The organism is Vibrio chagasii, from assembly GCF_002954585.1.
Lineage (GTDB): Bacteria > Pseudomonadota > Gammaproteobacteria > Enterobacterales > Vibrionaceae > Vibrio > Vibrio chagasii_A.
This window is the reverse complement of the sequence record NZ_MSCI01000004.1, coordinates 170,413-227,599: the sequence shown is the minus strand read 5'-3', so window position 1 is coordinate 227,599 and position 57,187 is coordinate 170,413. Positions and strand designations below refer to the sequence as shown.

Here is a 57,187-nt window from a genome sequence, read left to right as displayed (position 1 = left end):
GAGACTCAATTAAAAGTTGAAGCAATCAAGAACGGTACCGTTATCGACCATATCCCAGCAAACATCGGGATCAAGGTGCTAAAACTGTTTGATATGCACAACTCTCATCAGCGTGTCACTATTGGTTTAAATCTGCCTTCTTCAGCACTTGGTGGCAAAGACTTACTAAAAATTGAGAATGTGTTTATTACCGAAGAGCAAGCAAACAAGTTAGCACTTTACGCACCTCATGCGACGGTAAACCAAATTGAAGATTACGAAGTGGTTAAGAAGCTAGCGCTTGAACTGCCTGAGCAAATCAACGATGTGTTTGAGTGTCCAAACACCAACTGTATCACTCACAACGAGCCAGTTGAGAGCAGCTTTAAGATCTTTGAAAAGAATGAAGACATTCGCCTGAAATGTAAGTACTGCGAAAAAGTCTTCTCTCGCGAGATCGTGACCGAAAGATAAGCTTTCGCGTAGCACGCAATAAATGTAAAAACTATGAAATACCTCGCCTGTGCGGGGTATTTTGCGCTTTACCTAGCTGCGGTTTGTAGGCACACTGAAAAACGATTTTTATCTAATAACTGATGGAATAAACCAATGACAAAAGTACTTCACACAGAATCTGCTCCAGCTGCAATCGGCCCATACGTACAAGGCGTTGACCTTGGCAACATGGTACTGACTTCTGGTCAAATCCCAGTAAACCCAGCAACTGGTGAAGTATCTGCTGATATCGCAGAGCAAGCACGCCAATCTCTAGACAACGTTAAAGCGGTTGTAGAAGCTTCTGGCCTGACTGTAAAAGACATCGTTAAGCTAACTGTATTCGTTAAAGACCTAAACGACTTCGGCACAGTAAACGAAGTTTACGGTAAATTCTTTGATGAGCACGGCGTTGCAAACTACCCTGCACGTTCATGTGTTGAAGTAGCTCGTCTACCAAAAGATGTTGGTATCGAGATCGAAGCTATTGCAGTTCGCAAATAGGCTTCACTCTATTTAGTCAGTGGCTTAGTGCTGAAGTAAGCACTGATGAGATACAAAAAAGGTTGCCAACTGGGCAACCTTTTTTATTATTCGTTTTCTGCGTTTAAGCTACTTCTTATTAAGCTCAATCACTTCTTTGTCTAGCTCTTCCAACTTAGCCGCCATCTGTCCACGAGTTAGGTTTGCTAGTTCACGAACGTTCGACTTGTCGTAGCCTTCAGTATTAATTGGGTCTAGCATTTCCACAATCACGTGGCCATTATTCCAACGGTTTAGCTTAACGCCACCTGTAGAACTACATACGATAGGGATAATTGGTAAGCCAGCACCAATAGCAGCATGGAAAGCACCGGTTTTAAATGGCAACAGGCCACGGCCACGTGAACGTGTTCCTTCAGGGAACATCCATACCGAAACATCACTGTCTTTCAGGTTATCGACTACTTGATCGATCGTACCAACCGCTTTACTGCGATTTGCACGGTCAATTAGGATATTACCCGTCAACCAGTAAAGCTGACCAAACAGAGGCATCCACGCTAGGCTTTTCTTACCAACCGTTACCACTTTAGGTGTCACAGCCGATGATACCGTGAACAGGTCCCAGTTATTCTGATGGTTCGCAACATAAACATGTTGGCCACGAGAGTAAGCATCTTCAGGGATACGTAGCTCTAGCTTGATACCAAACACTTTCGACATACGACCGAAGTAACGACCAAAGGTAAATACGTGCTTCGGGTTACGTGGGCTAAGTAGACAGTAGCCACAGCCGAATACAAACATAAGAATCGCAAATATTGCCAATGCGAAAATACGTAATATTGCTATCATTTTGTTCCTCACAACCGCAAAGCTCACCCACCTATTTACTTTATAATAAGCAAGAAGATGCATTTGCGGTAAATTCAAATATAAAAAAGCCGAAACCAAGGTTCCGACTTTTGTGTTTTCATGCTACTGATTCATGAATTTACTAACCTAAGTTAGTTTGAGTCACGAAATCGGGTAATGTTTGCGCCTAGCGCTGAAAGCTTATCTTCAATCTTATCGTAGCCACGATCGATGTGATAGATACGATCAACGATGGTTTCGCCTTGTGCGATACAACCAGCAATAACAAGGCTCGCAGATGCACGAAGATCCGTTGCCATTACTTGAGCACCGCTCAACTGTTCGGTTTCACCACAGATAGCTGTATTACCTTCAATCTCCGCTTTTGCACCCATTCGCTGAAGTTCAGGAATATGCATGAAACGGTTTTCGAAGATAGTTTCAGTGATCACACCACTGCCCTTCGCCATCATGTTAAGCAGAGTAAACTGAGCTTGCATGTCGGTTGGGAAGCCAGGGTGAGGTGCCGTTACGATTTTCACCGCTTTAAGCTCACGACCTGTCATATCAAGGCTGATCCAGTCTTCGCCCGTTTCAACCTTCGCACCCGCTTCTTCAAGCTTCGCTAGGGCAGCTTCAAGAAGATGAGCGTTAGTGTTACGACAAACGACTTTACCGCCTGAAACCGCTGCTGCAACAAGGAAAGTACCCGTTTCAATGCGGTCTGCAACCACAGAGTGTTGACCACCACCCAGACGCTCAACGCCTTCGATAGTAATTGTGTCTGTACCTGCGCCAGAAATCTTCGCACCCAGTTTGTTAAGGAAATCAGCCGTATCAACAATTTCAGGCTCACGCGCTGAGTTATCTAATACGGTTTTACCTTCTGCGAGTGTTGCTGCACACATGATAGTGATCGTAGCGCCTACGCTTACTTTATCCATCACGATGTGCGCGCCTTTCAGACGGCCATCAACACTTGCTTTCACATAACCATCTTCCAATGTAATAGTTGCACCTAGTTGCTCTAGGCCATGGATATGCAGATCAACAGGGCGAGCACCAATTGCACAACCGCCAGGAAGTGACACTTGGCCTTCACCAAAACGAGCAACTAGAGGACCCAAAGCCCAGATAGAAGCACGCATTGTTTTTACTAAATCGTAAGGCGCACAAAATTCATTAATTTCGCTGCCATCAACGTGAACGCTACCATTACGTGATACTTTCGCACCTAAACGCTTTAGCAGTTCCATCGTAGTATCGATGTCACGTAGGTGAGGAACGTTACTTACTTCTACTGGCTCTTCAGCAAGAATTGAAGCAAATAGGATTGGTAGCGCTGCGTTTTTTGCGCCAGAGATCGTCACTTCACCGCTTAGCGGCTTGTCTGATCCAATAACTCGAAACTTTTCCATCATAAACCTTAAAGTGACATCAGTTTCTTATCACGTTCCCACTCTTCCGGCGTAAATGCCTTGATAGAAAGAGCATGGATGTCATTGCGTTGAATGTATTCCATTAGTGGGCCGTAGATGAGTTGCTGCTTCTTAACTCGATTCATGCCGTCAAAACATGGATCTACCGCAACAACTTCGTAATGACTGCCTTCACCTTTCACGATAATCTCTTGAAGGTTCAGTGCCTCTGCTAATAATTCTTGTACTTTTGTGCTGTCCACAAATAGCTCCTGCCTAATTTTTTATGTGTTCTGCCATCATTGGCTGGATATTGCTCAATTGGAACAACGTTCGTAATTGTTCTGGCACGAAACTGAGCATTATATGACAGTTTTGATTTTTTGCATGCTCTAATAAGTGAATTAGCATAACCATTCCTGCTGAATCGACTCGATCTATATGGCTAAGGTCAATTTCAACGATCGATTCCGTTGTTTGCCACTTTTCCAATATACACCAGATTGCAGGAACGCTGTCTCGGTCGATATCTCCGAGAAGCTGATACTCTTTAGAGCTTAGCGCTTGCCATTGAGATTGGCTCATTATTTATTACTCTCAAAGCGAATAGGCTGTGCAGCCAGTTTCTCTAGCTCGCCCGCAACCGCTAAGATACCGTCTTGACGAATCTTAGTATTCCACTCTGATTGCTTGCTCGACAGTAAGCTAATCCCTTCCGCAACCATATCAAATGCTTTCCACTCGCCAGACTTTTTGTCTTTACGGAGTTTGAATTCAATTTTGATGTTAGGTCTTGGCGTATCAATGATATCAACCTTGATACTGGTGATACGGCTGTCGGCTTTGATTTTTGGTTCCGGGCCAAATTCGATGGTTTGGTCCGTGTATTGAGTTAACACTTGTGCGTATGAAGAGACTAGGTATTTACGAAATGCATCGATAAATACACGCACATCTTTTCTATCCGCGCCTTTCAAGTTTGGCCCCAGCAACTTAAGTGCTGCATATTGAGCATTCACATAAGGCATCAACTCTTCTTCCACGATCACCTTGAGTAATTCTGGATCTTTGTGGATATTGTCTTGCTCGCTCTTCAAACGCTCAAATGCTATCTCACTAACTTGTGTCATCATTTGGTAAGGCTGCGTTTTATCAATAGTCGCATCAGCAAAAGCTTGAGTAGAAATCAACAAAGCCATTACAGCGACAAACCCTATTTTCAAGTGACTCATCATTTTTAACATCGTCTTATTCCTCGGCTTTATTGTCATCAGATCCACCAACGCTATACAGCACTTGGCCAATCAAGTCTTCGAGTACCAATGCAGATTTAGTGTCTTCAATCGAATCACCATCAACCAACATCTCTTCATCGTCAAAAATGAAGCCGGGAACTAAACTGATGTACTGCTCACCGATTAAGCCTGACGTTAAGATTTTAGCACTAGAGGTATCAGGAAAATGTGAGTACTTTGCATCAATAGATATTTCAACCACAGGCAGGTAGCTCTCGGTATCAAGTTCAATGCTTTTAACACGACCAACAACCACGCCACCAACCTTCACTGGAGAACGAACTTTTAGGCTACCAATGTTGTCAAAAGTCGCTTTTAGATTGTAAGTATGGTTTGAACCCAGCCCTTTTACGTCAGCGACTTGAAAGATCATGATTAAGATTGCGCAAATTCCGGCTATAACAAATGTGCCGACCCATAATTCTAACTTTCGAGTTTGTTGCATGATTAATTCCCAAACATCAATGCGGTAAGAACAAAATCTAGCCCTAATACCGCTAGAGAAGAGTGTACTACTGTACGTGTGGTTGCTTGACTAATACCTTCTGAGGTCGGTACCGCATCATAACCATTGAAAAGAGCAATCCAAGTTACGGTGATAGCAAAGACCATGCATTTGATCATGCTGTTACCAATATCTCGACCTAGCTCAACAGAAGACTGCATCGCAGACCAAAAGCTGCCGTGATCAATGCCTTTCCAATCAACACCGACTAACTGGCCGCCCCAAATTCCGACAGCCATAAAGATCATCGCCAGTAGAGGCATAGAGATAAGTCCAGCCCACAAGCGTGGTGCGATAATGCGCTTTAGAGGGTCTACCGCCATCATTTCTAAACTGGATATCTGCTCCGTTGCTTTCATCAAACCGATTTCTGCCGTCAGCGCTGAACCAGCGCGACCTGCAAACAGCAATGCGGTGACCACAGGGCCAAGTTCACGTAACAATGAAAGCGCGACCATTTGGCCAAGGTTGCCCTCAGCGCCATAATCAATTAGCACAACATAACCTTGTAGGCTCAACACCATGCCAATGAATAAGCCCGAAACTAAAATAATAGCCAATGACTGAACGCCGACGCTATAAAGTTGTTTTACCAATAAAGGGAAGTTTTTTAGTCGCGGGATGCCAAACAAAGCCCCGAATAACATCAAGCTTGCTCGACCAAATGACTCACAGATCGCAAGTGTTCGCTTACCGACACCTGCAATAGTTTTAGCAATCATATTAAAACAAATCCTTTTCAAGACTTTGCGCTGGGAACCTAAATGGCACAGGGCCATCCGCCTCACCTTGCAAAAATTGCTGCACTCTCGGATCGTCATTGTTGTACAACTTTTCCGGTGACCCTGCCGCAATGATTTTGCCATCTGCGAGTAAGTAAACCCAATCAGCGATACTCATCACCTCAGGAACATCGTGAGAAACGACGATAGACGTCAAGCCCAACGCTTGATTGAGGTTACGAATAAGCTCTACCAATACACCCATTGTAATAGGGTCTTGCCCCACAAAGGGTTCATCGTACATGATCAGTTCGGGATCGAGTGCAATAGCACGTGCCAATGCGGCACGCCTTGCCATTCCGCCAGACAACTCACTTGGCATTAGCTGAGCAGCTCCACGTAACCCTACCGCCTCAAGCTTAAGTAACACGATAGTACGAATGAATTTTTCGTTAAGTTCAGTGTGCTCACGTAGTGGAAACGCCACATTATCAAACACATTTAGATCCGTAAAAAGTGCACCCGATTGGAAAAGCATGCTCATTTTTTTACGTGCTTGATAAAGCTTTCGACGAGATAAGGTCGGAATGTTGTCGCCATCAAACCAAACTTCACCACTATCAGGGGGCAACTGCCCACCAATCAAACGCAGTAAAGTTGTTTTACCGATCCCCGATGGCCCCATGATTGCGGTTATTTTGCCTTGAGGCACCTCTAAACTGATGTCGTCAAAAATAACGCGATCACCGCGTGAGAAGCTAAGGTTCTTAACTTTTACAAGTTCAGTATTCGACATACTCTTGTAGTTTCCTTGCTTTAAAAAACGCCAATTAAGGCTGCAATAATAATGAGTCTACTTTAGAATTAAAAGCACTGTTCAATTAATTTATATTAAACAGGAATGTATGCAGGGATCTGAAAGCATTAGAAAATTATCCATTCAGCTCTCTTTCTTGGTGACTAACTGGTAATTAATTTGCCGAGTGACTTCCCTTTTACCTACCAACAGGTCAAAATTAGCGGTTAATTCTCCGTTTTTTATTAACTTTTTAGGAATCATCATGCTTGAAGCGATTGCGTTTCTTATTATCGGTCTGGTTTTTTTGGTGTGGAGTGCAGATAAACTGGTTTACGGCGCCGCAGCTCTTGCTCGCAACTTCGGTATCTCACCATTAGTTATCGGTATGACGATTCTTGCAATGGGCTCTTCAGCTCCTGAAATGATGGTTTCTGCAACGGCTGCACTTGATGGCAAAACAGATACCGCAGTCGGTAATGTTCTAGGCTCAAACATCGCCAACATCGCGCTAATTTTAGGTATCACTGCGCTAATCAAGCCGCTATCAATCAGCTCAGCTGTGATTCGTCGTGAACTACCACTCATGATTGGTGTCACTTTACTAGCTGGCGCACTGCTTTGGGATAACCACTTAGGTTTCTACGAAGGCGTATTGTTATTTGTTCTGTTCGGTGCGTTTTTGTTTGCCATGCTGCAAATCAGCCGTAGTGAGAAAAAGAACGGCGATGCGTTTCTTGATGAACAAGAATCAGAGATTCCTGAGGGTGTTAGTAACCCGAAAGCTGCAATGTGGGTTGTAATTGGTCTAATCATTCTTCCTTTAGCTGCTGATATGCTGGTTGATAATGCCGTTATCATCGCTAAGTTCTTCGGTATGAGCGACCTTGTTATTGGTTTAACCATTATTGCCGTTGGTACCAGCCTACCTGAACTTGCTGCATCACTTGCTGGTGTAATGAAAGGCGAAGACGATATGGCGGTGGGTAACATCATTGGCTCAAACGTATTCAATATTCTGGCTGTTATGGGTATTCCTGGCATCCTTAACCCTTCTATCTTGAGCGAATTTGCGATGGGTCGTGACTTCTGGGTCATGCTAGGTGTATCTCTGCTGCTTGTTGTGATGGCGCTAGGTAAATCGCGTAGTGTGAATCGTATTGAAGGTGGCGTGTTAATCGTGACGTTCGTGGCTTACCAAAGCTACCTGCTAATGAACATGTCGGCTTAATTGTTGACTTAACTTTCCGTACTTGGAGTATTTGATGTCTCAGCCATTTGATTATCGCAGTGTTGCCAAACAAGTTTTGGAAACTGAAGTTGCAGGTCTCACTCAATTGGACCAATATTTTAATGATGATTTTTGCAAAGCTTGCGACCTAATCCTAAACAACAAGGGTAAAGTGGTTGTGATGGGCATGGGTAAATCCGGCCATATCGGCAATAAAATCGCAGCAACGCTAGCAAGTACTGGTACATCAGCTTTCTTTGTACACCCGGGTGAAGCAGCACATGGCGACTTAGGCATGATCGAACCGGGCGATATTGTGATTGCAATATCGAACTCAGGTGAGTCAGGTGAGATTCTGAGTCTGTTCCCTGTATTGAAGCGTTTGAACATCAAGATCATCAGCATGACAGGCAAGCCTGCATCAAATATGGCGACCTTGTCTGATATCCATTTACAGATTTCTGTGCCGGAAGAAGCGTGCCCACTAGGTTTAGCACCAACAACCAGCACCACAGCTACCTTAGTGATGGGTGATGCATTAGCCGTCGCACTTTTACAAGCTCGAGGCTTCACAGCTCAAGACTTTGCCCTATCTCACCCAGGTGGCGCTTTAGGTCGTCAACTACTATTGAAACTAGACGACATCATGCACACTGGCGATACACTCCCTGTTGTCGCTCCGGATGCATTAGTAAGAGACGCTTTACTAGAGATATCTCAGAAAGGCTTGGGTATGACAGCCATCATTGATCAAGATGGTCAAATGGCCGGTATTTTTACCGATGGTGATTTACGCCGTATCTTGGATAAGCGCGTTGATATTCATAGCACTCAAATTGGCGATGTGATGACGCTAAACCCTACCGTTGCCGATCCGAACATGCTTGCGGTAGAGGGTTTAAACTTAATGCAAGCTAAAAGCATCAATGGCTTGATGCTATGCCAAGATGGCAAACTAGTTGGTGCTCTAAACATGCATGATTTATTGAAAGCTGGAGTAATGTAATGACACAGACAGTCGAAACTCTATACGGCACTGTTGACTCAGATGTTTTTGCAATAGCAAAAGGCATCAAACTCCTAATTTGCGATGTAGATGGCGTGTTCTCCGATGGCCGCATCTACATGGGCAACAATGGTGAAGAGCTGAAAACCTTTCACACTCGTGACGGTTACGGCATCAAATCACTGATGAACGCGGGCATTGAAATCGCCATCATCACAGGTCGCAAGTCTCAGATTGTTGAGAATCGAATGACGGCTCTCGGTATCAAACTTATTTATCAAGGCCAAGACGATAAAGTTAAGGCTTACCAGGATATTTGCGATAAGCTTTCAGTTAACCCTGAAAACACAGGTTATATCGGCGACGATCTTATCGACTGGCCGGTAATGGAAAAAGTTGGCTTAAAGGTTTGTGTGGCAGATGGTCACCCGCTACTCGCACAGCGAGCAAACTACGTGACAACCATCAACGGTGGTCATGGTGCAGTTCGTGAAGTCTGCGACCTGATTTTACAAGCAAGAAATGAACTCGACGTGCACAAAGGTTTAAGCATATGAGTTTTACTCGTATTATCTATTTAATACTAATATTTATTGCCTCTTGGTCGACCTACTACTTGTTCGACAAAGAGCAAACATCGACGATACAAGTGGCTCCAAATTTGGAGCTACCTGCTTTTAGCGGCAACAGCCTAAACAACATCAGTTACGATGAGTCAGGCATTCGCAGCTACCAAGTTGAATCGACGTATTTAGAACACTTCTCAGTGGTTGGCGACACGCACTTTCAAAACCCTGTTCTTTCGGTCTTCCGAGAAGGACACACAATTGAATGGCAAGTCACCGCTGATCGCGCGATTATGGATGAAAATCAAGTTGTCACTTTTTATGACAACGTTGTGGCAAAGAATCTACTGCCAGGGGCAAGCTTCGATACAATGACCACAGACAAAATGGTTGTTGAGCTGAAAAGCCGAGATTTTTATTCAGATACTCCGGTCCATATGATCGGTACATTTTTTGAAAATGAGGGTCAAGCAATAAAAGGTAACTTCGGTACCAACAATGCGACTCTCTTTAATTCTGTTCAAGGTAGATATGAAACTCTTACACCTTAGTTTATTCGCTTTGACTCTTGCGGCACCAAATGTCTACGCCCTATCTTCTGATAGCGAGCAACCTGTCTACATTGACTCAGACAGCCAGCAATTGGATATGAAAAGTAACCAAGTAACCTTCATTGGTGATGTAAACCTGAAACAAGGCAGCATCAATATCAATGCAGATAAGGTTATTGTTACCCGCAACGCCGTAAACGGTGAAATTGAAGAGATTCAAGGCTTCGGTAAACCGGCGACCTTCTCTCAGCTGACTGATGACGGAAAAACGCTCTACGGTGAAGCGGACGACCTGCATTACCAGCTTGTTGCCGACAAACTGATCATGACCAAGAATGCAATGCTATCTCAAGATGGCAGTATCATCCGTGGCTCTAAAATCACTTACCAGATTGGCTCTCAGAAGCTAGTCGCTGACAGTGGTGAGAACAAACGAGTATCAACGGTTTTACAACCAACGGAAGTGAATAAGTAGCCATGGCCGTTCTTAAAGCGCAAAACCTAGCGAAAACATACAGCAAACGTAAAGTAGTGACTGACGTAAGTCTGCAGGTTGAGTCAGGCCAAATTGTCGGCTTGCTTGGTCCTAATGGTGCCGGTAAAACGACATCCTTCTACATGATTGTAGGCTTAGTTGCTCGTGACGAAGGTACCATCAGCATTGACGACCGAGATATCAGTATCTTGCCAATGCATAGCCGTTCGCGTCTTGGTATCGGTTACCTACCTCAGGAAGCATCAATCTTCCGTAAGCTGTCTGTTGAGAACAACATCATGGCGGTTTTACAGACTCGTGATGAGATGACCAATGAACAGCGTCAGGACAAGCTAGAAGACCTTCTAGAAGAGTTCCACATCCAACATATCCGTCACAGTAATGGTATGGCCCTATCGGGTGGTGAACGTCGTCGTGTTGAAATCGCTCGCGCTCTTGCAGCAAACCCTCAGTTCATCTTACTAGACGAACCGTTTGCTGGTGTTGACCCGATCTCGGTTATCGATATCAAGAAAATCATCGAACACCTGCGCGATCGCGGTTTGGGTGTTTTGATTACCGACCACAACGTTCGTGAAACATTAGACGTGTGTGAAAAGGCCTATATCGTGAGCCAAGGGCACCTGATCGCAGAGGGTACTCCTGAAGATGTTCTCAATAACGAACAAGTTAAACAAGTTTATCTAGGCGAACAATTCCGTCTATGATTATATAGAGAGTATCGAGAGTTCTAAGAATAATAACTAGGTAAGTAACACTGAATGAAACCCTCATTACAACTTAAGCTAGGCCAACAGTTAGCAATGACTCCTCAATTGCAGCAAGCGATCCGTTTGCTGCAATTGTCTACTTTAGATTTGCAACAAGAGATCCAAGAAGCACTTGAATCTAACCCATTACTCGATGTCGAAGAAGGCAATGAAGAAACGCCATCATCGGAAGAAAAGCCTAGCAGTGACGAGAAAGAAACAGTTGAAGCCGCAGAGCAAGACTTACCTGACAGCTCAGACTTAATCGAAAAATCAGAGATTGGTAACGAACTCGAGATCGACACCACTTGGGAAGATGTCTACAGCGCAAATACAGGTAACACTGGTATCGCAATTGATGACGATATGCCTGTATATCAAGGTGAAACCACCCAAAGCCTGCACGATTACCTACTTTGGCAACTCGACCTCACACCATTTACAGAAACAGACCGAAGCATTGCATTCGCGTTGATTGATGCCATCGATGACTATGGCTATCTCACCGTATCTTGTGAAGACATCCTTGAAAACTTCGACAGTGAAGACGTAGAGCTTGATGAAATCGAAGCTGTGCGCAAAAGAATCCAACAGTTTGACCCATTGGGTGTTGGTTCACTAAATCTTCAAGATTGCTTACTGCTACAACTGGCGACTTTCCCACAAGACACACCTTGGCTTGAAGAAGCTAAGTTAGTACTTACTAGCCATATCGACCAACTCGGTAACCGTGATTACAAACTGGTGATCAAAGAAACTAAGTTGAAAGAAGCAGAGCTACGTGAGGTTCTGCAACTCATTCAACAACTGGACCCACGACCAGGCAGCAAGATTACGCCAGACGAAACCGAATATGTGGTTCCAGATGTATCGGTATTTAAAGACCTAGGCAAATGGTTAGTAACCATTAACCCTGACAGTGTGCCAAAGCTGAAAGTCAATCAGCAGTACGCAGACTTAGGTAGTAAAGGTAACAGCGCCGATAACCAATACATTCGCTCGAACTTGCAAGAGGCGAAGTGGTTAATCAAAAGCTTAGAAAGCCGAAATGAGACGCTACTCAAAGTTGCGCGATGCATTGTTGAACATCAGCGCGATTTCTTCGAACATGGCGAAGAAGCGATGAAGCCGATGGTACTCAACGATGTTGCTTTAGCCGTTGATATGCACGAGTCCACGATCTCTCGTGTGACGACTCAAAAGTTCATGCATACGCCTCGTGGCATCTTCGAACTGAAATACTTTTTCTCGAGCCATGTCAGTACTGACAATGGCGGTGAATGTTCATCGACAGCAATTCGAGCACTCATTAAGAAGCTTGTTGCGGCAGAAAATACCGCTAAGCCTCTCAGTGATAGCAAGATAGCTGCTTTACTGGCTGACCAAGGAATTCAGGTAGCTAGACGTACGATAGCGAAATACCGTGAGTCTCTGGGCATTGCCCCATCGAGTCAGCGTAAACGCCTACTATAAGCAAATTGAGTCACTCTTAACTCAATCGCTATTATCGGGCACCAACTGAAAAGGAAAGTCTATGCAAATCAATATTCAAGGCCATCACGTTGATCTTACCGATTCAATGCAAGACTATGTTCACACCAAATTCGACAAGCTTGAACGCTTCTTTGATCATATCAATAGTGTTCAGGTTGTTTTAAAAGTTGAGAAAATCAATCAAATTGCAGAAGCGACCCTTCACGTAAACCAAGGCGAGATTCATGCAACAGCAACAGATGAAAGCATGTATGCTGCGATTGATGCGTTGGTTGATAAACTCGTTCGCCAACTCAACAAGCACAAAGAAAAGCTAAGTAGTCACTAACATGCAATTAAGCGAAGTACTTTCATTGGACTGCACCAAAAGTGCAGTCCAATGCACAAGCAAAAAGAGAGCTCTTGAGCTCATCAGTCAAATCGCAGCAGAGAGCTGTGGTCAAGATTCAACAGAGCTATTCGAATGCATGTTGAGCCGCGAGAAGATGGGCAGTACCGGTATTGGTAATGGTATCGCCATTCCCCATGCTCGTATGAATGTCAGTGATAAAGCGATTGCTGTATTACTGCAATGCCAAGATCCGATCGAATTTGATGCGATTGATAACCGTCCTGTCGACCTACTATTTGCTCTACTGGTTCCAAGTGAACAGTGTAAAGAGCATCTAAAAACCCTTTCTTGTATGGCAGAACGACTAAACGACAAGCAGACTCTTAAACAGCTGCGTAATGCTCAGAGCGATCAAGAGCTTTACGACATCATGATTCAAGTGCCAACTTGCGAGCAATAACATGCGATTAATCGTGGTTAGTGGCCAATCAGGGGCCGGTAAAAGTGTTGCGTTACGAGTCCTAGAAGACTTGGGGTATTACTGTGTTGATAATCTGCCGGTAAACCTGCTCAACAACTTTGTTGAATCGGTACGCGAAAGCAACCAAAACGTTGCGGTAAGCATTGATATACGTAACCTACCGAAAGAGCCTCAGTTAGTCACCGACACGCTTGAGCAACTCGAGTCCGCTACCAACATCGATGTTGATGTATTGTTCCTCGATGCTAGCAAGCAGACACTCCTCAAGCGCTACAGCGAAACCCGCAGAATCCACCCTTTATCAATTGGCCAAGAGAAACTCTCTCTGGAACAGGCTATTGATTTAGAAAAGACACTTCTCAGTCCTCTAGCAGAACAAGCCAGCATTGTGATTGATAGCAGTGACTGCAACCTCTACGAGTTGAGTGAAAAAGTACGCTTTAAAATTGAAGGCAAAGAGAAGCAAGAGCTGATCATCGTCTTTCAATCTTTCGGCTTTAAATTTGGTCTACCAAGCGATGCCGACTACGTGTTTGACGTTCGCTTCTTACCAAACCCTCATTGGGAACCTGACTTACGACCAATGACAGGCCTTGATGCTCCAATTCACTCCTTCCTAGAACAGCATCAAGAAGTGATTGAACTCAAGCAACAGATTCAAGGCTTTGTTGAGCAGTGGCTGCCAATGTTAGAGAAAAACAATCGCAGTTATCTAACTGTTGCCATTGGTTGTACTGGTGGTAAGCACCGCTCGGTGTATCTAACCCAGAAAATTGGCGAATACTTCGAACAACTTGGTCATCAAGTTCAAATCAGACATGCCTCTCTAGAGAAGCACCAACAGGGCTAACCCATGGAATTAACTCGAACTGTACTGATCCAAAACCGCTTGGGTCTTCACGCTAGAGCGGCCGTAAAGTTGGTTGAGCTTGCCCAAAGCTTTGATGCCACTATCACAATTCATAGTGAAGAAGATAAAACTGCCACCGCAGACAGCGTGATGGGACTATTGATGCTGGAATCGGCACAAGGCCAACACATCACGATTCAAGCTTCGGGTACTGATTCACAACAAGCACTTGATGCCGTTTGCCACCTTATCGAAGATAAATTTGATGAGGGTGAGTAGCCAAGACGCTTAACTCGTAACGCCGCAAACTAAAACGGTGAACCAACCTATATTAAATCTTAGTTCTACCTAAGTTTATGATTTAAATAAGCCCTAGAATTAAGTTACTATTCCAAGCATTGTAAGAATAATGAGATAGGAGGAAAATATGGCAGAGCAATTAGAATTCGACCAAGCTCACCAAACCCTCCAAGAAGTCAGCGAAGCCCTAGAAAACGGCCGATTTGTACACGTACGCCGACAACTTCAGGACATGGAGCCTGAGGATATTGCACACCTTTTAGAAGCCTCCCCTCGCAAAAGTCGTGACGTACTCTGGCAACTCACCGATCCAGAAGACTACGGTGAAATTCTTGATGAATTAAACGAAGACGTCAAAGATGCTCTTGTGTCAAAAATGGCACCAGAGACCTTGGCCGAAGCAACCGAAGGCATGGAAACGGATGACGTCGCGTACGTACTTCGAAGCCTACCTGACGATGTTTCTCGCGAAGTCCTTTCTCAAATGGACTCCGCCGATCGTGCACTAGTTGAAACCGCCCTGTCGTACCCAGAAGATTCTGCTGGTGCGATCATGAATACCGACGTAATCACGATTCGTGGTGATGTCGATGTCGACGTTGTATTACGTTATTTGCGTATGCGTGGCGAACTGCCTGATGCAACCGATGCTCTGTATGTCATCGACGAAGAAGAGCGTCTTATTGGTAACTTGTCACTGACGACACTGATTACGACTCAGCCTGATATTGCCGTTTCAGAAGTGATGGACGATGCAGATGAAGCCATCTCCGTAGAAACCAGTGCGTCAGATATCGCGAGCCTATTTGAACGTCGTAACTGGGTTTCAGCACCGGTTGTCGATAGCGACCAACATCTCGTTGGTCGTATTACTATCGATGACGTGGTTGATGTTATCCGTGAAGATGCCGAACACTCAATGATGAGTATGGCGGGTATGGACGATGACGAAGATACCTTCGCACCAGTCGTAAAATCGGCTCGTCGTCGTAGCGTATGGCTTGGTGCTAACGTTCTAGCAGCGCTTGCTGCCGCATCTGTTTCCAACATGTTTGAAGCAACGCTCGACCAAATGGCTGCGATTGCGGTTCTGATGACGATTGTACCGTCGATGGGTGGTGTTGCTGGTAACCAAACCGTTGCTCTAGTGATTCGTGGTTTAGCACTTGGTCACATCGGTGACAGTAACAAACGCGAACTACTATTCAAAGAGGCAGCTATCGGCTTCCTCAACGGCGTTCTATGGGCCGTTATCATTGGTGGTATTGTGGTAGCTTGGAAAGGCAACTGGATACTGGGAGGCATCATCTCAGCCGCAATGATGACCAACTTGATTGTGGCTGGTATCGCAGGTGTAACCATTCCAGTGATGCTGAAGAAGATGAATATCGACCCAGCATTAGCCGGTGGTATGGCACTCACAACAGTAACCGATGTTATTGGCCTATCGGTATTCTTAGGCTTAGCGACCATACTTATCTAAGTTACAGTCATAACCCGCTTTAACAGCGAAACACTGCATACAAAAAGGGAGCCATCGGCTCCCTTTTTTAGTTCATCAATCTGGCGTTAATTGAATTACTCGCCTGCCACTTTCATAGACTCAAGCAGGATAGAACCCGTTTGAATTTGCGATCGTGTCTCAACGTCGTTACCGACTGCAACGATCTGATTGAACATGTCTTTTAGGTTACCCGCGATCGTCACTTCCGATACTGGATATTGGATTTCTCCATTCTCAACCCAGAAACCTGCAGCGCCACGAGAGTAATCACCCGTTACAGTATTCACGCCTTGGCCCATCACTTCAGTTACGAGGAAGCCAGTGCCCAACTCTTTAAGCATCTGCTCAAAGTTTTGGCCTGTCGATTTTACGAACCAGTTATGAATGCCACCAGCATGACCTGTCGGCGTCATATCCATTTTACGTGCTGCGTAACTCGTTAATAGGTAAGTCGCGAGCACACCATCAGTGATGATTTCACGGTCTTGAGTAAGCACACCTTCACTATCAAAAGGGCTCGATGCCAAACCGCGCAGAATATGAGGACGCTCAGAGATGTTGAACCAATCAGGCAAGATTTTCTGACCTAGATGATCCAATAGGAAAGACGCTTTGCGGTACAGGTTACCACCGCTGATCGCCATCACTAGGTGACCGACAAGGCCAGTCGCTACATCATTAGCGAACATGATCGGGTATTGACCTGTTGCTAGCTTTTTCGCATCTAAGCGGCTAATGGTCTTTTCTGCTGCTTCTTGACCTACTCGCTCGGGCGTCCATAGCTCGTCACGGTGACGTGCAACGGTATAGCTGTAGTCACGCTCCATCTCACCATTAGCACCCTCACCAATCACACAACAGCTCGTGCTATGGCGGCTTGATGCATAACTTGCTAGTAGACCATGGCTGTTGCCATAGACCTTAACACCGTAGTGGCTGTCGTAGCTTGCGCCATCACTTTGTTTGATTTTATCGCTGTACGATAGCGCTTGTTTCTCAGCTGCAATCGCTATCTCAGCCGCGTAGTCTGGGTTTGGTTCATCAGGGTGGAAAAGGTCCAAGTCTGGAACCTCTTTCACCATGTATTCTTTTGCTGCAGGGCCTGCGAACGGGTCTTCTGAAGTGTACTGGGCGATATCAAGTGCCGCGGCGACGGTTTGAGCAATCGCTTTTTCACTCAGATCAGATGTAGATGCACTGCCTTTTTTCTGGCCGCGATAAACAGTAATGCCTAGCGCACCATCACTATTAAATTCAACGTTTTCCACTTCACACATGCGTGTTGAAACACTCAAACCCGTTGACTTAGTAATAGCGACCTCAGCGGCGTCGGCACTTACAGAGGCCATGTCCAACGCTTTTGCAACTGCGGCTTCTAGATCAACTCTTTGCTGGGCGACTTGCTGTTTTACATCCATATCTATTCTAATTTTGTAGGTCAATATTACGTAGGATAACAAGAATTTCGCTTTCTCCCCAAGATTCTTGCTAAAATAGGCAATATATTCGTTTGAGATAGTGACATAGGCAGAAAAGATGGCTCGCAAAAACCAAAAAGCTCCATGGGAACCAGAAGAAGAAATCATCTGGGTAAGTAAAACCGAAATGAAAACGGACATGGAAGCCCTACAGAAACTAGGGGAAGAACTTGTTACCCTAAAGCCATCAGTATTAGAGAAATTCCCTCTGTCTGAAGATTTGGCACTCGCGATTCAAGACGCACAGCGCTTCAAGAACGAAGCAAAACGTCGCCAGCTTCAATACATTGGTAAGCTCATGCGTAACATCGACCCAGAGCCGATTCAAGCTGCTTTGGACAAGGTACGTAACAAGCACTCACAAGCAACAGCGGAGCTGCACAAACTTGAGCAACTACGTGACCGTATCGTCGAAGAAGGTGATGCTGCTATTTCAGAAGTCATGGATATGTACCCTGAAGCAGACCGTCAACGTCTTCGTCAACTGGCTCGCCAAGCTAACAAAGAGAAGAAAGCAAACAAGCCAGCAAAGGCTTTCCGTGAGATCTTCCAAATCCTGAAAGAGCTAAAACAAGAAGACTAATCCGTCATCGCTTTATCAGTTACCTAAAAAAAGACCTAGCACACGTTAGGTCTTTTTTGATTCTGTTGGTAATTGAGCACTACTCGCCAGCTCTTACAAATGAGCTCAACTCTGGCTGCGGATGGTCAACCGTCAGCATTTCTATCGAGTCCTCGACTAACACCTTACCTAACGCAACGAACACAAACTTATTCGCAATACTACGCGCATCACCTAAATGGTGCGTCACCATCAAAACAGTAATATTGCGTTCTGCAGCTAGCTGCTTCACAAGGCAAAGCATCTCTTCTCGTAGTAACGGGTCCAGCGCCGAGAAAGGTTCATCAAGTAACCAAATGTCGTGAGGTTGAACGAAACAACGTGCTAATGCGACACGCTGACGCTGACCACCAGATAACTGTTCAGGCAACCTATCCAAATACTCAGCGACGCCAACTTGAGTAGCCGCTTGTTCGACAGCTTGCTTTTGGGTTGCGGTAAGCTTTAAGCCTGGGTGTAACCCTAAGCCAATGTTTTCACGCACCGTGAGATGAGCAAACAGGTTATGCTCTTGAAACAGCATTGCCAATGGGCGCTGATGTGCTTCTTTACCAATCAGCGATTGCCCAGCAACAGAAATCTCTCCAGATGTCGGCTCAATAAAGCCTGCTACCAAAGCGAGCAGGGTTGATTTACCCGCGCCACTTGGCCCCATGAGAGCAACAATATCGCCCTGCTCTGCTTGGAAATCAAAACTAAACAACTCTTGGTGATAGTGGTAATCCACATCTTTCATCACTAACATCATCGGTCCCTTAACTCTTTAGCTTTGAGCTTCGAGTAAACAAAAATTCAATCAGACTAAAGCTGCCTACACTCAATAACAATAGACTCACTGACACCACTGCTGCAGCTTCCATTTGATAGCTACCTAACAATTGGAATAGATACAAAGGCAAGGTTCTAAAATCTTGGCTACCAAACAAGGCAATCGCGCTAAGATCGCCCATCGCCAACATAAAGCTGATAGAGAAAGCCTGCACCATAGGTTTGCGCAGTGCACGCCACTCCACTAACCTAAAGCGAGTAAAGCCAGTCATTCCCAAGCTTGCACACACATACTGATACTGCTGAGACAGATGTAACATAGGTTGGGCAAGTGTCTTAATCACATAAGGCAGCGCCATTAGGCTATTTACGGCAATCACAATAAAAAAAGCCAAGCTGAACACATCGGTAAATGAACGTAGCAGTAAGAAGATACCAGTGCTGATCACTAATCCCGGCGTCACCAAGATAATAGTGCCGATCAGCTCGATTTTATCGGCTCTGATCGTCTTGTTTTGCAAACGCCATGCACGACTGGTGAGCAATATCGCGATACCTATGCTGACTGCAATAACACTCGCCAATAAAGCGACTCTTACCGAAGTCATCAACGCAGCCCAAAACGGCTCACTGACCAGCACTGTCAAGGCTTGAGCGTTAATACCACTAACAAGCACCATCAACAGTGGCGGTAATACGAGTATTGATACCATGATGATCCAAAAGCTATCCCAAGCTTTTGACCACCAGCTGTCCTTAACCAAATACTTCTCTTCCGACAGCTGACTTGCGGTCACTGAGATAGGCTTAGACAGGCGCTGGATACTCACCGCTAACACGCCGCACAACAGCATTTGCCATATCGCCAGCAAAGCCCCAGCTTGCAGATCAAAGTCAAATTTAATCGCCTGATAAATAGCAAGCTCGATAGTGGTTGATTTAGGGCCACCGCCTAGCGCCATCACGGTAGCAAAACTGGTAAAGCACAGCATGAAGACTAAGCCACATACATGAGGTAACTGTTGCCTTAAGCGAGGCCATTCAACCCACCTGAATTTGTTCCAATGACTCATGCCTAAATGTGCGCATAACTTGTGCTGCTCAGCAGGTACGGTATCTAACGCTTGCAGAAGTAAGCGACAGGAATAAGGCAGATTGAAGAAGACGTGTGCCAACAAAATACCATTCAGGCCATAAATCGAAAATGGTAACTCAATGTCGAAGTTCGCCAATAACTTAGCTAACCAACCACTGTTGCCGTAAATAGCCAGTAAGCCAAAGACGCCGACTAACACAGGCAGAACCAAGGTCGACGCAAAGAGCCTTAACAGTAGCGCTCGTCCAAAGAACAGTCTGCGGCACAAAGCGTGTGCAACAGGTATAGCAAAGCCAATACTCAGCACCGTTGAGAGTGTCGCTTGATAAAAACTGAACTTCGTTACATGCCAATAGTAGGGATCGGACCATACTTGGCTGATATCAAGAGAAGGGGCATTGCTAAGCAATGCCCCTACTGCTGAAACCACGAAGGCGGTAATGAGCATCGCGACCCAAATACCGACCTTAGGCGTTTTCTTTATCATAAATTGATTATTACCGTAAAAAGTCCATTCCGAATATACAGAATGGCTTTAAATACAGGTCGTTCATTCTTTTAAAAGTAAATTAAAAAGTAAGTGCACTCTGCCATTCACGAATCCAAGGCTTACGCTTCTCGACGATCTCTTCAGAGCTAAAGCTTAGCGCTTGCTGAGGTACCGTCAGTTGTTCGAAACCTTTAGGTAGCTCAACATCTGTCACTGGGTACATCCAGTTGCCTGTTGGCATCGCCGATTGGAATTCATCACTTAGGATAAACGCCATAAACTCATCAGCAAGCTTTTCATTCTTACTGCCTTTGACCTTTGCAGCGACTTCCACTTGAGTGTAATGCCCCTCTTCAAAGTTCGCAGCAGCGTACTTAGAATCGTTCTCCGCAATGATGTGGTAAGCCGGAGAAGTGGTGTAAGACAATACTAGATCAGATTCACCCTCTAGGAACATAGAGTAAGCTTCAGACCAGCCTTTGGTTACCGTCACCGTTTTCTGAGCTAGCTTCTTCCACGCCGCTGTCGCTTCATCACCGTACACCGATTTCATCCAAAGCATCATGCCTTGGCCAGGTGTTGATGTACGTGGATCTTGGTAGATAACCTTCAGGTCTTCACGTTGCTCAACCAACTCTTTCAGACTTTTCGGTGGGTTTGTTAGCTTCTCTGTGTTGTAGACAAAAGCAAAGTAGCCAAAGTCGTAAGGTACAAAGGTATTATCGTCCCAACCATTTGGCAGTGTTACTGATGATGTATCAACATTGTGCTCAGCCAGTAAACCGGTCGCTTTCGCTTCAGCCATCAGGTTGTTATCTAAGCCCAAAACGATGTCAGCTTTGCTGTTGCCACCTTCAAGACGTAAACGGTTCAGGATAGAAACGCCATCTTCCAGCGCGACAAAATTCACATCACAGCCACACTTTTCTTCAAACGCTTTCTCTACAGCAGGACGAGGGCCCCAATCCGCAGCAAAAGAATCATAGGTGTAGACAGTCAACGTATCGTCTGCAGCAAAGGCAGAAAAAGAGATAGCTGTAGTAACAGCAAGGGTAGTTAATGTGAATTTCACTGGACGCTCTCCATGGTCTGAGCGGCACAGGTTTGAGGGAGGAGAACGATAGAGGTTGTTCCTAACTCAATTCCTACGCCAGCATTATCTGGTTCAGGTTTACGGGTCCCAAGCACCTGCTTGATCTCAGCTCGCATTCATTATTTGAATGGTTTGCTCCCCGATGAGTGTCCGGAATTGTAATTCGATTTTTAACAATAAGCTATCAAGTTTGGATCAATTACGTTGATCGTAGCCCCATCTAGGCACTAAACCTTGGTCAATACCTAGATGGTCCAGAATGCGCGCCACCATGAAATCGACCAGGTCTTCTATTGACTCAGGTTGGTGATAAAAACCCGGAGCGGCTGGCATGATAGTTACACCCATCGTCGATAGCTTGTGCATGTTCTCTAGATGTAGCGTGGAGAATGGCGTTTCACGAACCACCAACAGTAACTGTCCTCGCTCTTTCATCACCACATCTGCTGCGCGCTCAATCAGGTTGTCCGATAACCCATGGGCGATGGATGCCAAACTGCCCGCAGAACATGGGCAAACCACCATCTGCTTAGGCGCTGCAGACCCTGATGCTACAGGAGAGAACCAGTCATCTTTGCCGCACACTACCAACTTTTCTGGATCGCAGCCCAAGTGCTTAACCAAGGCTTGCTTTGCCGCATCTGGCCCTGCTGGTAACTTAAGCTCATGCTCTGTTGCCAATACCACTCGCGCTGCCGACGAAATCAGCAGGTATACCTGATAGTCTGCTGCCAACAAGCATTCGAGCAAACGCAGTCCGTAAGGCGCACCAGATGCGCCAGTAAAAGCAAGAGTTATCGCTTTATCGTGTTTTGTCATGTTCTCAGTTACTTCAAATTATAAGGTCGTGGATTGGATTAACCTTTAAGGGCTAACGCATCCAACAATTTTTGGTGAATACCACCAAAGCCACCATTACTCATTACCAGAATTTGGTCGCCCGCTTGCGCCTCTGAGACAATTTTAGCAACAAATACATCCATATCATCACTAACATGTGCAGGCTGATGACAAGCGTCTGCGACATCCTGTACCGACCAATCAATGTTGTCCGGTTGGAATAAGTAGGTGGAATCCGCTTGTTTTAGCGAATCAGCCAAGGTTTCTTTATGCACACCACGCTTCATGGTGGCGGAACGAGGCTCTAAAACGGCAATGATTTTTTTCGAGTCGACCTTATTACGTAAACCGCCGAGCGTAAGTTCAATCGCCGTTGGGTGATGGGCAAAATCATCATAAACAGACACACCAGCAACCTCGCCTTTAAACTCTAGACGGCGTTTAGTATTGATGAATTTCGCCAACGATTCGCACGCTAAATCTGGCGTCACACCCACATGCCTTGCCGCAGCAATCGCCATAAGAGCATTGTTGACGTTGTGATCACCAACCAAGTCCCAATCTACCGTACCAACACACTCACCTTGGAAGTAAACTTCAAATTGAGAGCCATCTTTCACTAGCTTTTTGGCATCCCAATCGCCAGCTTCGCCACTCGATTCTGTTTCACTCCAGCATCCACGTGATAAAACATCTTGAATAGCGGTATCTTGCTTAGGTGAGAAAATACGACCATTGCCTGGCACAGTTCGCACTAAATGGTGGAATTGACGTTTAATCGCTTCAAGATCGTCAAAGATATCTGCATGATCGAACTCAAGGTTATTCATCACCAAGGTCCTTGGGTGGTAATGAACGAACTTAGAGCGTTTGTCGAAAAAAGCACTGTCGTATTCGTCAGCTTCTACGACAAAGAACATGCTTTCACCCAAGCGAGCAGAGATACCAAAGTTACCCAATACCCCACCAACTAAAAAGCCGGGAGCATAACCGCAGTCTTCTAAAATCCAAGCTAGCATGCTGGATGTCGTGGTTTTACCGTGAGTACCGGACACCGCAAGAACCCAGCGGTCATGTAGCAAGAACTCTTGCAGCCATTGTGGGCCAGATGTGTATCTAAAGTTGTTATCCAAGACGTACTCAACACATGGGTTACCGCGGCTCATCGCATTACCGATAACCACCAGGTCTGGCCTAGGCTCTAGTTGGCTTGGGTCGAACCCTTCAATAATTTCAATCCCTTGCGACTCCAACAACGTGCTCATTGGAGGATAAACATTCGCGTCACTACCGGTAACCTTGTGACCTAATTGACGAGCCAATACCGCAGCACCGCCCATGAAGGTGCCACAAATTCCTAAGATATGAATATGCATAAATTGCTTCCAAACGCTTGGCTAGTATAAACAGTGCCTAATTAAAACGGCTTGTACTCATTATCATTAAATGAAGATTAAAAGCGAGCGGCAATGCAAAACAAATTGAGTCGACATAGTAAGTGAGATCTGTGTCGCTTAGTTCATTACCATTAAAAAGATCTAAGCCTTAGAATTTAGGTAAGCGTCTAGATGAATAAAGCCCACTTAAGAGGCAAATTCTACGGTGCTCAAATCCCCCTAATATTCAGAGAAGTTTAAGGAAATAACATGTCTGAGATGCGCACCCTTGGTGAGTTCATTGTTGAGAAACAGAGTGACTTCCCCCACGCAAGTGGTGATCTATCATCCCTTTTGTCATCAATTCGTCTTGCTGCAAAAATTGTTAACCGTGAAATCAACAAAGCAGGTCTTGTCGACATTACTGGCGCTGTTGGTACAGACAACGTTCAAGGTGAAGAGCAGCAGAAGCTAGACCTTTATGCGAACGACAAATTTAAAGCGGCTCTAGAAGCTCGAGACCAAGTTTGTGGTGTAGCAAGTGAAGAAGAAGACGAAGCCGTTGCCTTCAATAAAGAGCTCAACAAAAACGCAAAATACGTCGTGCTAATGGATCCACTAGATGGTTCTTCAAATATCGATGTAAACGTATCAGTTGGTACGATTTTCTCTATCTACCGCCGTGTATCTCCAATCGGAACACCACCGACTCAAGAAGACTTCCTACAACCAGGTCACAAGCAGGTAGCAGCAGGTTACGTGATTTACGGCTCTTCAACCATGCTGGTTTACACAACGGGTGCTGGCGTAAATGGTTTCACTTACGACCCATCTCTGGGTACTTTCTGTCTATCTCATGAAAACATGATGATTCCAGACGAAGGTAAGATCTACTCGATCAACGAAGGTAACTACATTCGCTTCCCAACCGGTGTGAAGAAATACATCAAGTACTGCCAAGAGAGCGAGCCAAGTGATAACCGCCCTTACACGTCACGTTACATTGGTTCTCTTGTATCAGATTTCCACCGCAACCTACTAAAAGGCGGCATCTACTTGTACCCAAGTACAGAGAGCTACCCTCAGGGTAAACTGCGTTTGCTTTATGAGTGCAACCCTATTGCCTTCATTATGGAGCAAGCTGGCGGCATCGCTTCTGATGGTGTACAACGTATCATGGACATCAAACCAACTGAGCTACACCAACGTGTACCTTTCTTCGTTGGTTCAAAGAATATGGTACGTAAAGTAGAAGAGTTTCTTGAGCTGAATCCAGACTAACCCTCTCGTTTCTTTCTCAACTTAATCTCATTAAAAAGCCAGCATCGAAATGCTGGCTTTTTTTGTTGTCTCGCTGGGTGATTAGCTAATTGGAATCCCTGTTCCGCTTACACCAGTCACCCGAAAGTATTTCTTTATTAGCTGTTAGATCAAGCTGATACAAATATACCCACGCTAATCCAAATATCGTCTCTATTTGCTCGCGACGATACTCGACAGGCACACCCTCTAGCCGATCGAGCGACTCCAAAACTTCGTCGTTAATCATATAGACCTCCCCTGCGACACTTTTCTTTCCAAAAATCATCGCGGGATAAGCATCTAGGTCAAAAAGAGCGTATTCCGCAGGAGTATCAAACCTACCTAGTAATTGACAGCCATTTAAATAATGGTGATTAGATTGGCCTTGCCTCAAGCTTCCATAAACAAAAACGAGATGCTTCATAAATCCTCCACACGCCATTCACACGCCATTCACACGATCACGATAATGAATGGCTGGTGTATTACCTAGGTGACTTCAAATAGTTTTATTCGAACTCAAATTGATAAAGGAGATCTACCGCACTGTCTAAACCAGAAACGGCTTCAACGTAGAGGTCCTGCATCAATCGATAACGAACGGTAAACTCACCAAGCGAGTTGAAGATACCCACACCATACTTAACCTGTAAGCCGGGAAGAATGTAACCGCTTACCGTTACTTGTGAATCCTCACCAGAACCTGCGGTATCCAGTTGCAAATCTTGTACACCAAAGGCTTCACCTATCTTCCCGACTACCTTACCGCTCTTCGCTAAGCTCAAACCAATTAAAGTGGTTGTCATAGAGCCACTCGACTCACCATCGATATCTTGCCCACGCAAGATGTAGGAAAGTGCATTTGCTTGCGGCATCGCAGGCTCCGAATAAATCTCAATAACAGGCTCTGTCGCCGGGCCAGTCACTCGAATACCCGCTGTCACATCATCTTGCGTATTGTCAGGGTTACGGATCGCATTGATCGCGACATAAGGCTGATCTGGTGGTCCATTCATCAAGATCTTACCTTCTTCGATCAACAAGTCTTGACCGAAGGATTGGTAGGTACCATTAACGATGTTGACCTCACCAGTAACAAACGGACCTTGGTCTTTTTGAGCGACATTCAGTTTACCGACCAATTCACCTTCTAGGCCGAAGGCAGACAACTTAAAGTCATCGCCAATAGAAATATTAATGTTCGTCACGACATCAAATGGAATAGTCGATTCGCCCTCCGGTTGCAGATCTTTATTCAAGATAACTTGATCGGAAGAAACGCCAACCGCAGAAGGTGGCAAGTCTTCAACCACAATACGTCCCCATGGCAGTGCAATATCACCAGTAATTGTTGCTAGCTCAGGAGTGACATCAATGGTCATATCAGGAACGACCTTGATCTTGACCATAGGTGGTACATCCACCATCAATTCATGCGCAAATACCCTAACGTTCGAATGCCATGCTTGAAGGTCTTGCCACTTTCCAGAACCTTCAATATCAAGATGTCCATCTGGCATTTCCACATTGGCATCCAGCTTTGCACTATAGCCATCAAAGTCGAGGTCAATACGGCCATCTTTCACATCAATCGGGGTTACGTCGCCTTTAACTTGAATGCCGTCCACTGAGAATTGACCGAATACTTGAGGATGCATCAAAGAGCCTTTCACCTGAAGGTCACTCGCAAGGTCCGCTTTCAACAAGCTGTATTCACCTAAAATAGGCTGCAAGAAATCCAAATGGAAAGTGGTCAACTTAATCGCAGCATCGACCATTTTATCTTGTGCAAGAATATCAGGCAGCGACACACTACCAGACAGATCACCGTTATCAGACACATCCAGTTTGAAGTCTGCATCGAGCTTGTTGTCTTTCAGTTGAGCGTTTAGGGCGACGCTCTCCCAACCGATTGTGATTGGTTCACCGACTTGCTGTACCGCCTGACCTTTTGGCATATCAAGGCTTAACGTGACTTCTGGCTGACCTTGTTCCGACCATTTTGCGTGAGCTTTAACATTCACTAAGCCTTGTAGTTCAGTCTCTTTAGGAACAAAGGCTTTAATCTGATCGAAGTCGAACTGATTAATTGCAATCTTGGCCTCACCCGATTTTCCTGCACGGATGTCTTCGTCCAGACACACACTCGAACCAGCTTGCTTCCAACAGTGAGCTTGAACATCAGCAAGCTGCTTGTCGACATCCGCCTTAATAGAGACAGGTTGATCAAGCACCCAAGGGCCTTGTTGAGTGGTGATTTTCACTCGGTCTAACGAGCCATCCCAAATAAGAGAAGGCTTTTGAATCAACTCACCAGAAATCGCTAAACTTGTCGATACGATGTCGGATATGACATCTAACGTCACAGTGTGCTTTTTCTCACCGCCACTGACCGTCAAGTCGATGCTTTCTACGTTTTGTTCTTGATAGCTCAAGTTCTTGGCTTTCAACACCAGGTCGGCTTGCGCTTCAGGTAATGGCAATAGAACCACTGAACCATTAAGAGATAGCGACTCCAGTGTTGCTTCGCTATTCCAATCCACCTTATTAACGTTCAGTGCTAGATCGACCTTGGGCTCTTGAGTCGGGCCACTAAGTTGGATGTTACCAATCACTTGTCCTTTTAAGTCTGGAACACTTTTCACAAGCTCAGGGAAGTAGATATCAACGCCCATATCCCATTGCTTATCGAGTTGTCCCTGTGCCTTAATCGAATTCACACCGTGAGCTAAGCTCAAGCCACTGGTTTTCAGTTTAGGCTCACCACTTGCGCTTCGATCTGACGCCGACAGCTGGCCTTCAATATCCAGTGGGTAATCACGCAAGATACCCTCGATATCAAGCTTAGGTAGCTCAATCGCCCAGCCACCAGCCTCAGTCAATTCACCCGAGGTCATTAAGCTACCACTGATGTTTCCTTCCGCTTCAGGCCACTGTAGTCCAGGTTGAATATCTTTTAGGGATACATCGGCTTGCCAGTTAACAAGCTTTGCCCAGTTAGCTTTGACCGTACCGTTGAGCTCACCGCCCAAGGTGTTCAATTTCAGTCGCTCAAGCTCTATTTGTTCAGTGGTACCTTTACCCAGTAAGTCGATGGCTAGGGCTGGAATCTCCTTACCGTCCGCCTCACCTTTAAGCTGAACATTAAAGCCATCTAATGAACCGTCAGCTTTAAAGCGTTCAATTTCGGCTTGGTAATCGCTTTTACCGGTTAGCGGCCATTGCGCTTGCCCATCTTCTAGCAGTAAATCAAATGGCAATGTTGGCTCTAAAGGTTGTAGTTCTCCAGAGAGCTTGGCTTCTATCAAGTCAGAAAACTGCGAGTCGAGCTGTAGCTTGGCCACACTGCCTTGTGCTTTCAGTGATAACTTCTGACCAGCAAGGTCGGTTTCCTTCACCTGAGCGTCCAATGAAAGCTCTAATGGGTAACCATCTTTCAGCTCTACCTTAGTAGAAAGGTTCGCGCTTGCCTGTGGCATGTCGATCTCAAGAGTAGATACATCAACAGTGTTTTTTCCAGCTCTCGCTTCAAGCCCAAGGTGATTAACAACGATGGGCGTCTCTTGCTCTAAAGTGAAACGATTGAGATCAAATCGTTCTAGTACAACCTGTATTGGAATCCAAACCTCAGGCAGCTCTATCGCGGTTTTAACGGCAGGTTCAGGCTCTACGACTTCTGGTTTTGGCTCTTCAGCTGATTCAGCAAGTTTAACTTTTAGGTCATTGAACAAAGTTGGCGATACTGTCAGCCTTTCACCTTGCATACTCAAAGCCGTTGAGAACAAGCTCCATTCAACCTCATTACCCAAGATGTTCAGCTTAATATCAGATAAAGCGATGCGATTGATGGTGATTGGAAGTGGCGTTTTTACCGACTTAAGAGGTGGCGTTGGCTCAGTCTCTTCTGTAGAGGTAGGAGGAAGCTCCGTAAAAGCAAAATCTAGCCCCTGAATTGCAATGCGATCAACACACAACTTAGGATCGAGCAAACAACGAGGATTAATAGCCAATACCAGCTTTTCCACTTTGGTATCGATGTGGAGGCTATCATCTTTGAATTGAATATTATTGAGCGTAAAGCTCGGGAATAAAGCACCTTTTGTGCTCCCCACTTTAAGTTGTGGAAGAGCTTTTTCAGCACCCCACAACACAGTGTTTAAGCCAGAGTTTGTAAACAATACAAAACCTAACAGGGCTATTAACAACAGCAAAATCGACGTCAGTGAAATCGACGTCCATTTTATGCACTTGCCCATCACTTTGATCATAACTCTGGTCCTAAACTAAAGTGCAATTGGAACTCATCACCTTTCTTGGCATCTAGACCCCACGCAAAGTCGAGACTGACTGGTCCAACAGGCGACGCCCAGCGTACACCAACGCCAGTACCATGTTTCCACTCTGGTTTATCGTTGAACGCATCACCAATATCGTAGAAGGCTGCGCCCCACCAATTTCCAACGAGACGGTATTGATATTCAACCGAGCTGGTTGCGATGAACTTTGCACCAGTTAATGCATTACTTTCATCACGAGGAGAAATCGATTCGTAGCCGTAACCGCGGATACTGTTGTCACCACCGGCGAAGAATCTTAGTGAGGGAGACAGTTTCTCAAATTCATCAGCAAAGTTACCACCAAACTGCAGACGCGTTAGGCCACGGTGGTTGTTACCGATACTTCTGATCCAAGCCGTCTGTCCTTGAAAGCGTACCACTTTGGTTTCTGACAGTAAGGTGTCATCAGCGGCCTCAACCATAATGGTTTGTTTATCGCCCCACATAGGCATCGAACCACCACGCGTTCGAGTTCGTGAGAAAGAGATACCCGGCAATACGAATTGCGCTAAATCATCCTGTAAACCTTGCTCATAGTTTTCAACCAAGTATCGAATGAAGACGGTACGTTGCCAACCATTATCAAGACGCCAATATCTCTCGAGTGCTAAGTTCGACTCCAAACTCTTGGTATCACGATTATCTAGGTTCTTCATCCCATACTTAATTTGGTAATAGTCGTTAAGCACATCATCTAATGGAATTTTATAAGTCGCAGTAATCGTCTGCTCAGGTTTGGATATCGACAAACTACTATTAAAGCTATGACCAAGTTCGTTAACCCAAGGTTTCTTCCATTTGAGCGTACCTTTAACACCAAGGTCAGTAGAAACACCAATACCCGTTTCAATCTGGTTACGAGCTTGAGGAGCAAGGCTAACCTTCATCGGAATTTCTCTGCCTTCACCTAACTGGCTTAAATCAGGCTCAACAAAAACCGAAGAGAACCAATCCGTATTGGACAAGTTTTGGTTGTACTCACCTACTTTAGTAATCGAATAAGGTTCACCATCTTCAAAGGTCTTGAGAGATTGAACCTTATCATCCTCAATTTGGCTTCCAGTCACTGTAGTTTTGCCGAAGTGATAACGAATACCACTGTTGTAATGAAGGCGGACATAAGCACGATTCAGTTCAGGCGCAACCTCTAGCTTACTAACCTCATATGTACCATCGAAGTAACCTTTAGCTAGACCGAGATTACGTATCGAAGACTTCAAAGAATCGTAATTACCATGATTCAAAATCATGCCTTTAGAGAGCTTACTCTTAGCAATTAAGGCTAAAAAGTCTGGATCATCTTTGGCTTCACCGCTCAGTACGATGTCTGATTCATAGATACGAACAGGCTCTCCCTGCTCAACCGTCACCGTGAGCTCAGTTTCATCTTCAGAGTGGGAAAAAGTAATGGTGGGTTGGTAATAACCTAACGCATTGAGGGCTTCTTTAATCATAGACTCCAAACGAGACTGGAATCTTAGTGATATCGCATACTCTTCTTCAGGCACTGCACTCAGATAAGCATCTACGTTATCTTCAAGCGCTCCATCAAGCCCTTTAATTTCAAGGGAAACGTCAGCAAAAGCGAGCGTCGATGACAATAGAGTGCCAATCAGAACTGGTAAAGTTTTTCTTATCATGCTTAATTGGTGAAGAAGTTATCAATACGTTAATAATCAAAAAGAAATAATACCGCTAAAAAGGCATTGAGTCTGTAAGTAATCCTGCAATAACACGGTCTAATTTAAAGACTTATTTAATATGAACCAAGCGTTAATACGCCCACAGTTCACAAAAGCCAACGTGGTCAACGTATGCGAAAAGGAATATGACATGCTAAACAAACAACAACTGGTTTCCGCAGCCACCGCATTACCGGGAAATGCTGCTCCAATTCAAATCACTGAGCGCCATTACGTTAATCAAACTGACTTGCTAGCAGCCCCTATGGGCTCCCAACAAGAAGTGTTGTTAGGCATGGGATGTTTCTGGGGAGCTGAACGTCTGTTTTGGCAATTAGACGGTGTGGTCTCTACATCAGTGGGCTACGCTGGCGGTTACACAGTGAACCCAACCTATGAACAAGTGTGTACCGGACAAACTGGCCATACAGAAGTCGTTCGTGTCATTTTTGATAGCGAGCAAACTTCTCTAGCACAAATACTTGAGACCTTCTGGGAGCGCCATGACCCAACTCAGGGCATGCGCCAAGGTAATGATTTAGGCACACAATACCGCTCTGCTATCTACACCTTTAGTGAAGAACAACAGACCATTGCTGAACAGTCTCGACAAAATTATCAAAGAGCGATTACAGCCTCTTTAGGCAATGAGATTACGACAGAAGTTCTACCTGCTGGGAAATATTTTTTCGCGGAAACCTATCACCAACAGTACTTAGCTAAGAACCCTAATGGTTACTGTGGGTTAGGCGGAACAGGTGTTTGTTTCCCTCCGCAATAACGCATAGCGAGAGACGAAATTCAGAATAATCAAAACTAAAAAAGGGCTTTCGTTAGGAAGCCCTTTTTACGTTTAATCGTTCAAGGTGAGAGCGATTTACAAAAAGCAATTACACCGGAAGCGCTGCTATTGTGCCGTTCACTTCTTTAAAAATGGTGAGCTTTTGTTTATCTGAAACTTCAGGAAGCAGCACTTTGCCATGGTCGAAGCGAAACTCTCCAACACCCTCAATAGCAAACTGGCCTTTGAATAGGACTTTAACGAAACGCGCCACCTGATGTGGGCGGTAAGTAGAAAATTTTCTTAACATATTACAGCCTCAATTCCATTTGAGTACTACAGCCACGTACCTGAACACAGGCGAGTTCAAAGCACATTTAATCGCTAATTCCTTTAGCAAACAGCAAGATAATCTGTTGTTTATCTTGATATTGTTGCATTATACCTTTTGGTAACAAGCCTGCAACTTATTTCTACATCGTACGATAAAAAGTTAAAGAGGCATTTTTCAGATTTCATATTATACTTCCAATGCAAACCAACAAGCGGAACAAAAATATAATGAAAAACAAAACTCTACTGGCTTTATTAGCCGCAGCCTCTCCACTCTTCGCCAATGCTCACAACTTATCTGTAGGTTCAACTCTGCCTGCCGTTGATGTTAGCAACTATGGTGAAATCGTTCTAAAAGACGGAGCTACAGAATATCAAGCTTGGGCAACCAAGGATCTTCTGGGAAAAGTTCGTGTCGTTCAAGCTATCGCAGGCCGCAGCAGCTCTAAAGAGCTTAATGCACCACTGATGGCAGCTATCACAGCATCGAAGTTTTCAGAAGACAGTTACCAAACCACGACCATTATCAACCAAGATGATGCAATTTGGGGCACAGGCTCTTTTGTAAAATCATCAGCTGAAAGCAGCAAAGAAGAATTTCCATGGTCTTCTATGGTTCTTGATGAAAGTGGCGCCGTTGCCTCATCATGGGCTCTAAAAGAAGAGAGCTCAGCGATTATCGTGCAAGACAAACAAGGTAAGATCTTGTTTGTAAAGGAAGGCGCACTTAACGAATCAGAGGTAACGCAAGTTATTGAATTGATTAAAGCCAGCCTTTAATCAGATATTCGCGTCTTTTTAGAGACCTTATCAAAGGATATTGTTATATTGTAACAGTATCCTTTTTTAATTCTGTGGTTAATCATCCTCATGTGGCAAAACACACCCAACAATGTGAAACGCAAAACAAGCTTCTTGCTCGGGCTGATGCTCTTGCTAAGCGTGTTAGCCGCAACACATATGGTGGATATTGACCCGGATCACCACACTTCGCATCACTGTGAGCTGTTTTCCATAAATCAGTTCATTACTGCGCACTCGCTACCACAAGTTCCAGAGTTTCATTCAGAGTTTACTGCCGTCATCACAGAGTCAGTAGCCTCACTGCAGCGCCACTATTTCGCCTATCTAGCGCGCTCTCCTCCTGTCAAAATTACTTAATTACCACTACTTTTTAATTAACCTTTATTCAGGAAAAAAACATGAAACCTTCTATTTTAGCCGTTGTTATCGGCATGACTGTCTCTACTAATGTTCTAGCTAACGAAGAATTCCGCTCTCACAGTGCACACGTGCATGGTCAGGTTGAAGTAAACATTGCTCAAGACGGGCAAGAACTCCTTGTTGAAGTAACAGCACCAGGTGCAGATGTAGTTGGCTTTGAGCACGCTCCAGAAACAGCAGAGCAAAAGAAAGTGTTTGAACAAGCTATCGCACAACTGAACAAGCCAGACGAGCTATTTAGCTTTAACAATGCGAGCTGTACTCTGAAATTTAAATCCGTGACTAACACGCTAGAAGGCGATCATGATGATCATGAAGGCCATGACCACGCTGAACACGGTCATGATGACCACGAAGGCCATGACCACGCTGAACACGATCATGACGACCACAAAGACCATGACCACGCTGAGCACGATCATGATGACCACAAAGACCATGACCACGCTAAACATGATCATGATGACCACAAAGACCATGACCACGCTAAACATGATCATGATGACCACAAAGACCATGACCACGCTGAACACGATCATGATGACCACGAAGGTCACGACCACCACGACCATGAAGGCCATGACCACTCTGAAGGTGGCCACGGTGAGTTTACTGTTGAGTACCACTACCAATGTTCAGATGTAGCTAAGCTAGACACAGTTAGCACTCAGTGGTTCTCGAAGTTCAGCAACACCGAAAAAATGACGGTGAACCTACTAACAGATACCGCTCAAGTACAAGAAGTACTTAACGCAGAGCGTATTAGCTTTCGATTCTAATCACTCCTAGATCGGATTAAACGTAAAATAAACAGCCAAGTAAGTGCCTACTTACTTGGCTGTTCAAATCGGTGTGCTATGGGAATTTATGTCACTAACTGCTGTCCAGTAGATACACCGCTTTAATTATTGGAGCTAGCATGTCTTTTGACAGTTCATCACTTGTGGTCAAACTCGAAAATATCAGCTTTCGTTGGAAACCAGAACTACCCCCAACTCTAGAGATCCCTTCTCTGCATATCCAAGCCCAAGAACACCTATTCATAAAAGGGCCAAGTGGCTGTGGCAAGTCAACACTGTTAGGTTTATTGACTGGCATAAACCAAGCAGAGCAAGGCGAAGTCTCTATTCTAGGTCAAGATTTGACTCAGCTAACACCTCGCCAAAGAGACACATTTAGAGCCGATCATATTGGTTATATTTTCCAACAATTTAACCTTCTTCCTTATTTATCAGTGATCGATAACGTCACGCTTCCTTGCCAATTTTCAAAAACACGTAAGCAACAAGTCACTGATAGCAAAAACAGTTTGCAAGAAACAGCCCAAGAACTACTGCTCCGATTGAAGCTCCCTCAAGCTTTAATGGATAAGCCAGTGACTGAACTCAGTATTGGCCAGCAACAGCGTGTTGCCGCTGCCCGTGCTCTTATGGGGCAACCTAAAGTCATCATTGCAGATGAACCTACCTCGGCACTCGATCATGACAACCGAGAAGCTTTTATCGAGCTATTGCTAGAGCAAGCCAATCAAGCAGGCTCAACCCTAATCTTTGTCAGCCATGATCCAACACTCGAAAAACTGTTCACTCGAACCATAGATCTAAAAACCGTTAACCAAGCTAAGGTTGTCGTATGAAAGTAATTACTCACTTAGCCCTAAAAAGCGTTCTCAATCGTAAGGCCACGGCTATTCTCACCATTCTTACTGTGGCAGTGTCAGTTATTCTATTACTCGGTGTAGAACGTGTGAGAACCGAAGCCAAGAGCAGCTTTGCCAATACCATTTCAGGCACTGACCTTATCGTTGGTGGCCGCTCAGGTCAGGTAAACCTTCTGCTCTACTCTGTATTTAGAATCGGCAATGCGACCAACAATATCGACTGGAAAAGCTATCAAGAATTTAGCCAACACAAAGCCGTAAAGTGGGCTATCCCTATTTCATTGGGTGATTCTCACAAAGGCTTCCGTGTGATGGGTACTAACCATAGCTACTTTGAAAACTACCGCTATGGAAGTAAGCAACCACTTACTTTCCAGCAAGGTAAAGAGTTTAATGAGCTATTTGATGTAGTGATTGGTGCCGATGTCGCGAAAAAGTTAGATTACAAGATTGGTGATCAAATCATTCTTGCACACGGTATCAGTGATGTGGCGTTCAGCCGACACGATAACCTACCCTTCAAGATTGTCGGAATACTCGCACCAACAGGAACGCCAGTAGACAAAACTGTGCATGTATCGTTAGAAGCGATCGAAGCGATTCACGTTGGTTGGGAGTCGGGTGCCAATCTAGGGCATACCCCAGATGCCGAAACCTTGAAAACCTACGATTTCCAACCTCAGCAAATCACAGCAATGATGCTTGGACTGAAATCGAAGATTCAAACCTTTGCACTGCAACGAGAGATCAATAATTATCGCCAAGAGCCGTTGAGCGCAATCATGCCTGGTATTGCTCTGCATGAATTATGGGGCATGATGTCTGTAGCAGAGCAAGCACTGTTAATTGTATCAGGGTTTGTTGTTGTGGCCGGTTTACTGGGGATGCTCAGCAGCCTACTGACTAGCTTACAAGAGCGACGTCGAGAGATGGCTATTTTGCGTGCGATGGGCGCAAGGCCTCGCCATGTGTTTGGTCTATTGATTAGTGAAGCCAGTGCCCTGACCTTCTTAGGTATCACATTGGGCGTTGCAGTGTTGTTCGCTCTGATCGCAGTTGTTGCTCCTATTGTGCAACAAAGTTATGGTATCAACATATCGATATCCGCAATCACACCGCATGAATGGAAACTGCTTATGTTGGTACAAGTTGCCGGAATCATTATCGGCTTTATTCCCGCTTTCAGGGCTTACCGTCAGTCATTGTCTGATGGCATGACAATTCGAATCTAAATAGGAAACTACGATGCAACGCAAATTCCTACTGATACTTGGGCTACTTATGTTCCCATTTATGAGTACAGCTCACGCTGAAACACCTCAGAATGAGGAATCAGTATTAACACTCGAATGGATTGATTTAATTCCAGAATCAGAACGTGCTCAACTCGATTCGTTTGGCATGCCAATGGTTGACCATAACAGCACGGAGAAGCCTCAACAGTCGACTCTAGGCGCAGTTCGTCCCGAGCTAAACGGCAGTAAGGTTAAGATTCCTGGCTTTGTGATTCCATTGGAAGGCGATGAGAATATGATCACTGAGTTTCTGTTAGTGCCGTACTTTGGTGCATGTATCCACGTGCCACCACCGCCACCAAACCAAATCATCTACGTTAAGTTTCCTAAGGGAGCGCCAATACAGCAATTGTGGGATGTTATCTATTTAGTAGGTACGCTGAAAACAGAATCTATCAGTCACGATCTAGCGCAAACGGGCTATCTGATTGAAGGGACTGCGATAGAAGAATACGACGACATGTAGTCGTTTGGAGGGTGGCTCAGCAATGAGCCGCCGTCACTGAATAAAAAATTATTCAATAACAGTTTAATAACGATATTGTTCCTCTAAATTACGCAATGTAATTAGATAAATAAGCTAGCACACCCACATAAGTCGCGAGTAATAAACCTATACCAAGCTGCTTTTTCAGCTTGTTATCATTGACTTGATTCATAACTCCTCCTTGATAATTACAACAAATTTAACATTTTATTATCATTATCAAAAGTAAAATTTTGTTGAAGTCTTCAACTCTGCACGCAAAATCTAGCCACTAATCAGATAAAGAGTTACATTTTAGACAGTTAAGTCGTTTCCTAACGGTACTCTTATGTCAGAAACCAAACAGCCAGTGATCATTGAGCATGCTAGCGATACACAGCATAAGCATGAGAAAAAACCTCATATTGCCGATAGTGCTAGTCGAATGCTGCACATTGCCCAAAGCTTCGGTTTAGACTCCTTAATTAGCCACAGTGAAAAAGCGAACGATAAAGCCGCCAGCACACTGATTGAGCGAGCGCTATTACGAGAGAAAAAACGTAAGGAGCTGCGCCAAAAGAACTTAGAGCAGATCCTGAAACTGGCACACTCTTCATGTAAAGATGAAGCCGCTGGCGACCCAGATCAGGACTGGTTATATCGCTTTTTCGATATGGCACAAGAGATCCACAATACGTCGATGCAAAGGCTCTGGGCCCAGGTACTGAAAAGAGAGGTCACCAACCCAGGTTCAACCTCGATGAAGGCGCTACAAATCCTAAAAGATATGACACCAAAGGAAGCACTAACCTTACAAAGAGCTGCTTCACTGGGTTGTAGCTTTGGTAGCGACAACAGTAAAAAGCTATTGCTTGGTTTTAAGTCTCACGCAGGGCTGTTTAGTTTTGGTAAAAGAGGCACCACCAACACCATTAACCTTGGTGGGCATAACCTTCCCTACTCTAGCCTTCTCCACCTGATTGAACTTGGCATCATCCTAGGTACAGAGTTAGAGTCTGGAGAGATCGACTTCGACCCGGCATTACATCTAACGTATCAAGGTAAGAGCATGTCACTGGCGCCGCTATCAAAAGGCGTTAAGTTGGTGTACTACCGATTCAGCCCTACTGGCAATGAGCTATGTGCGCTACTAGGCAATAAACCTAACATGCATTATTACGACCAATTGATTGCCCTATTGAGCCTGAAATTCACGGTACAAACCGAAGTGAAAAGCAGTGTGAATTACACCGTCTAGATAATAGAGCCTAGGAAGTAGACGGTGTAAAAATTGAAAAGCATAGAGAAGAATGAAGATAATCTAGAGGATAGGTTTCTTGTCTCGGTAGAGTGAGGCTGCGCTGCTTTTAGCGAACATGCATGAGCACAGCCTTAGTCATACCAGCGGCCTCAATTAGCTAAAATGTTACGCTTCTCTAACGCATCAATGCACAGCTCGACCAATTCATCGATCGTCTTCTCTCCTGCAGGTAGATCGATCTCAGGGTTCTGTGGCGCTTCGTAAGTCGAACTGATTCCGGTGAAATTAGGAATCTCTCCAGCACGTGCTTTCTTATACAAACCTTTAGGGTCACGCTGCTCGCAAACCTCTAATGGCGTATTCACAAACACTTCAAGAAACTCTCCTTCAGGCAGTAAGTCGCGTACTAGTTGTCTTTCCGCTTGGTGAGGAGAGATAAATGCAGACAATACAATCAAACCAGCATCGGCCATCAATTTAGCTAACTCACCGATGCGACGAATATTCTCTCGGCGGTCTTGTTCAGAAAAGCCAAGGTCACTACACAAACCATGACGAACATTGTCACCATCCAGCAAATAGGTATGGTAACCAAGTTGCGCCAAACGATTCTCTAGCGCACCTGCCACTGTCGACTTACCAGAACCAGACAGCCCAGTGAACCAAAGCACAGCAGGCTTTTGTGATTTCAGATCCGCGCGGAATCCTTTATCAATCGAGTGTTGATGCCACACAACATTCTCATCTTTGTGTTTGAGTACTGCGGTCATAAATAGTCCTTTAAATAAACAGCATTAAAATGGGAAAAAGTAAGGAATTAGGGTCAGTACCAAGCCCGAGTAAACAATCGAGATTGGGATACCGATGCGCAGATAATCTGTGAGATGATAATTACCCACGCTATAAACAAGTAAGTTGGTCTGGTAGCCGTATGGCGAAATGAAGCTGGCACTCGCACCAAACAATACCGCCATGATGAATGGCATTGGGTCAACGCCATAGCCTACCGCCATACTGTAGCCAATCGGGAACGAGAGTGCCGCTGCAGCGTTATTGGTAACTAACTCTGTCAAAATCAGAGTCATCAGATAAGTCGCGACCAAGGCACCAAATACGCCCCAGCCATTAAATGCTTCAATGAACATCTGCCCCATTCGTTCAGACAAACCCGATGAAATCATCAGCTGAGCAATAGAGAGCGCAGAGCCCACAATCACAACGATATCAACAGGAAAGCGGCGGCGAAGCTCACTCAGCTGCACGATACCAAATGCCACCAGCAATAATAAAAAACCAGCTAAGCCTTTAATTATCGGCACCATATCAAGCAGTGCTAAACCAATCACGCTGGTGAAACCGAGTAGTACAAGCGCCGATTTATCTGCATCAAGCTTGGCACTTGAATCCAAATCATTCATCAACACAAATTCTTTGTTGTGTTGTTGTCGCTGCTCTTCAAAGCGTTTGCCAGGTACTAGAATCAAGGTGTCGCCTGCCGTCAGCGTTATGTTACCTAAGCCACCTTCAAGGCGTTCATGACCGCGACGAATCGCCACCACCACAGCATCAAAACGGTCTCGGAACTGGCTGGTTTTCAATGTTTTATTACAGAAGCTTGCCGATGAGCTCACCACTACTTCAACAAAGCTCTGGCCATTGAGGTGATGCTGACCAAACAGAGTTAACCCTTGGATTTCTTGCAGCGTCGCGACACTCTCCACATCACCACAAAACAGCAGTCGATCACGAGCCTGCAATACAAAATCAGGGTCAATCGAGGCTGTGGTTTTACCGTCACGAATCACTTCCGCTAAGAACAACTTTCGCAGTGCTCTTAGGTTATTCTCACTCACACTGCGACCAACCAACGGAGAGCCAGGCTCTACTCTAGCTTCTAAGAAGTAAGGCAGATCATCTTGCGATCCATCATCGTAGCTTGGTAGGAAGTAACTTAAAGGAATAAGGATCAACACCCCACCCGCTAATACCGCTAAACCGATCAAAGTTGGTGTGAAAAAGTTTAGACTTGGCAATCCTGCATCTTCAACAAAGCTATTGATGATCAAATTGGTTGAGGTGCCGATCAATGTCAGTGTTCCACCAAGAATAGCGGCGTATGACAATGGAATAAGGAGTTTAGATGGCGCGTGTTGTTGATTACGTTTGATCGCACCGATCAAAGAAACCACCACTGCCGTGTTATTGGTAAAAGAGGAAAGCAAGGCTGTGGAAATACCCAACTTTGCCACCACTGTGCCTAGCCTACCTTCAGAGATATTACGGCTAACCCAGCTGATCAAGCGAGTTTTCTCCAACGCACTCGATGCGAGGATCAAAAGAATTAACGTCAGTAACGAAGAGTTAGTGAAGTTATTGGCTATGCTCGATAGGTCGATCATACCGCCCATAAAAGCAATGAACGCCGCGCCAGCAAAGATAAAGCTTGGCTTAATACGGGTAACGAGCAGGCAAGTAATGATGCCGAGCAAAATCGCTAATACAAATCCTTGTTGCCACATATACCCGTCCTTTATGGCGGAAACGATCAGTTTCCGCCTGATTCAATAAGCTGTTACTCAGTCGTTTATGACTTCAGTAGTTGGCTTAAATCTTTGGCATCCCAATGCGGGAAGTGCTTGCGAACCAATGCATTAAACTCAAGTTCAAATGCAGAGAAGTTACCGACTTGCTGTTCAACAGAGTCCAAACGGTCTCGAATCAAACCCGCGCCAACTGTCACGTTGGTTAGACGGTCAATAACGATGAAGCCACCGGTATCGGCACTTTCACGGTATTTATCCAGCGCGACTGTCTCGTTCAGTGACCACTCACACAAGCCAATACCATTCAGTGGTAACTCTTCAACCTCATGCGTCGACAGGTTGTTGATGTCGTATTGGTGACGAACCGTTTCAACCTGACCAACAGTCTTCTTACCGGCGATCTTGATATCGTAAGCTTTGCCCGGTTGCAGTGGCTGCTCTGTCATCCACACGATGTCTGCCAATACGTGGTTAGTTGATTCAATCTGAGCGTTTTCCAACACTATCAAATCACCACGACTGATATCGATTTCATCTTCAAGGGTCAGCGTTACCGCCAAGCCCGCCTGGGCAGATTCCAAATCACCATCAAAGGTCACGATGCGAGCAACTTTAGAAGTTTTACCTGATGGCAAAGCCTTGATTTCATCACCAATATTGACACGACCAGAAGCGACTGTGCCGGCAAAGCCACGGAAATCTAAGTTTGGGCGATTCACATACTGCACTGGGAAACGGAATTCACCCGCAGAACGCTTTTGATCAATGTCGACGTTCTCTAACACTTCTAGTAGAGATGGGCCTTCGAACCATGCTAGCTCTTTACTTGGTGCCGCAACGTTGATGCCTTCAAGCGCCGAAACCGGCAAGATCTGAATGTTAGTTTCACCTTCTAGGTTTTCAGCAAACTCTAGGTATTCATCGCGAATCTCTTCAAAACGATCTTGTGAATAATCCACGAGATCCATCTTATTGACTGCAACGATGAAATGCTTCAAACCAAGCAAGTTAGAAATAAACGAGTGGCGACGCGTTTGATCCAGAACGCCCTTACGAGCATCAATCAAGATCACCGCCAGATCACAAGTTGAAGCGCCTGTAGCCATGTTACGCGTGTACTGCTCATGCCCTGGGGTATCAGCAATAATGAATTTACGTTTTTGGGTCGAGAAGTAGCGGTAAGCAACATCAATGGTGATGCCTTGCTCACGCTCAGCCTGCAGGCCATCAACAAGCAGAGCTAAATCAGGCTTCTCACCTGTGGTACCCACTCGTTGGCTATCCGAGTGAACCGCTGCTAGCTGATCTTCATAAATCTGTTTTGTATCATGGAGTAAACGACCGATTAATGTACTTTTACCGTCGTCTACCGAGCCACAAGTTAAGAATCTAAGCATAGATTTATGCTGATGCTGACTCAGATAACCTTCAATCCCTAGTTCAGCCAATTCGGCTTCTACTGCACTATTCATTTTTCTTTCCTTAGATTCTTAGAAATAACCTTGGCGCTTTTTCAGCTCCATTGAGCCCGACTGATCATGGTCAATCGCTCGACCTTGACGCTCACTGGACGTCGCCACCAGCATCTCTTCAATAATGCCTGTTAGCGTATTCGCCTCAGATTCAACCGCTCCGGTTAGTGGGTAACAGCCTAAAGTACGAAAACGAACGCTTTTCTCTTCAATCACTTCACCTTCTTGCAGCTCCATACGGTCATCATCAACCATGATCAGCATGCCATCACGCTCAACCACCGGGCGTTTATCTGAAAGGTAAAGTGGAACAATATCGATGCTCTCTAGATAGATGTATTGCCAGATATCTAGCTCAGTCCAATTTGATAAAGGGAACACGCGAATGCTCTCGCCCTTATTAACTTGACCGTTATAGGTATGCCACAGCTCTGGACGCTGGTTCTTTGGATCCCACGTGTGGTTCTTATCGCGGAAAGAATAAACACGCTCTTTCGCGCGAGATTTTTCTTCATCACGACGAGCACCACCAAAGGCAGCATCGAACCCATACTTGTTTAACGCCTGCTTGAGACCCTGAGTTTTCATGATGTCGGTATGCTTAGAAGAACCATGCACAAATGGGCTACATCCCATTGCTAGACCTTCAGGGTTCTTATGTACCAAAAGGTCAAAACCGTACTTTTCTGCAGTGCGGTCACGGAACTCAATCATCTCGCGGAATTTCCAGTCCGTATCAACGTGTAACAAAGGGAATGGAATCTTACCTGGGTAAAACGCTTTGCGAGCTAAATGAAGCATCACAGAAGAATCTTTACCGATGGAGTACATCATTACTGGGTTATCAAACTCAGCCGCCACTTCACGGATAATATGAATACTTTCCGCTTCTAGCTGTTTTAGGTGGGTTAAACGTTCTTGGTCCATTTCAGTGCTTCCTTTAAGGCTCGCGTTACGAGCAATTCATTACTTGGTCTCACCAAGCAAGGGATTTAGCTCATCCACTTAGTGAATGGGAGTATTGGCACTAGAAGAAAACAGAAGCTTCGATTGAGCTATCCTTGCTATTCATCTGCCTGATACGTCCTTGATATAGGCATTATGACGAGCCGCTCATATTACTGGAAATTCTAAAATTTCATTTTTTATTCGAAAAACTGATAAGGAGTGTAATAAATAGATAAGCAAGTGAAATGAATGAACTAATCTTATCGATACCATTTGTACATAGATTGACCAGGTTTGGGAGACATCTTGCAGAACACCATAAAGTAATCGATCTAAGTCACGAATTCACATTCGTTGTAATCATTGTTTCATTCTGTTTTGTTACATTACGCAACGAATTTTCTACCATCCACTTTGGAGCTACAAAATGAAAGTTGCAATGAAACCTTTATCATTGGCTGTACTTGCGGGTCTTGGTCTGACACTCGCAGGCTGCACAACAACACCAGATACCGATGAAGTGATTAAACTACGTGTCGTAGAGACGACTGACATCCATACTAACCTAATGGATTACGACTACTACAAAGACAAGCCATCACAAAAAATTGGCTTAGCACGTACTGCAACTCTCGTAAAAGAAGCTCAAAACGAAGTAACAAACAGCGTATTAGTTGATAACGGTGACCTACTGCAAGGTAGCCCAATGGGTGACTACATGGCAGACAAAGGCATCGTTGCCGGTGAAGTTCACCCTGCTTACAAAGCAATGAACCAGCTAAGCTATGATGCAGCGAACATCGGTAACCACGAGTTCAACTACGGCCTAGAGTTCTTAGAAGAGTCTATCAACGACGCTGATTTCCCATACATCAGTGCTAACGTTTACGATGCTGAAACAAAAGAGCACTACTTCACGCCTTACATCATCAAGACACATACATTCGCAGATACAGCAGGCGTAGAACACGAGATCAAAGTAGGTTACATCGGCTTTGTTCCACCACAAATCATGACGTGGGATAAGAAGAACCTTGAAGGTAAAGTGATCGCTCGCGACATCGTTGAGACAGCAAACGAACTAGTACCTCAAATGAAAGCTGAAGGCGCAGACGTTATCGTTGCGATCCCTCACTCTGGCGTATCTCAAGACCCATACAAAGCAGGCGAAGAGAACTCGACGCTTTACCTATCTGAAGTAGAAGGTATCGATGCGATCGCATTTGGTCACTCTCACGCCGTATTCCCAGGTAAAGGCTTCGACAACATCCAAGGCGTTGACAACGAAAACGGCACCATGAACGGTGTTGCGGCGGTAATGCCTGGTCGTTGGGGTAGCCACGTAGGTGTTATGGACCTAACACTGGCGCAAAAAGACGGTAAGTGGCAAGTAGTTAAAGGCCAATCTGAAGCTCGCCCTATCTACGACAAGATTGAGAAGAAATCACTGGCTGCCGCGGATGAAGGCATCGTAACTGCACTAGAAAAAGACCACCAAGGTACTCGTGATTTTGTGAACCAGCCAATTGGTAAAGCAGATGACGTGATGTACAGCTTCCTATCGCTAGTACAAGACGATCCAACAGTACAGATCGTTAACCTTGCACAAAAAGATTACGTTGAGCAATTCATCCAAGGCGACCCTGATCTAGACGGTACACCAGTACTTTCTGCAGCGGCACCATTCAAAGCGGGCGGCCGTAAGAATGACCCAGCAAACTTCACTGAAGTTGAATCTGGTCAACTAACATTCCGTAACGCGGCTGACTTGTACCTTTACCCGAACACGCTAGTAGCGATGAAGGTAACGGGTCATGAAGTAAAAGAGTGGCTTGAGTGTTCTGCTGGTCAATTTAACCAAATCGATGTGAATTCAACAGCACCACAACAGCTGATTGAATGGGATAACTTCCGTACTTACAACTTCGATGTTATCGACGGTGTGGATTACCAAATCGACGTAACTCAGCCTGCAAAATACGATGCAAACTGTAAAGTGGTTAACCCTGATTCTCAGCGTATTGTTGGCCTAACTTACCAAGGTAAGCCAATCGACATGAAGCAAGACTTCCTGATCGCAACCAACAACTACCGTGCTTACAGCGCTAAGTTCCCAGGTACAGGTCAAGAGTTCATCGCATTTGATGCACCAGATGAAAACCGTACGGTACTGGCGAACTACATCTCTCGCGTAAGCAAAGAACAAGGTCAAGTGAGCCCAACCGCTGACAACAACTGGTCATTCGCACCAATCAAAACGGATAAGAAACTAGATATCCGCTTTGAAACGTCACCAAGTGAGAAAGCTGCTCAGTTCATCAAAGATAAAGGTCAATACCCGATGAAACGCGTGGCGACTGATGATGTTGGCTTTGGTGTTTACCAAATCGACCTAACTAAATAGACTACTCAAGTAATCGATAGTTAACCTTCTAAAGGCTGAGTCTCACGACTCAGCCTTTTTTCGTTTTCAAAACAACTTAAGCAATTGAATAACAAATAGATTATTTCTTAATTTCAAATAATTCGTCACTCTCAAACTGCTTTTAAAATCACAACCTCTTATCGCACTCCCTCATCAAAACATCATTACGTTTATACCTAGTGGTACTCAAGCAGACTAAAAAAGCTGCAATTCGCTGTAAGTTTTTCTCAGCTCCTCGTGTCTATTTAATTTACTACACTCAATGAATGGTCAAAAACCATTCATCTATAGGATAAATAGGGACATTTGATGAGTACCACCGAGAGCATTCAAGCATGGTTACATTCAGGAGAAGAGTCGCTGCTATGGCTAATGCTTGGCATCATCGCGCTTTCTTACCTGCTTGAAGACCTAGCGATTGTGACTGCTGCAGGTTTAGCGACTCAAGCACTCATCCCACCTCAATACGCACTGCTTACGATTTTCATCGGCATTGCTACTGGTGATCTTGGCCTCTATTACCTCGGGAAGTCAGGGCGTTACTTTCGAGGAGTTCGTTATAAGGCGCTAACCAACCGACACTTTCGCGTACTTCGTACCAAATTACGTAAAAACGCATTCAGTAGTCTTTTTGTGATTCGCTTTATTCCCGGACTGCGCACGGTTGGTTTTACCTTGAGTGGATTTTTCGCTATCCCGCTTCCAACTTTCTTACTGGCTGTAATCAGTGCTACCGCGTTATGGACCGGCGTTGTCTTCTCTGCCATCTACTATTTAGGGACATCAGCGTGGCTGCAAGCCTCTGAATATCAATGGATCGTCATCCCTTGTGCCATCACTTTGCTGCTTGTCGGTAATCGATTAATGAATAAAACCTACTCTAGAGGATTATCATGAGTTCACCGAAAGATATTCGCGTTATTCCCGCACATCAAATCAATGCAGGCATGCCGCTGCTTGAAAAAGATACTGTGCGCAGTGTCTCTCCTTATGAGTTTCTTCCGACTTGGTTTTTCTATACGCCTGTAGTGATTCAAAGTCTGATGCAAGGGCTACGGCATTTTGACTGGGCGCTACCACTCATTGCCAACCCGAGCATCAAACTCAGCGGCATGGTCGGCGAATCGAAACACGAGATACTGAGCCTTGCCGGATCGTCGAGCAAGCGTTGGATCTCTCCATTTATCACTTTAACCAAAACCGATCTCAGCAGTAAGAAGCAAGCTGAAGATGCACGTACAGCACTAGTACAAACGGATCTTAATTTCCCTATCGTGGCCAAACCAGATCTTGGCTGTCGCGGAGTTGGAGTGAAGCTGATCAACAGCCAAGATCAACTTGAGCAATATATTGAATCCTTCCCAAATCACGCTCGTTTTCTACTGCAAGAAAAAGCGCCATACCAGGCTGAAGCGGGCGTGTTTTATGTTCGTTATCCGAATAAAAAACAAGGTGAGATCATCTCGATCACCCTCAAATATGCACCAATGGTCACTGGCGATGGCACTTCAACACTCAAGCAATTAATAGAAAATAACCCACGAGCCGGACAGCTCAGTCACCTGTATCTGCCGAGGCATGAAGACAAATTAGAACAAGTACTTGATGAAGGTGAAGAGTTCCAACTCGCCTTTGCTGGCAGCCATAGCCGAGGGTCTATCTTTCGAGACGGTAATCAATATATCACGCAGGCTTTAACCGAACGTTTAGATGAAATATTCGACGACTTCGACGGTTTTCATTTTGGTCGACTAGACGTCAAGTTCAAAGACATCCACAGCCTAATGCGAGGCGAAGATTTTACGATTCTTGAGGTCAATGGCGCGAGCAGCGAGGCCGGACATATCTGGGATCGTAATACACCGCTGCGAGAGATTTTTTCTACGCTACTTCAACAATACCGCATTCTTTTTGACATAGGTGCTCAGCAGAAACAACGAGGACACCAGCCTCCATCTTTTATGAGCCTATTTAACGCATGGCAAGAAGAGCGACGCCTTGTTCAACAATATCCAACCACCGACTAACTTTGTACGAGGAACATGCATGAACCCGATAGCCCAGCCGAGCGCCTTTGCCGCTGTCTCTCCTAGTATCAAGGGAGCGGTAGAAATACTGAATCAAGGCCTAGAGTTTCTGACAGTAATTTCAGATAGCGATTATCTAACGAATGCTAAGCCACACGTCACTAGCTCTATTGGTGAGCATACTCGTCATATTCTGGATCTTTTTCACGCTTTGATTTTGAAAGAGGATGCGACCGTTGATTACAACACTCGCCGCCGTGGTCACCCAGTAGAATACGATAGGTCGATGGCAATCAAAGAGATCCACTACGTGATCAATTGGCTGGAGCGATTAGACCATCATGATCTAGAAGCACCTATCACGATCCAAACTGAGGTTTCGATGGATACTCAAGTGTTTGCTAGCCTGCCTTCAACACTAGAAAGGGAGATAACCTTTGCAGCGCTGCACGCTAATCATCATTACGCGATGATCAAAGTGATCACCACCTTCCTTGATGTTGAAACCTGTAACGCCTTTGGTTATGCCCCAACCACTAGCAGCTATCTGAGGGAGCAATAATCATGTGTTCAGTATCTTGGTTGCTTGAAGAGAATGGCTATCAGGTCTTTTTTAATCGTGATGAACAAAAGACACGAGCATTGGCCATGCCCCCTAAACAATACCAGGTTAACGGTGTCGATATCATCATGCCACTCGACCCAACAGGCGGTGGTAGCTGGATCAGCATTAACGAGTTCGGACTTTCACTGTGCCTACTCAATAACTATCAAGGCCTGGTGCCAGTCGGCCCATTAGTCAGCCGTGGTTTGTTACTGAAGAACCTATCCTCGAGTCGTAATATCAGTCAGCTTTCAGAGGCTTTTCATCGACTCAACCTACACTCGTTTGCCCCATTTACCCTACTGGCTTTTGCTCCAAATCTAACGCAACACAATGGTGTTGTGATTGCCTATATGTGGGACGGCATCCAACAGAAAATAATGGAAACCGACTCGCCTCTATTCTCATCCGGTGTTGATTTAGAACGAGTACAAGCCTACCGACAAGCCCAATACGATCAACTCGTTGCAACAGAGAAAAGTCAGCAAAACTTGCTTAAGTTCCACTCTCACCATCACAGTGAACAGCCCCATTTAGCAACCTGTATGCATCGTGAAGACGCGCACACAGTCAGCTTTACCCATTTACGTAATCTGCATGGTCATGCTTCGATGTTTTATGCACCCGGCTCACCTTGCGAACCAATCAAGCCACGCCAGATAAATCAGCAGCGTTTTACCTTCAATTTATCACCAGCAATCAATCTATAGATGGAGTCCATCATGAGAAAACTAATCACCATGGTCATGCTACTTGTTAGCCCGTACGTATTTGCCGCCGATGAAATCTATACCGGCTTCTTTAGCAGCAAGGCGCTCGATGGCTACGATACCGTGGCTTACTTCACCTCAGGCAAGCCTGTTGAAGGCAGTAAACAATTCAGCACTGAATACAAAGGTGCGGATTGGTATTTCTCTTCTGAAAAGAATCTGACTTTATTTGTTAATAATCCTGAAAAATATGCCCCTCAATATGGTGGTTATTGCGCATGGGCCGTTTCTGCCAAAAACGACTTTGCACCAGGTGATCCGCAATATTGGACCATAGTGGATGACAAACTTTACCTGAACTACGACCAAGAGATTCAAGAGACTTGGGAAAAAGACCGTGCACAGCACATTCAACAAGCCGATAAAGCTTGGCCGCAGCTGATTAAGTAAGGGAATAGCCATGACATTCACTCCTGCTAAACATCTTCCGGCAACATTAATCGCTTTTGTGTTCATTCAGTCGCTGTTTTTTAAATTCACAGGCTCATACGAGACAGAGCATATATTTGGCACGCTCGCGACATGGTCAGGCTTAAGCTGGTTCGGTTCGTTTGGCGGCTATTTGATAGGCATCGCTGAATTAATTGCTGCCATTCTACTTCACTCGCTGGCATGGCCTGGGTGCGATTATGAGTATGGGAATCATGAGTGGCGCAATCTTTTTCCACCTGTTTACGCCACTCGGTATTCAAATGCCTGAGTTCAATGCAGCAGGTGAGATTGTCGGTTACGACGGCGGGTTATTGTTTGGCATGGCATGCCTGGTCTGGTTATGCGGTGCGTTTTTAAGTGTGAAAGATTTCAAGAATCAAGACGGTTTCCTAAACAACTTTAGTCAATAAGGTAGCTTCATTATGATTGATAGTCCTTTTCGTTTACCACGTTACACGCCTTTTGGTTTGGGTGAGTCTGTTGTCGAGTGGGCAACTGGACTATCTAAGCTAGATCGACTCTACCAAGATCGACAAAACGAGTTATCTAGCTTCGAATTCATGAATTACACCTTGTCGGCGCTCAATATCGACTACTCCATTGCATCGGGAAGCACAGAAAACATTCCTGAAGAAGGCCCTGTCGTGATTGTAGCGAACCACCCACTCGGTGCGATTGAAGGTGTGATACTAGCTGATCTCGTAGGATCAGTGAGGAAGGATGTGAAGGTATTGGCGAATGAGTTACTCAAACGACTACCTGAACTGGATGACCTTTTCATTGGTGTTGATGTCTTTAATGGTAAAGAATCAAAGCGTACTAATGCCAAAGCGATACGAGATGCCAATCATCACCTGGCTGATGGTGGGCTGCTGATCGTGTTCCCAGCCGGAGAAGTCTCCAGTTACCGCAAAGGGGCAAAAACACTTACCGACATCGAGTGGAGCAAATCGGTCGCTAAGTTTGTTAAGCGCCATCAAGCGACGACGGTTCCAATCTTTATCAATGGCAAAAACAGTGAGCTGTTCTACCAAGCCGGTCGAGTGCATCCACTATTGAGAACCGCTCTACTCGGGCGTGAACTTCTCAATAAACAGGCGACAACTATCTCTATCTCGATTGGCTCATCGATTCCTTATTCAGAGATAAAATCGTTTGAAAAAGAGATGGATATCGTCAACTATCTAAGGCTCAACACCTATCTTATGAGTCAACAAGATAGCCCGAACACGCAGATCCACGCCCCCTCTTTCGATACCCAAGTGATTGCGCCAATATCACCAGAAGTATTGGCAATAGAGATCGACTCACTACCTCAAGAAACGATGCTACTCGAACAGGGTGACTTCGAGGTCTACTGTACGCCAAGCCAATCTATTCCCAATTTAATGCGAGAGATTGGTCGAGTCAGAGAAGAGAGCTTTCGAGAAGTCGGTGAAGGTAGCGGGCTTGCTTGTGACTTGGATGAATATGACCTGTACTACCATCAACTGTTTGTGTGGAACAAAGCTAAGGCCGAATTAGTCGGTGCTTATCGACTGGGTATGGTCGACAAGCTAATTGCAGACCACGGATTAGACCAACTCTATTCCCGTAGCCTGTTCAACTACAATCAAGAGTTCATCGATACCCTAGATAACAGTATTGAACTTGGTCGCTCTGTAGTGAGTAAACCTTATCAAAAGAGCCTCAACTCACTGTTACTGCTATGGAAAGGTATTGCGACTTTTGTCTCTCGACACCCTCAATATACTCACCTATTTGGCCCGGTCAGTATCAGTAATGATTACAGCCACAACGCGCGCCTGTTGATCGCGACGACCTTATCGATTCACCATTATGATGAAGAAAAGGCGAGTCTGGTTTCCCCTTCGTCACCGCTCAATACTAGCAGTCATGTGTTCTGGCAAAATCACCTATTGTCTTCACTAGCAAGTGTGCCTCTACTATCCAAAGTATTAGCTCGTATGGAGCAAGGAAAAGGATTACCGGTACTACTGCGCCAGTATCTTGGGATGAATGGCAAGCTAGTGTGCTTTAACGTCGACCCATCGTTTAATGATGCGCTAGATGGCTTGATTGTGGTTAACCTTAAGAAGGTACCATTGAAAACCTTAGGTAAGTACATGGGGCGAGAGCTTGCTCAAGATTACCTAGAGCAGCACACTCAACGCTGATTTAGCCCGAACTGTACCTACACTCAAATAAGTGCGATGATTTCAGCACTTATTTGGGTTAGGTTATTTTCATGCACACCTCTTTTATCGAACAACTGCAAAGCTTCGACTTCTCACAAAGTCAGATTGAATCGCTAGTCGCTGTCGCCAAGCCTCTTGAGCTACCAACCAGACACATCCTTATTAATCAAGGAGAGATGGCAGATTCAATTTACTTCGTGCTTGAGGGCTTATGCCATGCTTGTTACCTCACTAATGAGGGCAAGCAATACAGCAAAGAGTTCTACTGGGAGCAAGACTGGATCATCGGCTTTGAGAGCTTGATAAAAAACCAAGCGTCCCCTTACCTGCTTGAAACCCTCACGCCTATTACGCTATTAGAACTGCCAATGAAGGCCGTAATCGAGTGGCGTGCCTCTAATAATCCTTTGTATTTAAAGTTGTTAGAAACCCAGCTGATGCACAAGGAAAACAAAGAGCGATTCATGTTGCTCTATACACCAGAGCAACGTTACCAGCTTTTCTGTGAGCACTACCCCGATCTGGAACAACGCCTCAACGACAATCAAATTGCTGCCTACCTAGGAATAACGGCGATAAGTTTGAGTAGAATTAAAGGTCGAATTAACAATAGTTAATGCCAACGGTCAGTGTGCATAGTACATTCAAAGCATCGATAATCTCTGGATGTAAACATGATCACTTGGCACTCTATTCCCTTTTCTGAACTTTCAACACAACAGCTCTATCAACTGCTGCAACTACGAGTCGATGTATTTGTGGTTGAGCAAACCTGCCCTTATCCAGAGCTCGATGGCAAAGACACCCTTGAAGGTGTTCAGCACCTAATGGGCTATGCGGACGGAGAGCTCATCGCGTGTGCTCGTTTATTGCCGCCTGGCACCACTTATGACAATGCCAGTATTGGTCGAGTTGCAACCAAACAATCAGCAAGAGGCAATGGTTTAGGGCATAAATTGCTGGTAGAAGCACTAGCTCGCTGTGAGGCATTGTGGCCGAACACGACCATCGACATTGGTGCGCAAGAGCACCTAGAAAGCTTCTACGCTAATCATGGATTCAAAACAATCTCTGAAATGTATTTGGAAGATGATATTCCACACGTAGACATGAGATTAGAGAAGTAATGTCGAATATCACTGTCGGTATCCTACTTTTGATTGCGGGCAACCTGTTTGCCTCGCTCTCTGACGTAGCTGTGAAGTTATTGAACGGCGAAGTACCACCTCTTCAGTATATTTTTTTCCGTCAGTTGATATCTCTGTTACTCATTACTCCTTTGTGGCTGCGACAAAACAAAGAACAACGCCGCTTACAACAAGCCAAGGTCACCTTAATCCGTGGGCAACTGATCTTAATCGGTAGTGGATGTATGGTGGTCGCAATCACCCATATGTCTTTAGCGACAGCTAACGCGGTATTTTACGTCGCCCCATTATTGATGCTGCCTCTGTCAGTGCTTCTACTGAAAGAGCAACCTGCGCTTGGCAAGCTCATCGCCACCACCGTCGGCTTTATTGGCGCGCTAATCGTATTGCGACCTTCTCAGTTCCACTGGGCAGCACTGTTTGCGCTGGGCACAGCACTGACACTCGCACTTTTCAATATATTAGTAAGAAAGATTCCGAGTAAGCAATCAGTAGTAACAACACTGTGGTGGACAACATTATTTTCCCTGCCAATTTCTGCACTATTAGCAATATTTAAATGGCAGCCCTTAACAGCTATAGAGATGGGGTTAGTTTCCACAAGCGCGGTTTGCATTTTAGCCTACAACGGCTTAGCCGTGCTGGCTTACCAAAAAGCACCAGCAGGAGAAATTGCTTTTGCTGAATATTCGGGTTTAGTATTTGTTGTACTATTTGGCATATACTGGTTTGATGAAATACCGGATATTTTGAGCATCATTGGAATGGCGATGATCCTCATGCCGATAATGCTAAAAAATGCCATTTCCACTCGCTGGAGATTAGTAAAGAAGAAATATGATAAAGCACAAAATTAAGCATTATGAAATAGAAGAACATACGGATAATCACTGTCACCAAGAACATCAACTAGTCTATGTCCATAGCGGACTATGCGCTTCACAAACTGAGGGAAAAAACTACTATGCTGTTAATGGTCAGGCTCTTTGGATACCTGCAAACAAATCGCACTCAGCGAGCTTCTTTCAAAACTCCAGATTGAGCTTACTATTCTTTGACCAACCGCCACCGTCGCCCTTAACGACAGAACCAGCGTTACTTAGAGTCACGAACTTTTGGTCTCTATTAATGCATGAGTATTCCCAACATCATCTAGACTTCGACAACAATACACAACATGCTTATAACGATGTTCTTTGGGATCAAGTTCAATATTTAAGCCAAATACAGGGCCCTCAATCTCACACAAATCATTGTGACAAACGACTCACTACTCTTATCAATACAGTATGCCTTAAGCCAAATAAGAATATTACTTTACAAGATTTTGCCAAACATTGCGGCGCTTCAGAAAGGACCTTAAACCGACTGTTCTACAAACAATTTCATCGTTCGTTTGGTGAGTGGCGGAATATGATCGTAATGGAGCGTGCCAATCAAATGCTCATGCAAGGCTTTAGCGCAACCGATATAGCGATTGAACTGGGATACCAAAGCCTTCCAACCTTTTCCTCTGCACTTAAACGTTATAACACAAAAAGACAATGACAAAGAAAGTGCTAACTTTGTCATGAATCGATAAGCTATATTTTAGCGGAACTTTATAATCAATTTAATGAATAAACTGAGGGTAAAGTATTATGCTAAAAAGAAAGAAAACCACACCGCTTCTGATAATCAGTGGCCTACTGGTATTAACATCAGGGGTCATGCTGTTCTTCGATATCATGCCGCGAAAAGTAGTGTTAATGCATGAGTGGATAGGCCTGATTCTTACTATAGCAGTCATGAGCCATGTCTTAATGCATAAAGCTTCAATAAAAATGCACTTAAAAAAAGGTAGTAATCTGGTGTTGATGGTCTGTGTCTTACTACTTGGTAGTAGCATGTTACAGCCAGAAGGTGGCGCGGGTAACGCTGCTGCAAACCTATTCTCAGCTATAGACAACGCCCCAATGGAAACCATTGCTACGTTAAAGCATATATCATTTGAGGAAATGAAAGCTGTGATGCTAACCAATAACATTTCAATTGCTAGCAATAATACAACACTCACAGAAGTTGCTAAGCAAAACAGTATCACTGAGGAGCAACTACTAGAATTAATTTTTAGATAAATATCTTAAGCACAGTTAGCAACAAATAAAGCAAAGGTAAACTCAATATTTACCCAAGCATTCTCAAAGAGCTTGGGTAAACATTCTTTGAAGAACAGAGACAAATCTCTATTATTTACTTCGGCCAAAGCCACCATCCGAAAGACGGAAGAACATGACTGATGTGTCGCCCTTCTCTAGCTGTAGAATATCAAGTTGTCCGGTCTCGGCTAACTTGAATCGAACTAACTGACCTTTACGAATTTGGCTGAGTGGTTTGTCTGCCCCTTCAATACGCACTAACGCATTTAAATCAGACAGCGGTAAATCGTTGTTTCGGAAAACCTGAGCCAATGTATCACCTTGCTTAACTAGGTACTCCTGCCAATTATTGTTCGTCGGCTCTGATGAGTTACTCTTCGTATTGTGCTGCTCGCTCAACCCGACGGTATTAATCTCAAGCGCAACGCGAGATGTAACCGGGGTTGTTTCTACTTTAGGCTCAGGTAACGGCACAACGAGTAGGATAAGAACGAACGGCGAAATCACCATTAATAGTCTTTGGTGTAGCTTAGGTAATAAACCCCATGTCTGCACAACCGAAGTTTTCATTTCTTTTATATCGATCGAGCTCAATTTCTCTTTGACCTGGTTCAGTCGATCCTTGAGTTCTGCAAAGTGGTCAACTTTCTGCTTTTTCTTTTGACGACGATTCATACCACTGCGTCCTATACATTGAATAACTACAGTATAAAAACCAAAGTACCAACAGTATAGATCTTTCCGTCACAACGGGGCTCAATGCAAGAAAATTGACATGGCTGTGATTTGGACGCGGTAAAGCGCAAGTGATCAGGGACTAGCCGTTTCTTCACGCTGCTAATACTGGTATTCTTACCTTTTTCGTACTGACAAAAAGAGTGACTTTTCATGTCTGAAGTAAAATTTGAAACTGTAGAGCAAAAAGCTAGCTACGGTATCGGTCTACAAATGGGCCAACAACTTGCTGGTTCTGGTCTTGAAGGCCTAAACGTTGACGCAATCGCTGCTGGTATCGCTACAGCTCTAGTTGGTGACATGCCAGCTATCGAAGTTGACGAAATCAACAACGCACTACAAGAGCTACACACTCGTGGTGAAGCTGCACGTCAAGAACTAGCTAAAGCCGCAGCTGCAGACGGCGAAGCTTTCCTAGCTGATAACGCTCTTCGTTCAGAAGTAACCGTTCTTGAGTCTGGTCTTCAATACGAAGTACTAACTGAAGGCACTGGCGAAATCCCAACAGCAGACAAGCAAGTACGTGTTCACTACCACGGCGAACTAACTGACGGTACTGTTTTCGACAGCTCTGTATCTCGCGGTCAACCAGCTGAATTCCCAGTAACTGGCGTAATTCAAGGTTGGGTTGAAGCTCTACAAATGATGCCTGTTGGCTCTAAATGGAAGCTATACATCCCTCAAAACCTAGCATACGGTGAGCGTGGCGCAGGTGCTGCAATCCCACCATTTGCTGCTCTAGTATTTGAAGTAGAACTTCTAGCTATTCTTTAATTTTTATAAAAACCTATGGTAAAACAAAATGCTATAGGTCAATAAAATTAAAATAATGTAACGGCGATGCGACTACATCGCCGTTTTTCGTTTATAGTGAAAGAGTAAATTACTTTATTACTTAAGGACGAATAATGAAGAAAGTACTCATCACTGTTTTAAGCAGCCTTGCTGTTGTCTCTTGCGCTAGCACTAGCGATTCTGAACAAACCAGTTCTGGTTCTGATACCAACTACTCTCAACTATCACAAACTGCATTGATGGCAGCTGTGAACATGTGGTCTCAAAAAAATGAAACAACACCGCTTGCCGATACCGTTGCTGACCAAGCTTCAGTAACTAGCGATCAAGCAATTGGTGGCATCGGCTCTATGTTGGCACTTGCACAGAACTCATTAGATACTGCTGACAACAAAGAACTCGCAACGCTTATTCCTGGTATGTCTAGCTTGGAGTCAACAGGTCTATCATCACTACTGAATTCGCAAGGTGCAGTTGAAAGTGCTTTTTCTAGCCTAGGTATGGATCCATCGATGGTTTCTACATTTGCACCAATCATACTTCAAGCACTGCAATCGCAAGGCGCAACGAGTGGTTTGATGGATTCGTTAGCAGCGATTTGGAAGTAGCAAAGTAACGAGACTGCAGATTGAAATGATAAGGGCACTTCGGTGCTCTTTTTTGTGGGTGTAAGAAACTGAGAGGCGAGATACGAGATACGAGATATGAGATATGAGATATGAGATATGAGATATGAGATAT

General features: G+C 44.8%; 61 protein-coding genes, 1 pseudogene and 1 riboswitch (1 of these 63 cut by a window edge). Of the genes and pseudogenes, 39 read left to right on the top strand and 23 right to left on the bottom strand.

Annotated elements, in window-relative coordinates; genetic code table 11:
• Positions 1–453, top strand: partial view of an aspartate carbamoyltransferase regulatory subunit gene (gene pyrI / locus BTO10_RS22655; RefSeq protein WP_004738681.1) — the 3' portion only. It extends 9 nt beyond the left edge of the window; 453 of the gene's 462 nt are visible here — the last part of the coding sequence; the start codon falls outside the window, past its left edge; the stop codon is at positions 451–453.
• A 135-nt stretch (positions 454–588) separates the two neighbouring features.
• Positions 589–978 carry a RidA family protein gene (locus tag BTO10_RS22650; protein ID WP_004738682.1) on the top strand — a complete coding sequence of 130 codons (390 nt, stop codon included), beginning with the start codon at positions 589–591 and terminating at the stop codon, positions 976–978.
• 108 nt (positions 979–1,086) lie between these two features.
• On the opposite strand, the gene BTO10_RS22645 is transcribed toward BTO10_RS22650, so the two are convergent.
• From BTO10_RS22645 to mlaF, 8 genes are all read right to left on the bottom strand, one after another.
• The gene (locus BTO10_RS22645; RefSeq protein WP_004738683.1) at positions 1,087–1,812 is read right to left on the bottom strand and encodes a 1-acylglycerol-3-phosphate O-acyltransferase; all 726 of its coding nucleotides are present in this window, start codon (positions 1,810–1,812) and stop codon (positions 1,087–1,089) included.
• Between the two features lie 152 nt (positions 1,813–1,964).
• The gene (gene murA / locus BTO10_RS22640; protein ID WP_008220410.1) at positions 1,965–3,230 is read right to left on the bottom strand and encodes a UDP-N-acetylglucosamine 1-carboxyvinyltransferase; all 1,266 of its coding nucleotides are present in this window, start codon (positions 3,228–3,230) and stop codon (positions 1,965–1,967) included.
• An 8-nt stretch (positions 3,231–3,238) separates the two neighbouring features.
• On the bottom strand, positions 3,239–3,493 hold the full coding sequence (gene ibaG, locus BTO10_RS22635; protein WP_004738686.1) for a BolA family iron metabolism protein IbaG: 255 nt from the start codon (positions 3,491–3,493) through the stop codon (positions 3,239–3,241).
• Positions 3,494–3,506: 13 nt separating this feature from the next.
• Positions 3,507–3,815: an STAS domain-containing protein gene (locus tag BTO10_RS22630; RefSeq protein WP_105025879.1), complete on the bottom strand. Its 309-nt coding sequence runs from the start codon at positions 3,813–3,815 to the stop codon at positions 3,507–3,509.
• The gene (locus tag BTO10_RS22625) at positions 3,815–4,429 is read right to left on the bottom strand and encodes an ABC transporter substrate-binding protein (protein ID WP_374955532.1); all 615 of its coding nucleotides are present in this window, start codon (positions 4,427–4,429) and stop codon (positions 3,815–3,817) included. Before BTO10_RS22625 ends, BTO10_RS22630 begins: the two co-directional genes overlap by 1 nt.
• 49 nt (positions 4,430–4,478) lie before the next feature.
• Positions 4,479–4,970, bottom strand: coding sequence for an outer membrane lipid asymmetry maintenance protein MlaD (gene mlaD, locus BTO10_RS22620; RefSeq protein WP_004738690.1), 492 nt, complete (start codon positions 4,968–4,970; stop codon positions 4,479–4,481).
• A 2-nt stretch (positions 4,971–4,972) separates the two neighbouring features.
• A complete protein-coding gene (mlaE, locus tag BTO10_RS22615) occupies positions 4,973–5,752 on the bottom strand; it encodes a lipid asymmetry maintenance ABC transporter permease subunit MlaE (protein ID WP_008220420.1) in 780 nt (259 codons plus the stop codon).
• 1 nt (position 5,753) lies between these two features.
• Complete coding sequence (gene mlaF, locus BTO10_RS22610) at positions 5,754–6,548, bottom strand: phospholipid ABC transporter ATP-binding protein MlaF (protein WP_004738694.1); 795 nt, start codon at positions 6,546–6,548, stop codon at positions 5,754–5,756.
• Positions 6,549–6,813: 265 nt separating this feature from the next.
• Between mlaF and BTO10_RS22605 the strand changes: the two genes are divergently transcribed.
• The 12 genes from BTO10_RS22605 (at position 6,814) to mgtE (ending at position 16,086) form a co-directional block, all read left to right on the top strand.
• Positions 6,814–7,779 carry a calcium/sodium antiporter gene (locus BTO10_RS22605; protein WP_004738697.1) on the top strand — a complete coding sequence of 322 codons (966 nt, stop codon included), beginning with the start codon at positions 6,814–6,816 and terminating at the stop codon, positions 7,777–7,779.
• Between the two features lie 34 nt (positions 7,780–7,813).
• Positions 7,814–8,785 (top strand): arabinose-5-phosphate isomerase KdsD, encoded by a 972-nt coding sequence (gene kdsD, locus BTO10_RS22600; RefSeq protein ID WP_105025878.1) that lies wholly within the window; start codon positions 7,814–7,816, stop codon positions 8,783–8,785.
• Entirely contained in the window at positions 8,785–9,342 is a 558-nt protein-coding gene (gene kdsC / locus BTO10_RS22595; RefSeq protein WP_004738699.1) for a 3-deoxy-manno-octulosonate-8-phosphatase KdsC, read from the top strand. Before kdsD ends, kdsC begins: the two co-directional genes overlap by 1 nt.
• Positions 9,339–9,902 carry an LPS export ABC transporter periplasmic protein LptC gene (gene lptC / locus BTO10_RS22590; RefSeq protein ID WP_004738700.1) on the top strand — a complete coding sequence of 188 codons (564 nt, stop codon included), beginning with the start codon at positions 9,339–9,341 and terminating at the stop codon, positions 9,900–9,902. Before kdsC ends, lptC begins: the two co-directional genes overlap by 4 nt.
• Positions 9,883–10,377 (top strand): lipopolysaccharide transport periplasmic protein LptA, encoded by a 495-nt coding sequence (lptA, locus tag BTO10_RS22585; RefSeq protein WP_004738701.1) that lies wholly within the window; start codon positions 9,883–9,885, stop codon positions 10,375–10,377. The genes lptC and lptA overlap by 20 nt, the downstream gene beginning before the upstream one ends.
• Before the next feature lie 2 nt (positions 10,378–10,379).
• On the top strand, positions 10,380–11,105 hold the full coding sequence (gene lptB / locus BTO10_RS22580) for an LPS export ABC transporter ATP-binding protein (protein ID WP_004738702.1): 726 nt from the start codon (positions 10,380–10,382) through the stop codon (positions 11,103–11,105).
• A gap of 54 nt (positions 11,106–11,159) precedes the next feature.
• Entirely contained in the window at positions 11,160–12,620 is a 1,461-nt protein-coding gene (locus BTO10_RS22575; RefSeq protein WP_105025877.1) for an RNA polymerase factor sigma-54, read from the top strand.
• Between the two features lie 61 nt (positions 12,621–12,681).
• On the top strand, positions 12,682–12,969 hold the full coding sequence (gene hpf, locus BTO10_RS22570; RefSeq protein ID WP_004738706.1) for a ribosome hibernation promoting factor: 288 nt from the start codon (positions 12,682–12,684) through the stop codon (positions 12,967–12,969).
• Between the two features lies 1 nt (position 12,970).
• Positions 12,971–13,432 carry a PTS IIA-like nitrogen regulatory protein PtsN gene (gene ptsN, locus BTO10_RS22565; RefSeq protein ID WP_004738707.1) on the top strand — a complete coding sequence of 154 codons (462 nt, stop codon included), beginning with the start codon at positions 12,971–12,973 and terminating at the stop codon, positions 13,430–13,432.
• 1 nt (position 13,433) lies between these two features.
• Positions 13,434–14,303, top strand: a complete 870-nt coding sequence (rapZ, locus tag BTO10_RS22560; protein WP_105025876.1) for an RNase adapter RapZ — start codon at positions 13,434–13,436, stop codon at positions 14,301–14,303.
• Between the two features lie 3 nt (positions 14,304–14,306).
• On the top strand, positions 14,307–14,582 hold the full coding sequence (locus tag BTO10_RS22555; protein WP_004738710.1) for an HPr family phosphocarrier protein: 276 nt from the start codon (positions 14,307–14,309) through the stop codon (positions 14,580–14,582).
• Between the two features lie 148 nt (positions 14,583–14,730).
• Positions 14,731–16,086, top strand: a complete 1,356-nt coding sequence (gene mgtE, locus BTO10_RS22550) for a magnesium transporter (RefSeq protein WP_105025875.1) — start codon at positions 14,731–14,733, stop codon at positions 16,084–16,086.
• Between the two features lie 95 nt (positions 16,087–16,181).
• Here the strand turns inward: mgtE and pmbA are convergent, their stop codons facing one another.
• On the bottom strand, positions 16,182–17,525 hold the full coding sequence (pmbA, locus tag BTO10_RS22545; RefSeq protein ID WP_004738712.1) for a metalloprotease PmbA: 1,344 nt from the start codon (positions 17,523–17,525) through the stop codon (positions 16,182–16,184).
• A gap of 118 nt (positions 17,526–17,643) precedes the next feature.
• Here pmbA and yjgA point away from each other — a divergent pair, with 118 nt between their 5' ends.
• Positions 17,644–18,168: a ribosome biogenesis factor YjgA gene (gene yjgA, locus BTO10_RS22540; RefSeq protein ID WP_004738713.1), complete on the top strand. Its 525-nt coding sequence runs from the start codon at positions 17,644–17,646 to the stop codon at positions 18,166–18,168.
• Positions 18,169–18,247: 79 nt separating this feature from the next.
• On the opposite strand, the gene thiQ is transcribed toward yjgA, so the two are convergent.
• The 5 genes from thiQ to mpl all read right to left on the bottom strand — a co-directional run bounded on the left by thiQ (position 18,248) and on the right by mpl (position 23,870).
• Entirely contained in the window at positions 18,248–18,952 is a 705-nt protein-coding gene (thiQ, locus tag BTO10_RS22535) for a thiamine ABC transporter ATP-binding protein (protein WP_105025889.1), read from the bottom strand.
• A gap of 10 nt (positions 18,953–18,962) precedes the next feature.
• Entirely contained in the window at positions 18,963–20,558 is a 1,596-nt protein-coding gene (thiP, locus tag BTO10_RS22530; RefSeq protein WP_181144014.1) for a thiamine/thiamine pyrophosphate ABC transporter permease ThiP, read from the bottom strand.
• 82 nt (positions 20,559–20,640) lie between these two features.
• Positions 20,641–21,633 carry a thiamine ABC transporter substrate binding subunit gene (gene thiB, locus BTO10_RS22525; RefSeq protein WP_105025874.1) on the bottom strand — a complete coding sequence of 331 codons (993 nt, stop codon included), beginning with the start codon at positions 21,631–21,633 and terminating at the stop codon, positions 20,641–20,643.
• A gap of 53 nt (positions 21,634–21,686) precedes the next feature.
• Positions 21,687–21,806, bottom strand: a riboswitch (TPP riboswitch).
• Between the two features lie 43 nt (positions 21,807–21,849).
• Positions 21,850–22,473, bottom strand: coding sequence for a flavin prenyltransferase UbiX (locus BTO10_RS22520; protein WP_105025873.1), 624 nt, complete (start codon positions 22,471–22,473; stop codon positions 21,850–21,852).
• 38 nt (positions 22,474–22,511) lie between these two features.
• Positions 22,512–23,870, bottom strand: a complete 1,359-nt coding sequence (gene mpl, locus BTO10_RS22515) for a UDP-N-acetylmuramate:L-alanyl-gamma-D-glutamyl-meso-diaminopimelate ligase (protein WP_105025872.1) — start codon at positions 23,868–23,870, stop codon at positions 22,512–22,514.
• 270 nt (positions 23,871–24,140) lie between these two features.
• On the opposite strand from mpl, the gene fbp reads away from it, so the two are divergent.
• The gene (fbp, locus tag BTO10_RS22510) at positions 24,141–25,151 is read left to right on the top strand and encodes a class 1 fructose-bisphosphatase (protein ID WP_032554129.1); all 1,011 of its coding nucleotides are present in this window, start codon (positions 24,141–24,143) and stop codon (positions 25,149–25,151) included.
• A gap of 85 nt (positions 25,152–25,236) precedes the next feature.
• Here the strand turns inward: fbp and BTO10_RS22505 are convergent, their stop codons facing one another.
• The 3 genes from BTO10_RS22505 to tamA form a co-directional block, all read right to left on the bottom strand.
• Complete coding sequence (locus BTO10_RS22505; RefSeq protein WP_105025887.1) at positions 25,237–25,596, bottom strand: gamma-glutamylcyclotransferase family protein; 360 nt, start codon at positions 25,594–25,596, stop codon at positions 25,237–25,239.
• Positions 25,597–25,681: 85 nt separating this feature from the next.
• Entirely contained in the window at positions 25,682–29,440 is a 3,759-nt protein-coding gene (gene tamB / locus BTO10_RS22500; RefSeq protein ID WP_105025871.1) for an autotransporter assembly complex protein TamB, read from the bottom strand.
• On the bottom strand, positions 29,437–31,149 hold the full coding sequence (tamA, locus tag BTO10_RS22495; RefSeq protein ID WP_105025870.1) for an autotransporter assembly complex protein TamA: 1,713 nt from the start codon (positions 31,147–31,149) through the stop codon (positions 29,437–29,439). Before tamA ends, tamB begins: the two co-directional genes overlap by 4 nt.
• Positions 31,150–31,342: 193 nt before the next feature.
• On the opposite strand from tamA, the gene msrA reads away from it, so the two are divergent.
• Positions 31,343–31,972: a peptide-methionine (S)-S-oxide reductase MsrA gene (gene msrA, locus BTO10_RS22490; RefSeq protein WP_004738729.1), complete on the top strand. Its 630-nt coding sequence runs from the start codon at positions 31,343–31,345 to the stop codon at positions 31,970–31,972.
• A 109-nt stretch (positions 31,973–32,081) separates the two neighbouring features.
• Here msrA and BTO10_RS22485 read toward each other — a convergent pair whose 3' ends face one another.
• Entirely contained in the window at positions 32,082–32,282 is a 201-nt protein-coding gene (locus BTO10_RS22485) for a DUF1107 family protein (RefSeq protein WP_004738731.1), read from the bottom strand.
• A gap of 251 nt (positions 32,283–32,533) precedes the next feature.
• Between BTO10_RS22485 and BTO10_RS22480 the strand changes: the two genes are divergently transcribed.
• The 7 genes from BTO10_RS22480 (at position 32,534) to BTO10_RS22450 (ending at position 38,208) form a co-directional block, all read left to right on the top strand.
• A complete protein-coding gene (locus tag BTO10_RS22480) occupies positions 32,534–33,085 on the top strand; it encodes a YtfJ family protein (RefSeq protein ID WP_004738733.1) in 552 nt (183 codons plus the stop codon).
• 90 nt (positions 33,086–33,175) lie between these two features.
• Complete coding sequence (locus tag BTO10_RS22475; protein WP_004738735.1) at positions 33,176–33,466, top strand: DUF2607 family protein; 291 nt, start codon at positions 33,176–33,178, stop codon at positions 33,464–33,466.
• 41 nt (positions 33,467–33,507) lie between these two features.
• Positions 33,508–34,308, top strand: a complete 801-nt coding sequence (zrgA, locus tag BTO10_RS22470) for a zinc uptake protein ZrgA (protein ID WP_105025869.1) — start codon at positions 33,508–33,510, stop codon at positions 34,306–34,308.
• 140 nt (positions 34,309–34,448) lie between these two features.
• Positions 34,449–35,165 (top strand): ABC transporter ATP-binding protein, encoded by a 717-nt coding sequence (locus tag BTO10_RS22465; RefSeq protein ID WP_105025868.1) that lies wholly within the window; start codon positions 34,449–34,451, stop codon positions 35,163–35,165.
• Complete coding sequence (locus tag BTO10_RS22460; RefSeq protein WP_105025867.1) at positions 35,162–36,421, top strand: ABC transporter permease; 1,260 nt, start codon at positions 35,162–35,164, stop codon at positions 36,419–36,421. The genes BTO10_RS22465 and BTO10_RS22460 overlap by 4 nt, the downstream gene beginning before the upstream one ends.
• A gap of 13 nt (positions 36,422–36,434) precedes the next feature.
• Entirely contained in the window at positions 36,435–36,950 is a 516-nt protein-coding gene (locus BTO10_RS22455) for a DUF3299 domain-containing protein (RefSeq protein ID WP_004738741.1), read from the top strand.
• 349 nt (positions 36,951–37,299) lie between these two features.
• A complete protein-coding gene (locus BTO10_RS22450; RefSeq protein ID WP_105025866.1) occupies positions 37,300–38,208 on the top strand; it encodes a TIGR03899 family protein in 909 nt (302 codons plus the stop codon).
• Positions 38,209–38,360: 152 nt separating this feature from the next.
• On the opposite strand, the gene cysC is transcribed toward BTO10_RS22450, so the two are convergent.
• From cysC to cysD, 4 genes are all read right to left on the bottom strand, one after another.
• Complete coding sequence (gene cysC / locus BTO10_RS22445) at positions 38,361–38,981, bottom strand: adenylyl-sulfate kinase (RefSeq protein ID WP_008220490.1); 621 nt, start codon at positions 38,979–38,981, stop codon at positions 38,361–38,363.
• Between the two features lie 24 nt (positions 38,982–39,005).
• Positions 39,006–40,730: an SLC13 family permease gene (locus BTO10_RS22440; RefSeq protein ID WP_105025865.1), complete on the bottom strand. Its 1,725-nt coding sequence runs from the start codon at positions 40,728–40,730 to the stop codon at positions 39,006–39,008.
• A 65-nt stretch (positions 40,731–40,795) separates the two neighbouring features.
• A complete protein-coding gene (gene cysN / locus BTO10_RS22435) occupies positions 40,796–42,226 on the bottom strand; it encodes a sulfate adenylyltransferase subunit CysN (RefSeq protein WP_105025864.1) in 1,431 nt (476 codons plus the stop codon).
• A gap of 18 nt (positions 42,227–42,244) precedes the next feature.
• Positions 42,245–43,189 carry a sulfate adenylyltransferase subunit CysD gene (gene cysD / locus BTO10_RS22430; protein WP_258100883.1) on the bottom strand — a complete coding sequence of 315 codons (945 nt, stop codon included), beginning with the start codon at positions 43,187–43,189 and terminating at the stop codon, positions 42,245–42,247.
• Positions 43,190–43,601: 412 nt separating this feature from the next.
• On the opposite strand from cysD, the gene BTO10_RS22420 reads away from it, so the two are divergent.
• The 13 genes and pseudogenes from BTO10_RS22420 to BTO10_RS22360 all read left to right on the top strand — a co-directional run bounded on the left by BTO10_RS22420 (position 43,602) and on the right by BTO10_RS22360 (position 54,895).
• Complete coding sequence (locus tag BTO10_RS22420) at positions 43,602–45,578, top strand: bifunctional 2',3'-cyclic-nucleotide 2'-phosphodiesterase/3'-nucleotidase (RefSeq protein WP_105025861.1); 1,977 nt, start codon at positions 43,602–43,604, stop codon at positions 45,576–45,578.
• Between the two features lie 330 nt (positions 45,579–45,908).
• The gene (locus BTO10_RS22415) at positions 45,909–46,496 is read left to right on the top strand and encodes a DedA family protein (RefSeq protein WP_105025860.1); all 588 of its coding nucleotides are present in this window, start codon (positions 45,909–45,911) and stop codon (positions 46,494–46,496) included.
• Positions 46,493–47,626 carry an ATP-grasp domain-containing protein gene (locus tag BTO10_RS22410; protein ID WP_105025859.1) on the top strand — a complete coding sequence of 378 codons (1,134 nt, stop codon included), beginning with the start codon at positions 46,493–46,495 and terminating at the stop codon, positions 47,624–47,626. Before BTO10_RS22415 ends, BTO10_RS22410 begins: the two co-directional genes overlap by 4 nt.
• Before the next feature lie 19 nt (positions 47,627–47,645).
• Positions 47,646–48,188: a hypothetical protein gene (locus tag BTO10_RS22405; RefSeq protein ID WP_105025858.1), complete on the top strand. Its 543-nt coding sequence runs from the start codon at positions 47,646–47,648 to the stop codon at positions 48,186–48,188.
• A 2-nt stretch (positions 48,189–48,190) separates the two neighbouring features.
• Positions 48,191–48,940, top strand: coding sequence for an NRDE family protein (locus tag BTO10_RS22400; protein WP_105025857.1), 750 nt, complete (start codon positions 48,191–48,193; stop codon positions 48,938–48,940).
• Between the two features lie 12 nt (positions 48,941–48,952).
• Positions 48,953–49,390: a YHS domain-containing (seleno)protein gene (locus BTO10_RS22395; protein WP_019825480.1), complete on the top strand. Its 438-nt coding sequence runs from the start codon at positions 48,953–48,955 to the stop codon at positions 49,388–49,390.
• Positions 49,391–49,400: 10 nt separating this feature from the next.
• Positions 49,401–49,842, top strand: a pseudogene (locus BTO10_RS22390) (hypothetical protein).
• A 12-nt stretch (positions 49,843–49,854) separates the two neighbouring features.
• Positions 49,855–51,609: a lysophospholipid acyltransferase family protein gene (locus tag BTO10_RS22385; protein WP_105025856.1), complete on the top strand. Its 1,755-nt coding sequence runs from the start codon at positions 49,855–49,857 to the stop codon at positions 51,607–51,609.
• 71 nt (positions 51,610–51,680) lie between these two features.
• A complete protein-coding gene (locus BTO10_RS22380; RefSeq protein WP_105025855.1) occupies positions 51,681–52,247 on the top strand; it encodes a Crp/Fnr family transcriptional regulator in 567 nt (188 codons plus the stop codon).
• A 57-nt stretch (positions 52,248–52,304) separates the two neighbouring features.
• Positions 52,305–52,757 carry a GNAT family N-acetyltransferase gene (locus tag BTO10_RS22375; RefSeq protein ID WP_004738765.1) on the top strand — a complete coding sequence of 151 codons (453 nt, stop codon included), beginning with the start codon at positions 52,305–52,307 and terminating at the stop codon, positions 52,755–52,757.
• The gene (locus BTO10_RS22370) at positions 52,757–53,635 is read left to right on the top strand and encodes a DMT family transporter (RefSeq protein ID WP_105025854.1); all 879 of its coding nucleotides are present in this window, start codon (positions 52,757–52,759) and stop codon (positions 53,633–53,635) included. Before BTO10_RS22375 ends, BTO10_RS22370 begins: the two co-directional genes overlap by 1 nt.
• Positions 53,616–54,326 (top strand): AraC family transcriptional regulator, encoded by a 711-nt coding sequence (locus tag BTO10_RS22365; RefSeq protein ID WP_105025853.1) that lies wholly within the window; start codon positions 53,616–53,618, stop codon positions 54,324–54,326. The genes BTO10_RS22370 and BTO10_RS22365 overlap by 20 nt, the downstream gene beginning before the upstream one ends.
• A 92-nt stretch (positions 54,327–54,418) precedes the next feature.
• On the top strand, positions 54,419–54,895 hold the full coding sequence (locus tag BTO10_RS22360) for a DUF4405 domain-containing protein (protein WP_004738771.1): 477 nt from the start codon (positions 54,419–54,421) through the stop codon (positions 54,893–54,895).
• 111 nt (positions 54,896–55,006) lie between these two features.
• Here the strand turns inward: BTO10_RS22360 and BTO10_RS22355 are convergent, their stop codons facing one another.
• Complete coding sequence (locus BTO10_RS22355; protein WP_105025852.1) at positions 55,007–55,591, bottom strand: LysM-like peptidoglycan-binding domain-containing protein; 585 nt, start codon at positions 55,589–55,591, stop codon at positions 55,007–55,009.
• A 213-nt stretch (positions 55,592–55,804) separates the two neighbouring features.
• Here BTO10_RS22355 and BTO10_RS22350 point away from each other — a divergent pair, with 213 nt between their 5' ends.
• Positions 55,805–56,425 (top strand): FKBP-type peptidyl-prolyl cis-trans isomerase, encoded by a 621-nt coding sequence (locus BTO10_RS22350; protein ID WP_004738774.1) that lies wholly within the window; start codon positions 55,805–55,807, stop codon positions 56,423–56,425.
• A gap of 134 nt (positions 56,426–56,559) precedes the next feature.
• A complete protein-coding gene (locus BTO10_RS22345) occupies positions 56,560–57,054 on the top strand; it encodes a DUF2780 domain-containing protein (RefSeq protein WP_105025851.1) in 495 nt (164 codons plus the stop codon).
• The last annotated feature ends 133 nt before the right edge of the window (positions 57,055–57,187 follow it).

Bases quoted from the DNA above. Each gene is read 5' to 3' on its own strand.
- BTO10_RS22650 (WP_004738682.1), top strand. From the start codon at position 589: ATGACAAAAGTACTTCACACAGAATCTGCTCCAGCTGCAATCGGCCCA.
- BTO10_RS22645 (WP_004738683.1), bottom strand. From the start codon at position 1,812: ATGATAGCAATATTACGTATTTTCGCATTGGCAATATTTGCGATTCTT.
- murA (WP_008220410.1), bottom strand. From the start codon at position 3,230: ATGGAAAAGTTTCGAGTTATTGGATCAGACAAGCCGCTAAGCGGTGAA.
- BTO10_RS22630 (WP_105025879.1), bottom strand. From the start codon at position 3,815: ATGAGCCAATCTCAATGGCAAGCGCTAAGCTCTAAAGAGTATCAGCTT.
- BTO10_RS22625 (WP_374955532.1), bottom strand. From the start codon at position 4,429: ATGGCTTTGTTGATTTCTACTCAAGCTTTTGCTGATGCGACTATTGAT.
- mlaD (WP_004738690.1), bottom strand. From the start codon at position 4,970: ATGCAACAAACTCGAAAGTTAGAATTATGGGTCGGCACATTTGTTATA.
- mlaE (WP_008220420.1), bottom strand. From the start codon at position 5,752: ATGATTGCTAAAACTATTGCAGGTGTCGGTAAGCGAACACTTGCGATC.
- mlaF (WP_004738694.1), bottom strand. From the start codon at position 6,548: ATGTCGAATACTGAACTTGTAAAAGTTAAGAACCTTAGCTTCTCACGC.
- BTO10_RS22605 (WP_004738697.1), top strand. From the start codon at position 6,814: ATGCTTGAAGCGATTGCGTTTCTTATTATCGGTCTGGTTTTTTTGGTG.
- kdsD (WP_105025878.1), top strand. From the start codon at position 7,814: ATGTCTCAGCCATTTGATTATCGCAGTGTTGCCAAACAAGTTTTGGAA.
- kdsC (WP_004738699.1), top strand. From the start codon at position 8,785: ATGACACAGACAGTCGAAACTCTATACGGCACTGTTGACTCAGATGTT.
- lptC (WP_004738700.1), top strand. From the start codon at position 9,339: ATGAGTTTTACTCGTATTATCTATTTAATACTAATATTTATTGCCTCT.
- lptA (WP_004738701.1), top strand. From the start codon at position 9,883: ATGAAACTCTTACACCTTAGTTTATTCGCTTTGACTCTTGCGGCACCA.
- lptB (WP_004738702.1), top strand. From the start codon at position 10,380: ATGGCCGTTCTTAAAGCGCAAAACCTAGCGAAAACATACAGCAAACGT.
- BTO10_RS22575 (WP_105025877.1), top strand. From the start codon at position 11,160: ATGAAACCCTCATTACAACTTAAGCTAGGCCAACAGTTAGCAATGACT.
- hpf (WP_004738706.1), top strand. From the start codon at position 12,682: ATGCAAATCAATATTCAAGGCCATCACGTTGATCTTACCGATTCAATG.
- ptsN (WP_004738707.1), top strand. From the start codon at position 12,971: ATGCAATTAAGCGAAGTACTTTCATTGGACTGCACCAAAAGTGCAGTC.
- rapZ (WP_105025876.1), top strand. From the start codon at position 13,434: ATGCGATTAATCGTGGTTAGTGGCCAATCAGGGGCCGGTAAAAGTGTT.
- BTO10_RS22555 (WP_004738710.1), top strand. From the start codon at position 14,307: ATGGAATTAACTCGAACTGTACTGATCCAAAACCGCTTGGGTCTTCAC.
- mgtE (WP_105025875.1), top strand. From the start codon at position 14,731: ATGGCAGAGCAATTAGAATTCGACCAAGCTCACCAAACCCTCCAAGAA.
- pmbA (WP_004738712.1), bottom strand. From the start codon at position 17,525: ATGGATGTAAAACAGCAAGTCGCCCAGCAAAGAGTTGATCTAGAAGCC.
- yjgA (WP_004738713.1), top strand. From the start codon at position 17,644: ATGGCTCGCAAAAACCAAAAAGCTCCATGGGAACCAGAAGAAGAAATC.
- thiQ (WP_105025889.1), bottom strand. From the start codon at position 18,952: ATGTTAGTGATGAAAGATGTGGATTACCACTATCACCAAGAGTTGTTT.
- thiP (WP_181144014.1), bottom strand. From the start codon at position 20,558: ATGATAAAGAAAACGCCTAAGGTCGGTATTTGGGTCGCGATGCTCATT.
- BTO10_RS22520 (WP_105025873.1), bottom strand. From the start codon at position 22,473: ATGACAAAACACGATAAAGCGATAACTCTTGCTTTTACTGGCGCATCT.
- mpl (WP_105025872.1), bottom strand. From the start codon at position 23,870: ATGCATATTCATATCTTAGGAATTTGTGGCACCTTCATGGGCGGTGCT.
- fbp (WP_032554129.1), top strand. From the start codon at position 24,141: ATGTCTGAGATGCGCACCCTTGGTGAGTTCATTGTTGAGAAACAGAGT.
- BTO10_RS22505 (WP_105025887.1), bottom strand. From the start codon at position 25,596: ATGAAGCATCTCGTTTTTGTTTATGGAAGCTTGAGGCAAGGCCAATCT.
- tamB (WP_105025871.1), bottom strand. From the start codon at position 29,440: ATGATCAAAGTGATGGGCAAGTGCATAAAATGGACGTCGATTTCACTG.
- tamA (WP_105025870.1), bottom strand. From the start codon at position 31,149: ATGATAAGAAAAACTTTACCAGTTCTGATTGGCACTCTATTGTCATCG.
- msrA (WP_004738729.1), top strand. From the start codon at position 31,343: ATGCTAAACAAACAACAACTGGTTTCCGCAGCCACCGCATTACCGGGA.
- BTO10_RS22485 (WP_004738731.1), bottom strand. From the start codon at position 32,282: ATGTTAAGAAAATTTTCTACTTACCGCCCACATCAGGTGGCGCGTTTC.
- BTO10_RS22480 (WP_004738733.1), top strand. From the start codon at position 32,534: ATGAAAAACAAAACTCTACTGGCTTTATTAGCCGCAGCCTCTCCACTC.
- BTO10_RS22475 (WP_004738735.1), top strand. From the start codon at position 33,176: ATGTGGCAAAACACACCCAACAATGTGAAACGCAAAACAAGCTTCTTG.
- zrgA (WP_105025869.1), top strand. From the start codon at position 33,508: ATGAAACCTTCTATTTTAGCCGTTGTTATCGGCATGACTGTCTCTACT.
- BTO10_RS22465 (WP_105025868.1), top strand. From the start codon at position 34,449: ATGTCTTTTGACAGTTCATCACTTGTGGTCAAACTCGAAAATATCAGC.
- BTO10_RS22460 (WP_105025867.1), top strand. From the start codon at position 35,162: ATGAAAGTAATTACTCACTTAGCCCTAAAAAGCGTTCTCAATCGTAAG.
- BTO10_RS22455 (WP_004738741.1), top strand. From the start codon at position 36,435: ATGCAACGCAAATTCCTACTGATACTTGGGCTACTTATGTTCCCATTT.
- BTO10_RS22450 (WP_105025866.1), top strand. From the start codon at position 37,300: ATGTCAGAAACCAAACAGCCAGTGATCATTGAGCATGCTAGCGATACA.
- cysC (WP_008220490.1), bottom strand. From the start codon at position 38,981: ATGACCGCAGTACTCAAACACAAAGATGAGAATGTTGTGTGGCATCAA.
- BTO10_RS22440 (WP_105025865.1), bottom strand. From the start codon at position 40,730: ATGTGGCAACAAGGATTTGTATTAGCGATTTTGCTCGGCATCATTACT.
- cysN (WP_105025864.1), bottom strand. From the start codon at position 42,226: ATGAATAGTGCAGTAGAAGCCGAATTGGCTGAACTAGGGATTGAAGGT.
- BTO10_RS22420 (WP_105025861.1), top strand. From the start codon at position 43,602: ATGAAAGTTGCAATGAAACCTTTATCATTGGCTGTACTTGCGGGTCTT.
- BTO10_RS22415 (WP_105025860.1), top strand. From the start codon at position 45,909: ATGAGTACCACCGAGAGCATTCAAGCATGGTTACATTCAGGAGAAGAG.
- BTO10_RS22410 (WP_105025859.1), top strand. From the start codon at position 46,493: ATGAGTTCACCGAAAGATATTCGCGTTATTCCCGCACATCAAATCAAT.
- BTO10_RS22405 (WP_105025858.1), top strand. From the start codon at position 47,646: ATGAACCCGATAGCCCAGCCGAGCGCCTTTGCCGCTGTCTCTCCTAGT.
- BTO10_RS22400 (WP_105025857.1), top strand. From the start codon at position 48,191: ATGTGTTCAGTATCTTGGTTGCTTGAAGAGAATGGCTATCAGGTCTTT.
- BTO10_RS22395 (WP_019825480.1), top strand. From the start codon at position 48,953: ATGAGAAAACTAATCACCATGGTCATGCTACTTGTTAGCCCGTACGTA.
- BTO10_RS22385 (WP_105025856.1), top strand. From the start codon at position 49,855: ATGATTGATAGTCCTTTTCGTTTACCACGTTACACGCCTTTTGGTTTG.
- BTO10_RS22380 (WP_105025855.1), top strand. From the start codon at position 51,681: ATGCACACCTCTTTTATCGAACAACTGCAAAGCTTCGACTTCTCACAA.
- BTO10_RS22375 (WP_004738765.1), top strand. From the start codon at position 52,305: ATGATCACTTGGCACTCTATTCCCTTTTCTGAACTTTCAACACAACAG.
- BTO10_RS22370 (WP_105025854.1), top strand. From the start codon at position 52,757: ATGTCGAATATCACTGTCGGTATCCTACTTTTGATTGCGGGCAACCTG.
- BTO10_RS22365 (WP_105025853.1), top strand. From the start codon at position 53,616: ATGATAAAGCACAAAATTAAGCATTATGAAATAGAAGAACATACGGAT.
- BTO10_RS22360 (WP_004738771.1), top strand. From the start codon at position 54,419: ATGCTAAAAAGAAAGAAAACCACACCGCTTCTGATAATCAGTGGCCTA.
- BTO10_RS22355 (WP_105025852.1), bottom strand. From the start codon at position 55,591: ATGAATCGTCGTCAAAAGAAAAAGCAGAAAGTTGACCACTTTGCAGAA.
- BTO10_RS22350 (WP_004738774.1), top strand. From the start codon at position 55,805: ATGTCTGAAGTAAAATTTGAAACTGTAGAGCAAAAAGCTAGCTACGGT.
- BTO10_RS22345 (WP_105025851.1), top strand. From the start codon at position 56,560: ATGAAGAAAGTACTCATCACTGTTTTAAGCAGCCTTGCTGTTGTCTCT.